The following is a 55,962-nucleotide window of genomic DNA, read 5'->3' on the forward strand; positions in this document are numbered from 1 at the left end:
GTGGACGCGGGCGGCTTCGTCAAGGGCTTCGACTCGATCAGCACCGACAGCAACGCCGACACCGCGCTGCTCTACACCGGCAAGGCCGCGATGTACCTGATGGGTTCGTGGGCCTTCCCCACCATCAAGCAGGCGGATCCCGAGTTCGCGAGCGGCAAGCTGGGCTGGACGAGCTTCCCTTCCGTTTCCGGCGGCAAGGGCGCAGCGGCCGACATCGTGGGCAACCCGGCGAACTTCTGGTCGGTCTCGGCGCAGGCCAGTGACGCGCAGAAGCAGGCGGCGGTCAAGTACCTGCGTGAGGGCGTCATGAACGACACCTACGTGGACAGCCTGCTGGCCGGTGGCTCCGTCCCGCCCGTGAACGGGATCGAAGCGAAACTGGCCAAGGCGGAGGACCCGCAGTACCTGTCCTATGTGTACGGACTGGCCCGCAACGCGCCGAACTTCCAGCTCTCCTGGGACCAGGCGCTCTCGCCCGGCCAGGCGGACGCACTGCTGACCAATCTCGACCAGCTGTTCGGCAAGCAGATCACGCCCGAGCAGTTCTCCACGGCCATGAACGCGACGATCGGCAAGTGAGCATGCAGTCCCAGGCGATCGCCACCGAGCGGGCCGTGGGGCGGGTGTCCCCCGGCGCGGTCAACCACCGCGCCGGGCCCCATCCGCTGATGGCCGTGCCCGCACTGGTGTTCTTTTCCGTCTTCGCGCTGCTGCCCCTGGGCGGGGTGGTGGTGCTGAGCCTGATGCGCTGGGACGGGGTCGCCGATCCGTCCTGGATCGGGTTCGGCAACTGGGGGGCCGCGCTGACCGATCCCGCGACCTACCACGCGATCTGGCTGAGCGTGCAGGTGATGGTGTTCAGCTGGCTGTTCCAGACCCCGGTCTCGCTGCTGCTCGGTGTCCTGGTGGCGGGCCGGAGCCGCTACCGCGCGGTGCTGGGCGTGCTGTACTTCCTGCCGCTCCTGCTGTCTTCCGCCGCGATCGCGATCGCGTTCAAGGCCTTGCTGGACCCCAACTTCGGGATGAGCCGGGCGTTCGGCGTCGCCGCACTGTCCCGGGACTGGCTCGGCGATCCGGCACTGGCGCTGTTCGTGGTGGTCTTCGTGATCGGCTGGCAGTTCATCCCCTTCCACACGCTGCTCTACCAGGCCGGGGTGCGCCAGATCCCGGCGCAGCTGTACGAGGCCGCGCAGCTCGACGGTGCCGGCGCGGTGCGGCAGTTCTTCCACATCACGCTGCCGCAGCTGCGTTACACGATCCTCACCTCCTCGACGCTGATGCTGGTGGGCTCGCTGACCTACTTCGACCTGGTCTTCGTGCTCACCGGGGGAGGGCCGGGCAACGCGACCCGGTTCCTGCCGCTGGACATGTACCTCAACGGTTTCTCCAACAACGACATGGGCCGTGCGAGCACGCTCGCGGTGCTGCTGGTGGTCGCCGGGCTGGCCCTGTCGCTGGGGCTGGCGCGGCTCGCCCGCTTCTCCCGGGGCAGTCAACTGGAGGGTTCGTGATGGGCACGAAGGTGCGGACCCGGCCGAACCTCCTCGGCGGCTTCGCCGGTTTCCTCTGGCTGCTCGTCGTGATCGTGCCCGTGTACTACGTGGTGATCACGAGCCTGCGCCGCCAGCGCGGGTTCTTCGACGCCAACCCGTTGTCACTGCCCGCGGACCCCACCCTCGGCAACTACGCGCTGGTGCTGCGCAACGATTTCCTGCGCTACTTCAGCAACAGCATCATCGTCACGGCAAGCACGGTGGTGATCACGGTCGCGGTGTCGCTGATGGCCGCCTACTACGTGGTGCGCGGCCGGACCCGGTTCGCCGGGCTCACCTACAACGCGTTCCTGCTGGGGCTGGCGATTCCCCTGCAGGCCACCATCATCCCGGTCTTCTACCTGATCACGCGGGCGCATCTGTACGACACCCTGCTGGCCGTCGTGCTGCCGTCGGTGGCGTTCGCGATCCCGCTGTCGGTGGTCATCCTGGCCAACTTCCTGCGCGACGTGCCGAACGAACTGTTCGAGTCGATGCGGGTGGACGGGGCAGGGCACTGGCGGATGCTGTGGAGCCTGGTGCTGCCGCTGGTCCGGCCCGCCGTGGTGACCGTGGCCGTGTACGACGGGCTGAACGTGTGGAACGGCTTCCTGTTCCCGCTGATCCTCACGCAGAGTTCGGACCAGCGCGTGCTGCCGATGGCGTTGTGGGCGTTCCAGGGGCAGTTCCGGGTGAACATCCCGGCGGTGCTGGCCGCCGTGGTGCTGTCCACGATCCCCGTGCTCGCGCTGTACATCCTGGGGCGCCGGTACCTCGTCGCCGGCCTCACCGCCGGTTTCGGGAAATAGCCGGATAGCCCGCACGGCCCTGTTCGTATGCCGTGAAGGGTCCCTTCACAGTCGTATCGGCCAGGGGCCCGGCAAAGTCCGGTCGGCTCGGGTCCATGGGCGAGTCCCACGCTCGTGCGCCCGTGTCCGACGCTTAGGTGGGTGTGTCCCGCGGTGGGGCCGGGGCGGGGTGCCCTGAAGGTCGCCTTCAGGGTCATCAACGCCCTCAAGGTCACCTTGAGGGCACGCCCCCGGTCCCGGCAGTGCCGTCGCCTGGGTGAGGTCGCCGAGTTCTTCGAGGATCGGGCGCGCCAGCGTCCGCAGGTCCTGTTCGACGGGCTCCGCCGGCCGCACGAGGCCGTTGCCCAGTGAGATCCGCTTGAACCGGTCGCGCCGGCACAGGTGGTGTGCCTCCAGGGTCCGGACGAGCCGGTGCGCGACGGTGCGGTGCACGCCGATGCCGTCGGCGATCTCGGTCAGCGTCATGGCCGCGATCAACTTGATCGCCGCGCTGGGCGGGTTCTTCGGACCGTACGTGGTCGGCAAGAACGCCACCGCGAGCAATGTCACGGTGGGCCTGTACTTCCCGATCGGCTGCCTGGTGCTGTGCGCCGTCATGCTGAGCCTGCTCAAGGTCACCCGTGAGTCCCGCCCGGTCACCGGCGCGGTTCCCGCCCCCACCGAGGTCGGCTGACCGGCTTCTTTCTCCGCCACCCGGAACGGCCGTGAGGGACCCCCCTCGCGGCCGTTCCTGTCGTTGCCTGGGAGGCGGTCGCGGCACCACGGTTCAGCGCGGCGGGATGCCGACCAGCATCATGAGGGTGTCCGCGACCTCGTCGATGGCGCGGTCCCGGTCGCGGGGTTTCGCTTCACCGCACCACATCGGTGCCTGCGTCATGGCGGCGTGCATGCACTGCAGGGCGGTGTCCACCGTCGTGACGGTGAACTCGCCGGAGGCGACGCCCTCCTCCACCAGTCCGCGGAACAGCGCGTCGTGCCGCTGCCGCAACTCCTTGATCCGCTCCCGCTGGGCGTCGGGCCACTGGCGCGGGACCAGGAACAGCCGCAGCGCGGCGGGGTAGTCGCGGACGGCGATCGTGACGTGTTCGCGGATGAGCGCGCGCAGGCGTTGTGCGGCCGTGCCCGTGCTGCCGTCCAGGAGTTCTTCGAGCAGGGCCGTCCACTCGTTGCCGAGGGTCTCGATGGCCGCGGTGACCAGTTCCTCCTTGCCGGAGAAGTAGTAGTACAGCGATCCCTTGGTGACGTCGAGCCGCTCGGCCACGTCTTCGAGGCTCACCGCGTCGTACCCGCGCTCGCCGAACAGCTCGGCCGCCGCGGTCAGGATTTCCTGGATGCGCCGGCCCCGTTTGCGCTGGACGCGGCTGGATGCCGGTCGCGCGGACTGGTCTTCGACCGTCTGCTGGGGACTCACCGTGCGCGCACTCCGCTCACTCCTCGTCGTTCCGGGCCTACGACAGGGTAGCAGTTTGACTTCTAAGTCAACTCTTGACTCAAGAGTCAAAATTCGCCACCCTGGTCGCCAAGCGAACGCCAGGCGAAGGAGCCCACCGTGACCTACGAAGACATCCGGTACGAGATCGACGGGCCGGCGGCGGTGATCACGATCAACCGGCCGGAGCGCTACAACGCCTTCCGGGGCAGGACCGTCGAAGAGCTGATCAAGGCCTTCCGTGCGGCGTGGGCGGACCGGCAGGTGCAGGCGGTGATCCTCACCGGGGCCGGTGACAAGGCCTTCTGCACCGGGGGCGACGTCAAGCAGCGGGCGGAGACGGGCGACTACGGCCCGACCGAGAGCGGCATGTTCGAGATCGGCTACCTCCACAAACTGATCCGCGACATCCCGAAGCCGGTGATCGCCGCGGTCAACGGCGTCGCCGTCGGCGGCGGGCACGTGCTGCACGTGCTGTGCGACGTGTCACTGGCCAGCGAGACCGCCCGGTTCGGCCAGGCGGGCCCCAAGGTCGGCTCCTTCGACGCCGGTTTCGGCACCGCCTACCTGGCGCGCGTGGTGGGGGAGAAGAAGGCCCGCGAGATCTGGTTCTGGTGCCGCATGTACGACGCCGGGGAGGCCCTGCGCATGGGGCTGGTCAACGCCGTCGTGCCGCCCGCGGAACTGCTCCCGACGGCGCTGGCCTGGGCCAGGGAGGTCGCCGAGAAGAGCCCCACCGCCCTCCGGTTCCTCAAGCAGTCGTTCAACGCCGACACCGACCACCAGGCGGGTCTGTCCAACCTCGCGATGTCCGCGCTCGACCTGTTCACCGCCTCGCCGGAGGGACTCGAGGGCGCCCGGGCCTTCGCCGAGAAGCGGAAGCCGGATTTCAACGCCCACGTCAACTGGCACTGAGCGGAGCGGTCGATGGATTTCCGGTTCTCCGAAGAAGAAGAGGCTTATCGCCGTGAGCTGCGGCGGTTCGCCGCCCAGGTGCTCGCGCCGCACTACCAGGCCGACGACAAGGCGGCGAAACTGCGCCCCGGACTGGTCGCCGACATGGCGGCGATGGGCCTGACCGGCCTGCGCATCCCGGAACGGCACGGCGGGCAGGGGGCCGGCGCCGTCCTCGCCGGGATGGCCGCCGAGGAGGTGGGGCGCGGCGACTTCAACGCCGCCTACCTGATCATCGTCAGCGCACTGGTCAGCGACGTGCTCGCGCGGCACGCGCGGGAGGAGCAGCAGGCGGACTGGCTGCCTCCGATCGCCTCCGGCCAGGTCGTGCCCGCCCTGTGCGTGACCGAACCCGGTCACGGCACCGACGCCGCCGCCCTGGAGACCAGGGCCGAACCGGATGGGGACGGCTGGCGCCTGACCGGCGAGAAGACCTCGATCACCCTGGGCATGGCCGCCCACACCGCGCTGGTGCTCGCCCGCACCGGCGGACCGGGCGCCCGCGGGGTCAGCGCCTTCTACGTCGACCTCGACGACCGCCACGTCACCCGTGCGGCGTTCGACGACCTGGGCGGCCGTTCGATCGGCCGGGCGTCGCTGCACTTCGACGGCCTGCCGGTGGGCCGCGACCGGCTCGTCGGCGAGCCGGGCGGCGGATTCGTCTCGGTCATGCAGGGTTTCGACTACTCGCGGGCGATCATCGGCCTGGCCTGCCTCGGCGCGGCACAGTCCTCTTTGGACGAGGCGCTGCAGTGGGCCCGTGACCGCGAGGCCTTCGGCAGCCCGATCGGCACCTTCCAGGGCGTGTCGTTCCCGCTGGCGGAGTATGCCACCTACGTCCGCGGCGCCCGGCACGTCTGCTACGAGGCGCTCTGGAAGAAGGACCACGACCTCGAGCACAGCACCGAAGCCGCGATGGCGAAGTTCTGGGGACCCAAGCTCGCGGCCGAGGTCATCCACCAGTGCCTGCTCACCTTCGGGCACCTGGCCTACTCCACCGAAAGCCCGCTCGGGCAGCGCCTGCGCGACGTGATCGGCCTGGAAATCGGGGACGGCACCGCCCAGGTGTCGAAGCTCGTCATCGCCCGCAACCTCCTCGGCCGCGCCTACGCGCCGTGATCTGCGAAAGGACTTCCCATGGACAAGCTGAGCGGCAGGATCGCCGTGGTCACCGGCGCGGGCCGGGGCATCGGCCGCGGTATCGCGGAGAAACTCGCGGCCGAGGGCGCGACGGTCGTGGTCACCGACATCGACGAGGACACCGCGCTGGACACCGCGGCGGGCCTGGGCGGCGGCGCGGTGGGGCTGCACACCGACGTCACGTCGCGTGAATCGGTGGACGCGATGGTCGCGCGGGTCCGCGAAACCTTCGGCCGGATCGACGTGCTGGTCAACAACGCCGGCTGGGACAAGGCGGGCCCGTTCACCGCCTCCGACCCGGCCGACTGGGACCGCGTCATCCAGATCAACCTCTACGGGGTGCTCAACACCTGCCGGGCGGTGCTGCCGATCATGGCGGACCAGGGCTCCGGATCGGTGGTCAACATCGCCTCCGACGCCGGACGGGTCGGCTCCTCCGGCGAGGCCGTGTACTCGGCCGCCAAGGGCGGGGTGATCGCCTTCACCAAGGCGATCGCCCGCGAAATGGCCCGCCACCAGGTCAACGCCAACGCGGTGTGCCCCGGCCCGGCGGACACCGCCCTGTTCGCCTCGATCGGCGGGGACGACCCGAAACTGCGGGAGGCGCTGACCAGGGCCATCCCGTTCCGTCGTCTCGCACAGCCCCGCGACCTCGCCAACGTCGTCGCCTTCCTCGCCTCCGAGGAGGCCGACTACATCACCGGCCAGACCGTCAGCGTCAGCGGCGGCCTCACCATGAGCTGATCCGGAGCCCCGATGTCCTTTGCCACGATCCTCGACGACGAGCTGATCGACGCCCACACCCGCGACGGGTACTGGGTGAACCGGACCATCACCGACCACCTCGACGAGGTGGCCGCCGCCACGCCGGACAAGATCGCCTTCCGTGACGCCCGGCGGAGCATCACCTACGCCGAACTCAAACGCGAGACCGACCACTGCGCACTGGGCCTGCTCGAACTCGGGGTCCGCAACGGCGACGTGGTCTCCTTCCAGCTCCCCAACTGGATCGAGTGGGTCGTGGTGCACTTCGCGGCGAGCCGGATCGGGGCGATCAGCAACCCGCTGATCCCGATCTACCGGGACCGCGAGGTCGGCTTCATGGTGGGCCTGGCCCGGTCGAAGGTCTTCATCGTCCCGGCCGGATTCCGCGGCTTCGACCACGCCGCCATGGCCGACCGGCTCCGTCCACAGTGGCCTCATCTGGAGCACGTACTGGTGGTGGACGGAAAACCGGGCCAGGGCACCGGTTCGTGGGAGGAGTTCCTGGCCACACCCTGGGACCGGCGGCGCGACCCGGCCGGGCTGCCCGCGCTGCGCCCGGACCCCAACGACGTGACCCTGCTGATCTTCACCTCCGGCACGACGGGGGAGCCGAAGGGGGTGATGCACACGCACAACACCGCCATCGCCGCGAACAACCCGCTGCCGGCGCGACTCGGGATCACCGCCGACACCGTCTTCCACATGGCTTCCACCCTCGCGCACCTCACCGGATTCCTCTACGGCGCGAGGCTTCCCGTCCAGAACGGGGCGACCTGCGTGCTGCAGGACGTGTGGGACCCGGCCCGGTTCGCCGAACTGGTCGCCGAACACCGGATCACCTACACCTCGGCCGCCACCCCGTTCCTGCACGACGTGCTCACCGCGCCGAACCCGGCCGGACACGACCTTTCCTCGCTGCGCCGGTTCTGCTGCATGGGCGCACCGATCCCGCGTGCGCTCGTCCGGCAGGCTCGCCGGACACTGCCGGACATGGTCGTGCTCGGCGGCTGGGGCCAGACCGAGAACGCGCTGGTCACCCTCGGCATTCCCGGCGATCCGGACGAGAAGATCATCGACACCGACGGCTACCCGTGGCCCGGCATGCGAATCCGGGTGGTGGCGCCCGACGGGGCCGCCCTGCCGCCGGGCCGGGAAGGCCGACTGCAGGTCGCCGGGCCGTTCCTGTTCGTGGGGTACGCCGAGCGCCTGGATATGACGCACGGAAGCTTCGACGGCGAATGGTTCGACACCGGCGATCTCGCCACCATCGACGCCGACGGCTACCTGCGCATTTCCGGCCGCACCAAGGACGTGATCATCCGGGGCGGCGAGAACATCCCGGTGGCCTACGTGGAAAACGCGCTCTACGAGCACCCGGACATCGAGGCCGTGGCCGTGGTCGCGGTACCGGATCCCCGGTTGCAGGAACGCGCCTGCGCCTGTGTGGTGCTCGCGCCCGGGGCGGCACGCCTGACTCTCGAAGGGATGCGCGAGTTCCTGGCCGGGAAGGGGGTCGCCAAACAGTACTGGCCGGAACGGCTCGAACTGTTCACCGAACTCCCGCGCACCGCCAGCGGCAAGATCCAGAAGTTCCAGTTGCGCGAACAGGTCGGGGGCGGCGCATGAGAGCGCCGGATGCAGCGGACGCACCGGATGCGCCGGGAGACAAGGAGAACCATGGACTTCGCACTGACTGACGAACAGCGGAACTTCCGCGGATACGCCCGGGACTTCCTCGAGAAGGAGGTCGTCGCGCACCGTGCGGCGTGGGACCGGGCGGAGGCCGTGGACACCGCGGTCGTGCCCAAGCTCGGCGAGATGGGCTTCTTCGGGCTCACCATTCCCGAGGAGTACGGCGGGCTGGGCGGTGACTACCGCACCTACTGCATCGGGATGGAAGAGCTCGGCCGCGCGGACTCGGCGGTCCGCGGGATCGTTTCGGTTTCGATGGGCCTGGTGGGAAAGGTGATCCTGTCCCACGGCACGGAAGAGCAGAAACAGCACTGGCTGCCCAGGATCGCCACCGGGGAGGTACTGGCCTGCTTCGGCCTGACCGAGCCGGACACCGGTTCCGACGCCGGGAACCTCAGGACGAGAGCGCGCCGCGACGGCGGCGAATACGTCCTCAATGGACAGAAGATGTTCATCACCAACGCCACCTGGGCCGGCCTGTGCCTGGTGTTCGCGAGGACCGGCGGGCCGGGCCCGAAGGGGGTTTCCGCCTTCCTGGTACCGACCGGAACCCCCGGTTTCCACACGCGGGAGGTCAAGGGCAAACTCGGCCTGCGTGGCCAGGCCACCGGCGAGATCTTCCTGACCGACGTCCGCGTGCCCGCTTCGGCGCTCCTCGGCGCGGAGGGCGAGGGGTTCACCATCGCCATGCATTCGCTGGACAAGGGCCGCGTCTCGGTCGGTGCGGGTTGCGTCGGGATCATCGAGGGCTGTCTCGAAGCCGTGGTCGGCTACGCCGGGCAACGGCAGCAGTTCGGCCGTCCCCTCGCCTCGTTCCAGCTGATCCAGGACATGATCGCCGACATCTCGGTCGAAAGGGACGCGGCCAGGCTGCTGGTGTGGCGGGCGGCCGAGCTGATCGAGCGGGGCCTCCCGTTCGGGGTGGCGGCCTCGAAGGCCAAGTACTTCGCCAGCGAGGCCGCGGTCCGCGCCGCCAATAGCGCGATCCAGATCTTCGGGGGTTACGGCTACCTCGACGAGTACCCGGTGCAGAAGTACCTGCGCGACGCGCGGGTGATGACCCTGTACGAGGGCACCAGCCAGATCCAGAAACTGCTCATCGGCCGCGCCGAGACCGGCGTCAGTGCCTTTCTGTGAAGCGTCCGTAGTGAAAGGACAGTCAGCATGACCGACCCGCAGCCCCCGCTCGGCCTGTTCGGCACCGAAGACCTGATCGACGGCGACGACCGGGCGATCCGCGACGCCGTGCGTGACTTCGTGCGCGACCGGGTGCGCCCGCAGCTGCCGGACTGGTTCGAACAGGCGCGGATCCCGGCGCGTGAACTGGCCAGGGAACTCGGCAAACTTGGCGTGCTGGGGATGCACCTGGAGGGTTACGGCTGCGCGGGGACCAGCGCGACCGCGTACGGGCTGGCGTGCCTGGAACTCGAAGCGGCGGACTCGGGGCTGCGGAGTCTCGTCTCGGTTCAGGGATCACTGGCGATGTTCGCGATCTGGCGCTGGGGATCGGAGGAACAGAAGCGGGAATGGCTGCCGCGCATGGCCGCCGGTGAGGCGATCGGCTGTTTCGGTCTGACCGAGCCGGACTTCGGTTCGAATCCGGCGGGCATGCGCACCCGCGCGCGCCGCGACGGTGACGACTGGATCGTGGACGGCACCAAGATGTGGATCACCAATGGTTCGGTCGCCGAGGTCGCCGTGGTGTGGGCGCGGACGGAGGAGGGAATCCGGGGTTTCGTGGTGCCCACGGACACGCCGGGCTTTTCCGCTCCCGAGATCACGAAGAAGCTGTCGCTTCGCGCCTCGGTCACCAGCGAACTCGTCCTCGACGGCGTTCGGCTTCCGTCCTCGGCGATGTTGCCCGGGGCGCGGGGGCTGTCCGGCCCACTGTCCTGTTTGAACGAAGCGCGGTTCGGGATCGTGTTCGGTGCGCTCGGGGCCGCCCGCGACTGCCTGGAAACGACCATCGAATACAGCCGGAACCGTGAAATCTTCGGCAAACCGCTGGCCGCGTACCAGGCGACCCAGCTCAAGCTCGCGGACATGACACTGGAACTGGGCAAGGGCATGCTGCTCGCCCTGCACCTCGGACGGCTCAAGGACGCGCACCGGCTCCGGCCCGAGCAGGTGAGTCTGGGCAAGCTGAACAACGTCCGTGAGGCGCTGGGAATCGCCCGCGAATGCCGGACACTGCTGGGAGCCAACGGGATAAGCCTCGAATACCCGGTGATGCGGCACGCGAACAACCTCGAATCGGTGCTCACCTACGAGGGCACTTCGGAGGTGCACCAACTGGTGGTCGGGCAGGCACTGACCGGCCACGGCGCGTTCCGCTGAGGGCGTCCGGTCAGTGACCCGGCTGGGGTCGTATCGACGGTGAGGGGACCCCTCACAGCGCCTACAGCCATTCGGCCACGCCGCCATGGTGTGAGCAGGTGCCTCTGCGGTGCTGGCTGAAGCTGTACGTGCCGTCGTTGCAGCGCGCGGTCGCACCGGCGGGGGCGGTTGCCGCGTGGGTCGGGCGGGGCACGCAGGCTCCGTCGACGTTCCGGTAGTCGTCGGCCGGGCAGGCTGCGGACTCGCCGCCAGCGGAATCGGCGGCGACCGGTGTGAAGGACGAGACCGGCGCGGGGGAAGAGGTTGTCGTCGTGGGCGGTGCGGTGGTGACCAGTTGCGTGCTGGAGGGCGTGACGACGGTACTGGTGACGGCATTGACCGCCGGTACCGTGGACGAGAGCGACTTGCCGGGTGAAGCGCTTCCGTCTTGGCACCCGCTCAGCACGCCTGCGACGAGAGCGAAGCCGCCCAGGGTGCCGGCGAATCGGGCGAAGAGTCCTTTTCGTGCACTGCTCTCGCTGTGGTCTGTCATCGTCCCCTCCGGCTCCCTCGATCGAGTGACAGCTGAAGATCGGAGCGCAGTCGAGAGGTGTTACGCCTCGGGATGTGACGCACCATGCCGCAGGGCGCACGAGGTGCCCACTATGAACAGGCCGATCGCGCGCGGGAGGGACATCAGGGCTGGGTTGGGGGCGTGTAGACGGGAGGTGGTGGGGTAGGCAGGGCGCTTGGTGTGAAGACCACGGTCGGCGTCCCGGGCTGGGGCACCTCGCCCGGCATGCTCACCTGCCCCTGGGGACGGGCGTTGATCGGGGTGGCGTTGGCGAGCGACTCGTCACGGGACGAGGTGTCGCCCGTGCTGTTCCTCGTGGTGCGCCCAGGATGGGTCGCAGGCACCGTGGAATGGACCACCGGGGAAGACGTACCCGGCGGCGCCGTCGTCATGGCCGTTGGCGGAATGGACGACGATGGCAGGACGGTGATGCCGGTGGTGACGCTGCTGTAGCGAGGGTTGCCCTGCGCGTGGCCGGGCGCGGACGCGGGTGTTTTCGAAGCGGCCGGCCCGGCGACGATCACGAGAGCGGCCGCGACGGCCGTGGCTCCCGCGGCCGTCGCGAGCACGATCGCCCTGCGCTCATGGTTCATGGGCGTATCCAAGCATGCCCCGCGGCATGCCTTCAGTCCCGGTTCGGCATCCCGTTCGCGGTCAGCACCACCGATTCCAGGACCGCCACCAGCGTGTAGAGCAGCAGCGAAGCAGCGGTGAGCACGACGATGTCCGACCACACCTGCGCGTAGTCGAAGCCGCCGATGGCGTTCGGGATCGCCCCGCCGATGCCGCCGCTGGTCGCGAGCCATTCCGCGACCAGCGCGCCGACCAGTGCGGCGGGCACCGAGATCCGCGCCGAGGCGAACAGGGCCGGGATCGCCGAGGGCAGGGCCACCTTGCGCAGTACCGTCAGCCGGTTGCCGCCGTAGGCCAGCACCAGTTCGGTCGCCTGGCGCGAGGCCGAGCGCAGCCCCAGCATGATGTTCACCATCGCCGGGAAGAACACCACCACACCACCGATCACCGCCACGCCCGCGGCGCCTCGGCCGAACGCGAGCAGGATGACCGGCGTCATCGCCACCAGCGGCACCGAGCGCAGCAGCATCACGATCGGCAGGAACGCCTGCTCGACGGGGGAGAACAGCACGAACACGGTCGCGAGCACGAGTGCCGCGGCCAGGCCGCCGCCGTAGCCGAGCGCGGCGTCGGTCAGGGTCCTGCCCAGCGCGCCGAACACGACGCCGCGGTGGTCTGCCGCGGCCGGATCGGTGAACAGGTAGTCCCAGACCGCGGCCGGGGTCTTGCCGACCGCCGGGCTGACGTCGTACGCGGTCAGGAAGGCCAGCCACCCGACGACGACCACCAGTACCGCGACGGCGATCGGCCAGACCAGTGACCACAGCGCCCGCGCGAACACGGAGGAACGCGCGCGGGCCGTTTCGGGGGCCACCACAGTCGGTTCAGTAGCCGGAACGATGACGGTCATGCCCGGCCTCCGTCCGCCGAAGTCTTCGAAGAACCGGCCGACCAGGGTGTGACCAGCCGGCCGAGCAGGCCGATCAGGAGGTAGCCGATCCCGGCGGCCAGCCCGCAGGCCAGCGCCAGTCCCCAGGTTCTCGGCACCTGGTAGGCCTGCTGCGACGCGGTCAGCGCCACGCCGATCCCGTTGTCGATACCGCCGAGGTACTCCCCGAGGATCGCGCCGAGCAGCGCGCTGGGGGCCGCGATCCGCAGCGCCGCGAAGATCGACGGCAGCGCGGCGATCACCCGGACCTTGGTCATCTGCTTCAGCCGTCCCCCGCCGTAGGCCTGGATGAGGTCGAGCGAGGTCTTGTCGGCGGCCCGGAGTCCGAGGAGCGCACCGACCAGCGTCGTGAAGAAAACCGACATCGCGGCCAGGAACACGGTGGGCGCCCGGCCGCCGAGGACGACCAGGATGACCGGTCCGATCGCGGTGAGCGGGATGCAGTAGGAGATCACCGCGAGCTGGTTGGCCACGCCGTCGAGCTTCGGCACGAGCAGCACCAGGAACGCGGTGGCCAGCGCCAGCCCGTTGCCCCAGGCGAATCCCAGCAGCGCCCCGTTCAGCGTGATGCTCATGTTTCGCCAGTAGAACCCAAGACCGTCCACAGTGAACTGGCGCAGCACGGCCAGCGGGGTCGGCACCGCGCCGCTGCCCCGGAACACCGTCACGGCGAGCACGGCCCAGGCGGCGATGATCAGCACCACGCCGATCAGGCCGCCGAGCCATTTCGGACGTTTCATTTCAGTCCTCTCCCGCGATGCCCGCGCCGTGGTCGAACAGCAGTGCCGACAGTTCGTCGTGGTAGGCGTGGAACTCCGGTGTCCGCATGACCTCCGGCAGCCTCGGGCGGGGCAGGTCGATGCGCACCTCGCGCACCACCCGGCCGGGCCGGGCCGACATCACGGCCACCACGTCGGAAAGGAACACCGCCTCGGCGATCCCGTGGGTCACCATCAGCGTGGTGGCGGGCTTCTCCGTCCAGATCCGCAGCAGTTCCTGGTTGAGCCGCTGCCGCGTCATGTCGTCGAGCGCGCCGAACGGCTCGTCCAGCAGCAGCACCGAAGGTTTGACCACCAGCGCCCGCGCGATCGACACGCGCTGGCGCATGCCACCCGACAGCTGGGCCGGTTTCGCCTTCTTGAACCCGCTCAGGCCGACCAGGTCGATCAGGTCGTCGATGAGCTGCCTGTCCACCGGGGCGCCCGAAACCTCCAGCGGCAGCCGGATGTTGGCTTCCACACTGCGCCAGGGGAGCAGTGCCGAGTCCTGGAAGGCGATGCCGAGGCTGTGCTCGCGGCGCAGCTCTCCCGGGGTGCGTCCGTCCACCAGTGCCACCCCGGTGGTCGCGCTCTCCAGTCCGGCGAGGATCCGCAGAATCGTCGACTTGCCGCAGCCGGACGGACCGAGCAGGGACAGGAACTGCCCCCGCTCGGTGCTCAGGTCGGTGCCGGCGAGTGCGACGACCTTGCGGCGGCCCAGCTCGAACGTCTTGCCCAGGCCCCGCAGGCTGAAGCCCGTTCCGGTCCGCTGCGGGGTTTTCGCCGCACTGTCGACGACGGGTGACTGCGACACGCTCTACTCTCCTGAAGTCCGTTGGTACGCCGTGCCCTGCTCACTTGCCCGGCGTCGGTGTGGCCGAGCCCGCGGCGGCGGCGAAGGAGCTGATCAGACCGGGGTTTTCCTGGTAGACCTCCTTGAGCAGGCTCAGGTCGAACAGCTTGTCGGCGGTGATGTCGACGCCCATGTTGGCCAGCGCCTTGATGTTGTCGGCGATCAGGGCATCGGACAGGGTGAACAGGCCGTTTTTGATCGCGTCGGGCGAGACGACCAGCCCGTTCTGCGCGACGGCTTCCGCCGTCTGCTCGTCCACGCTCAGGTTCTGGTCCTTGCCGTAGCCGGTCACCGCGTAGTTCGCGGCCTGGGACGGCGAAGCGACGGCGTCGGTCCAGCCCTTGATTTCCGCTACCAGCAGGGCCTTCAGCTTGGCCCGGTCGTGGTCGATCGAGCTCTGGCTGACCACCATGGTCTCCGCCACGAACGGGAGGTTGTAGTCGGCGAAGAGGAACTGGACGGTCTTGAAACCCTTCATCCGCAACAGGATCGGCTCGTTGGTGGTGTACGCCATGTAGCCCGCCACCTCGCCGGTGGTGACCACGGTGGGGTCGTACTGGACCGGCACGATCGTCACGTCCGATTCGCTCATGCCGTTGGCCTTCAGCAGTCCCTTGAAGATCGTGGTGTTCCCACCGGACTGGACGCCGATCTTCTTGCCCTTCATTGCCCGCACCGTGGGGATGGGGTCGGAGTCGATGGACAGGATGCAGAACGGGTTCTTCTGGTAGGTCGAGGCGATGGTCTTGAGCTGGGCGCCCTGCAGGATCGCGGGGGCGGTCAGCGTCGGCGACGAAAGCCCCATCAGCGCCTTGCCGGTGGCCACCGCGGCCTCGGCGCTGGTCCCGGCGGAGCCACCGGCGATCAGGTTGACCCCGCTGAAACCGGCCTGGGTGTAGTAGCCCTTGGCGTCGGCGAAGTACTCACCGGCGAACTCGATGTTCTTGATCCAGGACAGCTGGATGCCCAGCGTGCCCAGCCCGGACGACGAACCCGTGGCCGACGGGGAACCACCGCAGGCGGCGAGCAGCCCGCCGGCCCCCAGCGCGACCGCGCCGAGGCCACCGAGTTGCAGGAAGCGCCGCCTTCCCAGCGGGGAAGAGTTCAGTTCACGGGCGGACATGCGGGGCATGGGGACTCCTGTCGGGATTGGTCTGGCTCGGGAACACTAGGAGGGGCGTATTTCGCCGAGGAACTTCTGCGTTTCGGGGATGTTGCGAGTTCGGCGGCGGTGCAGTGTGCGTCAGGCGCCGTCGGCGAGCCAGGCGTCGATGCGGGCGAGCGCGTCGTCCACCAGTGCCTCGGGCGCGCCCGAAGCCTCGATCGAGCACCGGGCGACCCAGGCGAGGTTTTCGTCGGTGAGGCCGAGTGTGGTGCGCGACAACTCGTACTCCTCCAGGAGGCCGGGGCCGAACAGGAGGGGATCGTCGCCGTTGATGGAACACCGCACCCCGGCCTCGATCAGCCGCGGCAACGGGTGTTCGGTCAGCGATGGGACCACCGACAGCATCAGGTTGGAGGTGGGACAGACGTCGAGGCACACGTCGCTGTCGGCGAGCCTGCGCAGTAGTTCCGGATCTTCGACGACCCGCACCCCGTGCCCGATGCGCTGGGCGTGCAGCACGTCCAGCGCGCCGCGCACGCTGTCGGGTCCCGCCAGTTCCCCGGCGTGGGGCGCGCTGATGAGGCCCGCTTCCCGTGCGATGGCGAAGGCCTTGTCGAAGGGCTCAGGCGGGAACAGGGCCTCGTCGTTGGCCAGTCCGAAGGAGACGACCCCGGTACCGGCCTCGGCGGCGGCCAGTTCGGCCAGTGCGACGGCCTCCTCCGGCGCGCAGGTGCGGTCGGCCGTGATCATCAGGCCGAAGCCGATACCGAGTTCCGCGGCCGCCGCCCGCCCCGCCTCGGCCACCAGCCGGGTCGATTCGGCAGGCGAACCGATCATTCCGATGTGGTGGGGTGGGTAGAACTGAGGCTCGACCCACACCGCGCCTGCCGCCGCCGCGTCCTCCACGACCTCGCGCACCAGCCGGGTCAGGTCCTCCGGGGTCCGCAGTACCGCGCACGCGGCCCGGTACTGCCCGGCGAACTCGGTGAACGAGCCGTAGCCGCGGACCGGGGGCACCTCGATCCCGTACCGGAGGGCGAGTTCGGCCAGGGTCTCCGGCCGCATGGCGCCTTCGAGATGGATGTGCAGATGCGCCTTCGGTAACGCGGACAATGATCTGCTGCTCATGTGTGGTCACCTTAGGCGCCGGAAAAGACGTCGTGAAACGTCGTTGTGTCGGTCAGGTAAAAGAATGCCGCCCGGGGCTTCGGCGGTATTTCGCGCCGCATAATGGGGGACATGCCGATTACTCCTGCCGCCGAAGCCGCGGTCTTCGGCCCGGTCATCGACCAGGCCACTTTGGACGCCCTGGAACTGTGCTACCGCGAGAACGGCTTCGTCGTGCTGCGCGGGGTCTTCACCGCGGAACTGATGGACCGGATGGAAGCCGAGTGTGTTGCCGCGCAACAGAAGGTGCTCGCGGGTGAGCTGCCGGAACGTTACGGATCGACAGTTTTCCTCGACGACGCCTCGAAGGCCGAGCGCTTCGTGAATTACGTGGAATACGTCAACGAGATCTCCCCGGCCGTGCACGAAGCGGCGACCCATCCCGTCCTGACCACCGTGCTGCGCAGGCTCCTCGGCGAGCAGGCCTGGCTGCGCGACCGGTACAACCACGGCATCGTGTACCAGGATGCCCGGCCCGGCAGAGAATCCGGATACACCCGCATCGGATGGCATTCGGACTGGCAGTCCGGGCCGAGCCTGGACATCTGGCCGTCGACCGCCTTCACCTTCCACATCGACGGGACCTCACCGGCGAACGGGTTCCTCCGCGTGGTCCCCGGCAGCCACAACTGGGCCACCCCGGCTCCGTACCGGAACGTCAACGACGTCGAGGTCCCCGCCGACGCGAAACCGGTCGGCGGTCACGGCGATGCGGCCCCGCCATTCGAAATGCCGTTGCGATTCGAGGCTGTTCCCGGTGAGATTCCGGTCTGCACCGAACGGGGCGACATCATTCTGCACGACTGCTACCTGTGGCATTCCGCGGCCAGGGCAACCGAGGAAAACACCACTCGGCGGCACGTTCGCGGTGGCTACTACGGGGGCGACCGCACCGCCGAGCGGGTGGAGCAGTTCATCAAGAACGCCGCGCGCTGATCCTCACGTTTCGATCGTGTAGGAGCTGCGCTGCCTGGCCATCACGTGTGCACGGGCGCTGACCGTGATGGCCGGGTCGGTGGCGACGGTGGCGTCGAGATCGGGATGGTGGAAGAACACCACCGAGTACCGGTCCGTCTGCTCGATGCCCGGGTCACGCGCGGGATTGACGACGCGGTGGTTGTTGGCCGGGATGAGCCCGCCGGACCACCAGTGCAACAGGTCCCCGGCCTGCAGCAGCAGGGCGTCCGGCGGGAACACCACCGGCACCCAGCCACCGTCCGGCCCCAGCTGGGCCTGCAGGCCGCCACCGGGATTGTTCTCGGCCCACAGGAAGGTGAGCCCGCCCATGTCGGTGTGCGCTCCGGCGCGGATCGCGCCGGGCCGGGGAGGTTCGAGCTGGGCCAGGTAGTGGTTGACGCACAGGTTGGAATGCTGTAGTTCGGTCCAGGCTGGCAGATCCGCCTCGGGCAGGCGCAGCGCCTCGGCGATCATCACCACGATCCGGTCGGCCAGCTCCCGCATGCTCCGGTAGTACCGCGTCCACGTCACGGCCATGTCCGCCGGCTCGTCGGGCCACTGCTGGAAAGCGCCGGCCCACGCGCTGAGGTCGTCGAAACCGGCAGGGTCGGGCAGGGCGACCTCGAAGCGTTCCATCGGGCTGGCCGCCGGTCCGCTGCCGTACACCGGCTGCCAGCCCTGCCAGTGGCCTGTGCCGTTCCAGCGGACGCGCATCTTTTCCCGTTCCGGCAGGGCGAAGAAGGACCGGGCCGAGGCCAGCAGTGCGGCCAGGTCCTCGTCGAAGGTGTCCAGTCCGGTGAGGAACACACACGAAGAGGACCGCAACGAGGCGACCAGTTCCGCGCCGTTCGTAGTGGACAGATCGAGTACCGGGATGTGGGCTTGCTCGCTCATGGGCTTCTCCAGCGCGGACGAAGGAGGGCCGCCATACCGCCGTTGGCTGGTTGATACCCGGACGAGCGGTGAGCGTAGCGCAAGGACCCGCGGTCGACCAAGGTTTCACACCTGCCCTCGCGGGGTTGACCCGGTCCGAGGCGGTTGTATACCGTCTGGTCCGGTCGTTATACCACCCACCGATGCCGCCAAGGGCGCCGGAACCGGTCGCAGGATTGAGGATTCTCCGTGACTGTGCTGCCCGGCGCGCCCGCGCCCGTCTATCTCGACTGCGACACCGGCATCGACGATTCCCTTGCCCTGGCGTACCTGCTGGCCGCGCCGGAGGTCGAACTCGTGGGCATCGGCACGGTCAGCGGGAACGTCACCGCCGCACAGGGCGCGCGCAACACGCTCGACCTCCTCGCCCTCGCCGGCCGTTCCGGCATCCCGGTCGCGGTGGGCGCGCACGACCCGCTCGCGGGCAGGTACGGCGGGGCGGTCCCGCACATCCACGGCCGCAACGGTGTCGGCGACGTCGAACTCCCAGCGTCCGGAGTGGACCAGATCGGTGAGGACGCCGCGGAATTCCTGGTGCGGCTGGCCAAGGAGCACGACGGCGCGCTTCGCGTGGTCGCGGTCGGCCCGCTGACCAACCTGGCGCGCGCCCTTGAGCTCGAACCCGCGCTCCCCGGCCTGGTGTCCGAGGTGACGATCATGGGGGGCGCGGCGCTGGTCCCGGGCAACGTCAGCGCCGTGGCGGAGGCCAACATCGCGAACGATCCCGAGGCCGCGGCCGTGGTGTTCGCCGCGCCGTGGGATCTGACGCTCGTTCCGCTGGACGTCACCCTGGAGAACACGCTGGAGGAGGAGCATCGGCGCGTTCTGCTGGCTTCGGCCGATCCCTTCCTGACCGGGCTCGGCCGGATCCTCGATGTCTACTTCGACTTCTATGTGGACCTTTACGGCCGCCGTAGTTCGGCCCTGCACGATCCGCTCGCCGCCGCGATCGCCGCGGGCGGGATCACCCCGACGATCGCCCCGCGCGTGCCCGTGGTGATCGACGCGACCGACGGCCCGGGCCGCGGGCAGACGCTGTGCGATCTGCGCGGCCAGCGGCGCGGCAGCGTGGACCGGCCCGGCGCCCGCTGCCGGGTCGTGCTGGCGACCGACGCCCCGCTCGCACCGCACCTGCTGGACCGCCTCCTGGCCCGATGGGCCTGAGACGCCCGCCGCCGCGCCCGGTCACCGAGGTGCCCGGGCGCAGCGGCGCGCGTCACTGTGTATGCCCGGCTCGCCGAAGCCATCCGGGTTAGACGGTTCCCACCGGGCGGCCTGCTGCCCAGCGAACCGGATCTCGGCGCGCTGCTCGGCGTCAGCCGCACCGTGGTACGCGAGGCCCTGATGCTGCTGGACGAGAACGGGCTGATCGTCACACGCCGGGGGCTCGGGCGTGCCGTCGCCGACCGGCTACCGGTGGCAGGCTAAGAAAACCTCCGCCCGTTCGAGGATGTGCTGGCCGCCGCAGGGCAACTGGTGCGCGTCGCACTACACGAATTCGGCCCGCAGCCGACCACCGACTTCGTCGGCCGGGGACTGGGCCTCGACGCGGCCTCGACCACGTGGTTCCGGGAATCCGTCGTATGCCGCGCCGTTGATCCGGTCGCGATCATCCAGGAGCACCTTCCCGCCGGGAGGTCCCTGTACGAGATTTCCCGCGCTCTCGCCGATCTCGTCCCCGGCCAGCGCGAGGGAAGGCTTCGCGCTGCGCCTGATCCCCGACGATCTGGGTCCCGCCCTCGCCCCGGCCAGATGCGACCTCGCCCCGGTCCTCGTCTTGCCCCAGCGCGGGAAACTCGGTGAAAACCCGCTGTACCTGGGAGAATCATCGTTTCGTTCGCCGTCCGGGAATCTTTCGATCAGCAGGGAAGTCCGGGAGTGGGGTGATCAGTTCGAGTCATGTCGAAGTGGTGGACCGGAACACCCGTTTAGCGGATAGGGGGGAGAAGTGCAACGACAGGATGCTGCCAGTTTTGGATTCGTGATTCCAATAGGCGAGCGTGCTGGGGTCGGCACCGCCCCTGCCGTGGAGACTGTGCGCCGCGTTCATGCAGGCCAGTGCCAATGTGGTCAGTAGGATGGTCGCCACGGCGATGCGTAAGAACGTGCTCAAAGAAGGTTTGCTTTCTTTCCACGAGTAGTGGTGCGGCGGGTGGCGGTATACCGTCATCCACCGCGCGATGAGTGGGAAGGATAGACCCAAGGCGGTTCTTGTCGATCAAGAGGGTGTCCCTTGTGGAGGGCTGTGCGAGGGGGCGCGCCGAAGGCTTCGACAAGCGACCGATCCATTGGGGATTAATCTCGGCCGTCTGAGGCCTATCGTGAAAAGTTCTCGGATTAATGCGGGTCGTGGAGGACGCCAGGGCTGACCGCGGGTTGGTCCCCGGGTACAGGCACGAGCGCTCCGTCCCGGAGCATCGACAGGTCGGCTTGGACTTCTCGCAGCCGTCGATGGTCTTCCAGTGCCGAGTAGAGTTTCGCTGCCTGTCGCCAGCCTTCTTCCGCCGCGGCGTCGTGCCCGGTGGCGTGCAATGCGAGTCCCAGTGCGTGGAGGGCGCCAGCGGTCACCGGGTGGGCCCTGATGCGCTCGGCGAGCCGGATCGCCTGACGCGCGTATTCCATGGCCGTGCGGTTCCGGCCCAGCCCGACCTGTATGTGGGCCATGACCTCGCAGGCTCGCGGGGCCACTTCGACATCGTGTATTCGTTCGACGATGTCCAGCGCGCGACGGCAGTGGATCGCGGCCTCGGTCAGGTCACCCTTCGCCCTGAAGCAGTCCGCCACCTCCGCCAGCGTCTGTGTCTGACCATGCCAGTTGCCCAGCGCCCTTCTGATGCGCAGCGATCGCCCGAACGCTTCGAGTGCGGCACCGTGGTGATCCGTCGCATGATGGCTCCGGCCAAGAGCGTCCAAAATGGACGCTTCTAGTGCGATGGCGTTGGTGGACTCCGCCAGGCGAAGCGCCTCCCGGTAGTGCGTCATGGCCTGATCGTGGTTTCCGCTTTGCGCCTCCGCTTTCCCGAGGTGCAGCAACGTCGTCGCGACCTTGGACAGCTCTCCGGTTTCGCGGGCCAGGGAGGCCGCGAGCTGAAACTGCCGGACGGATTTGCCACGCTCCTCGAGCGCGGCAAGGATCAAGCCGAGGTCGTTCCGCGATGCCCCTTCCCCGTCGCGGTCTCCGATGGCCTCTGCCGCCTCGATGGCAGTCTGGTAGAGGAAGCTCAGGTTCTCGTAGTGCCCGTACCTCCGATATGCCCCGTACAGATTGTGCGGGAGTCGCCAGGCGTAGTCCCAGTGCTTCCGCTGCGCTGCCCAGGGGATCAGGGTCATGAAGACCTCCCGCTCGCGGAGCAGCCACGCAATCGCCGAATCGGAGTCGGCGAAATCGGGCATGTGCACGTCGTCGCAGCGAGCGAGCATCGGCACGGGCGCGCGGAAGGGGAAGAGTGCCCTGTCGGCGGCATAAGATGCGTGGAGGAAGTAGGAAAGAAGGCGGCTCTCCGCCTGAGCCTTGACGTCTTCCTCCATACGGGAACTCAGTTGCCGCGCGAATGCCCGGAGGAGATCGTGCAGACGGTACCGGCCGGGCGTGGCCACCGGCTGGATCAGGTGGGCACTGGCCAGGATGTCGAGGGCGTGCTGGGCCCGCGCCGGTGGCGTGCCCATGAGCGCGGCCGCCGCCGGGCTGCCGATCTCGGGCAGCGGTACCAGGCCGAGCATCTCGAACAGCTGCCTGGCCTCTTCGGGAAGGGCTTCCAAGGAGGTCGACAGGGCGGCACGGAGGCTTGCCGGCGGGTCGTCGCCGTCGTCACCGATGTCGAGCAGGCGGTTGCGGTCCTTCAGTTCTTCGGCGAATCGCGCCAAGGGAGTTCCCTGGTGAAGGTCGATGTGGTGCGCGACGAGTTGCAGCGCCATGGGCAGCCCTCCGCACAGCTGCGCGAGCCGGGCGACCGAGTGCGGGTCGGAATCGGCGCGTTCTCCGATGCGGACGGCGAGCAGTTCGGCCGACTGCCGCCGGTCGAGCGGAGATACCGAAAAGTGCAGCACGCCGTGCCGCCCGGCGAGTCCGGTCAGCCGGTGCCTGCTGGTGGCGACGACGAGCGCGGGGGAGAGCGGGAGCAGCAGCGGCCGGAGGTGATCGGAGTTCGCGGCGTTGTCCAGGATGATGAGGGTCCTGGTCCCGATGAGCGTGTCGCGGAGGGCGGTTTCGCGCTGGGCGCGGGTGGTCAGCAGGTCCAGGGACGCCCCGAAGGCGATGAGCAGTTCGCCGATGACGTCGTCCACGGTGAGGCTGCGCCCCGGCGCGAATCCGAGCAGATCGAGGTAGACCGCATGGTCGACCTGGCGGCCGAGGAGCCGGTGCGCCCAGTGGACCACGAGTGCGGTCTTGCCGATCCCGGCAAGGCCGTCGACGATCGCCACACCACGCCGCAACGCTCCCGTCTCGGTGGTGGCGAACTTGCCCAGTTTCCGTTGCAGCTCTTCATGTCCTACAAAGTCGGAGACATCGGCGGGGAGGTTGACCCGTGGTGGTTTCCACTCGGCGGGCGAAGGTGCGGACGCAACGGTGACCGGCGCGGCCCACCCGCCGCGTTCGCGCAGTTGATCATGGTAGCGTCGCAGCTCTTCGGCGTCCTCCAACGAGCCCGCATCCTTCAGGCGCCTGCGCAGATCGAAGTAGGCCGTCGTTTCCTCTTCCCCGCTGCGGGCGGCCAGGATGCGCAACCTGCGTTTGGCCAGCTCCAGATCGAGTCCGTGGCCGTCCTCCAGTTCGTCGAGCCGGGCGAGCGCGGGGTCGAGCCGACCGAGCCGGATCAGTTGATCGAGCAGGAGGCGCTGGCCGGGCAGCCACCTCCGTTCGGTCGCCCACTGGCGCCAATTCACGGCCCATTCGGTGCGCAGATCGGCCAGCGGTGCGTCACGCCAGAGAGAAAGCGCTTTCGTGATCATTTCCAGTGCCCGGTCGGGTTTGCCTTCGTCGGCCAGATCGCGGGCCCTGCCGGCCAGTGACTCGAATGCGTAATAGTCGATCCGGGTGCGCTCGACCTGGAGCAGGTAGGCGCCCCGGACAGTGAGGAGCTGGGCCGGTGCGTTCGCTTCATGCAAGGCCTTGCGGATGCGTCCGGCGTAGGTATTCAGTGTCGTGCGGTCGTTCGCGGGGGGTTGCCTGTCTTCTTCCCATACCCGTTCGACCAGCGTCTCCACCGGAATCCGCTGGCCCGCACAGGCGAGCAGGACACCAAGAATCCCCCGAAGCCTCGGCTCACCCCAGTCCGCGACCGGCTCACCGCGCACCGAGAGGGCGGTGGATCCCAGGATGGAGAACGCGATGTCCATTCGTTACCCCCTCGGCCGGGAGTGCTCTGACACCAGATTGACACATCAAAAGATCATTTGTTTCCCCTTTGTCGGAACAGTGACAGCTTTTTGTCTCCGGAGTCGCCCGATGATGCCGCTGTTGCCCGACCGTCGAGCGGAGATGAGGGGAAATGGGTATCTGGCTCAACGGGCCGATCGGCCTCGGTGCGCAGACCAGGATCACCAGGAGCGGTTGTCGCACCGTGCTGGTGATGGTGCCGACGCTGGCGGCAGGTACGCGGCTGTTCGACCTCGTGCCGTTGATCGAGGCCGACCACCGGATCCAGCTCGTGTTCACCGTGCCGCATGGCACCAGTGGATGGCATGGGCTTGGGGACTACCTGCGAGACCAGCGGGCCTTCGTGGTTCCCTGGCGGCAGGCGGTCGAACACCGATTCGACCTGGTGCTGGCGGCGAGCCATCGGCACCTCGCGGAGGTCCGGGGGCCGATCCTGCTGGTGCCCCACGGTGCCGGCGCAATGAAGTCCCGTGAGTACAGCCGGAAGGCGGGCGGGGCCACGGTGCCGAGCACCGGCCTGGAACGCGACCTGTTGACGTACCGCGGGCGGGTGCTTCCCTCCGTTCTCGCGCTCACGCATGACCGCGAACTCGACGAGTTGCGGAATCGGTGCGAGGAGGCAGTGCCCGCCGCGATCGTCGCAGGGGATATCTGCTGGGACCGTCTGGTGGCCGGCCTGCCCCTGCGCAACGCCTATCGCCACGCGCTCGGCGTCGGTGACGAAGAACTGCTCGTGACGATCAGTTCCACCTGGTCGCCGGATTCGGTGTTCGGTAGGCTTCCGGGCCTTTACCGGAAGATCCTCGACAAGGCGCCCGAGTCCGGCGCCAGGGTCGCCGCGGTGCTTCATCCGCAGATCTGGGCCGCGCACGGCAGGCGCCAGGTCGTCGGCTGGCTTTCCGACTGCATAAGACGCGGTCTTCTGCTGCTTCCGCCGGAGGAGGGGTGGAGGGCGACGGTAGTGGCCTCGGACTGGGTGGTGGGGGATCACGGATCCACGACCACCTACGCCGCGGGCATCGGGCGTCCGGTGAGCATCGCCGCCTGCCCTGGGGACAACATCCGGGAGGGTAGTCTCGCTGCCCTTGTTCGTTCGTTTGCTCCGCCCTTCAGGCCGCGCCGTTCACTCCGTCGCCAGTTCAGTGACGCCTCGCTGTACCGGGAGAGGCTCCAGATGGAAGTGAGTGCGGCGATTTCGTCCCGGCCGGGCCAGGCCGCCGGGATTCTCCGCGCGGCGATGTACCGCTTGCTGGCCTTGACCGTTCCCACCGGCGAAGGCCCGTCCGCGCCGTTCCCGTTGCCCGAGCCGATCGGAGGGTGACGCGTGGTCGTTCACCGGGCGCGACCGGGAGCCCGTGGTGCACCGCGCGCGGCGGGGTCGCTGTTGTCAGGGACTATCGGTCCGCGGATCCGCCGTCCTGGACGGCGGCCAAGAGTGATGACGCCTGTGCCGCGCGGGGATCCCCGGCGGCCTGATAGAGATCACGGGCTTCGGCCAGGTGATCCGCGGCCGCCGGGAGACCGGAGCCGGCTTCGGCTTTTCCCAGCGCCAGCAGGATTTCCGCGGTGTAGTACGGAGACCCGGAGGCCCGGACCGAGGACAACGTTTCGTGCAGCAAAGGGATGCCCTGATCGTGCCTGCCCTGATCGCATCGTAGGCTGCCCAGGACCATCAGGGTGCGGGCGTGCTGGATCGGGTCACCCAGCTCGGCCATCAGGTGCGCGGCGGCGGTGAGCTCGATGACAGCCTCGTCCGTGCGACCGAGTTCCGCGAGTACGTCACCGGCCCGGCGCCGGCACAGCGCGACTCCGCGGAGAATCCCGAGCGTTTCCTGGATTTCGGCGGCTTGGCGGAAGTAGCGCAGTGCGGCTGGCAGGTCTTTCCGGCCGCGGGCGGCCCGCCCCAACTGGGAAAGGGCCGTGGCCACGGTCGGACCGTCGCTATGCGCCTCGCCCAGCCGTAGCGCGATTTCGTTCTCGGCCGCGGCTTCGTCGAAACGGCCCAGCTTCGCGTAGGCGAAGCCGAGCTGCGAATGGAGCCGGGCCTCGGCCAACGGCTGTCCCGCTCGCCGTGCCGCCGAGATGCCCAGTCGCTGTATCTCGATCCACTCCTGGTAGTGCCGGTGGTGCAGGAAGAAACCCCAAAGGGCCTCACAGAACCGCCACACGGGCGAGGGCCACCCGTGCCGGTCGGCCGCAAGGAGCACGGCCCGGATCGACCGCTGTTCCGCCACCAGCCAGGCCATGGCGGTTTCCGGGCGGTCGAAGCGGAGTCCGGACGAATCCGCGGGCTCCACGCAAAGCAGCCCCGGCCGGTGCGGATGGACGAGACCGGTGGCCTCGACCGTCGCCGCGAGGTACCACCGCACGTAGGCCCGGAGCACGTCGTTCCGGGCAGCCGGCCGCAACTGCCGTTCCGCGCGGGTACGGGCGTGTTCCCGGAGGAGGTCGTGGAAGTGGAAACGACCGGTGGCGTCCTCGATGAGGAGGTTCGCCTCCACCAGTTGGTCAAGGCCGTCGAGGACGGCGTCACGGGAATGCGACGATGCGGCCGTTACGGCCTCGATGCGGAAATCCGGGCCAGGGTGCAGTCCGCACACCAGGTAGATGTCGGCGGCAACGGTGGTGAGCGCGGCATACGAGGCGTCGAACACCGCCTGGAGCGACCGGCCATCCGCCGTATCGAGCCGGAGCAGGCGGGTTCCGTCCGTGAGCGTGCGAAGTTCCTGCTCGAAGGTGCGGCCGCCCCGGGTGCGGAGGCGGGCGGCCACGGTCGACAGGGCAAGGGGCAAGCCGCCGCAGGCGGAGGCGACCCGGCGCACCGCGGCAGGCTCGGCGGTGGTCCGTTCCTCGCCCACCAGGTTTTTCAGCAGCCCCGCCGATTCTTCGATCGAGAAGGGTTCGAGTTCCACGGACCGGCCGCTCAAGGCCAATCCGGCCAAGCGCCAACGGCTGGTTACGACGCACAGCGCGGATTCCGAAGCCGGTAACAGCGGATGGACCTGCGCGGCCGAGAACGCATTGTCCAGGAGGATGACGAGACCGAGTCCGGCGGTCACCGAACGGAAGAGGGCCGACCGTTCGGGCAGCTCGGCCGGAATCTCGGCCGGGGGGACTCCCAGGGCGACGAGGAACCAGGCCAGCGCGGTGTCGGGAGAAAGCGGTCCGCCCGGCCCGAAGGCGTGGAGATCGACGTACAGTTGGCCATCGCGGTATTCGTCCCGGTGCCGGTGGAGCCAGCTCAAGGCCAGCGAGGTCTTGCCGACCCCGCCGGGACCGGTGATGAGGACCAGGGGGAGTGGACTGCCCTTTTGCGCCTTGAGAAAGGCATCGAGCTCCTCCAGTTCCCGGTCACGGCCGCTGACTGGCGGTGGAGCGGGAAGCTGTGCGGGGGTGACTCGCGGCCTGCCGGGGTGAAAGTGCACCTGGTGGATCGATCCGGCCTGGATGACCGGCCCGGCGACGGCACCGGACAGGGTGTTCGTCACCGGTCCCCTTGCCGGTCTCCACCCGTCCTCGGTCATCTCGGTCCCGTTCCGTTTCCGCTGGGGTCTTCTCTGTCTACCCCATTGCGGAAGCGAGAGGAGCGGAATTGTGGCCGGAACGGCAGTCTCCCGAGCTGCTTCAGCCGTGTGCGACGGCCTGGCCGGCCTTGGCCCAGTTGGCGTGCAGCGTGTCGAGATACGACTGGGCCTGGGAGCCCGGGGTGGTGCCGCGGGCGAAGGCCCGCATGTTGCCGGGGCCCGTGTTGTAGCCCAGGGCGAGCAGTTCGTTGGTGGTGAGGCGGCCGGACCGGGTCGCGGGCAGCTGGGCGGCCAGGTCGTGCAGGTACCAGGCCTCCGCCTGGATCGCCAGGTCAGGGTCGTCGGGTAGGTCCTGCCAGTCGCGGCCCGCGAACGGGCGGCCGCGCTTGGTCTCGTCGAACGCGGCCCGGTGCATGTTGGCCACACCGAACGCGGCGTCGGGGTGGAGTTGCTGCCAGGCCCGCTCCAGTTCGGGGTCGTGCGGCTTGTACGACTCGTTGTAGAGGATCGCCATGACCAGTTGCGCGTCCACCCCCGCCTCACGGGCGTGCGCCACCACCTGTGCGGCGAATTTCGCCGGATCCTGGTTCGAGGTGGCCGGAGCCGGGGCGGACGCGCTCGACGGTGGCGGCGTTGTCGGCCCGCTGGGTGCGTTGCCCGTCACGGCGCATCCGGCGAGCACCGGCACGAGCACGGCCAGGGCGACCCGCCGACCCCATCGCATAGTCCCGCCTTCCGCTGGTCCCCAAGCCTGCACGATTCCATCATGGGGGGCAGGCCCTACCAGGATGGCTGGGGGTCGCCGGATGGTCCGCGCGCCGCACTGAAGACAGGCTGCCGGACATGAAAAAGATCGCTCTGGTCGGCGCGCTCGTGGCGGCGTTGGTGGCGACCGGCATGCCTGCCGCCGACGCCGCGGCGTCCGACTCGCCGACCTGGGGACCGTGCCCGGCCACCGCGAACGGGAGTCCGCTGGATCCCCGGCAACGGTGCGCCACCCTGGCCGTGCCGCTCGACTACCGCGACCCCGGCGGGCCGCGGATTTCCCTGTCCATCTCCCGGATCCGGTCCGCCCAGCCGCGTTCCCGGCGCGGCGTGCTGCTGCTGATCCCCGGCGGCCCTGGTGGCTCCGGGCTGAACCTGCCTTCGGCCGACGCGGCCAAGTTGCCCGCGTCAGTGCTGGACAGCTATGACCTGGTGGGCTTCGACCCGCGCGGGGTGGGACGCAGTTCCCCGGTGTCCTGCGACCTCCCGGCGGCCGACCTCGATGTCCTGCCGTGGCCGGACGCGGACGGCGGCATCGCGGCCAACGTGACGGCGGCCAAGGAGGTGGCCGACGCCTGCCTGAACCGAGGCGGGCCGGTGCTGCGCAGCATCGGCTCGATCACGGAGGCGCGCGATATCGACCGTATCCGGCAAGCCCTGGGAGAGAACAAGATCTCGTACTGGGGCGTGTCCTACGGGACCTACGTGGGCGCGGTCTACGCCACCCTGTTCGCTTCGCACACCGGGCAGGTGGTGCTGGACAGCAACGACGATCCCGATCCGCGGCTGCTGGAACGCCGATGGCTGGCCAACTACTCGATCGGCGTGGAAGACCGCTTCCCGGACTTCGCGGCCTGGGCCTCCGCGGCGGGCAATCCGTACCGGATCGCGGGCACCCCTGCCGAAGTGCGTGACACGTTCCTGGCACTGGCTGCCCGCCTCGATCGGCGGCCACTGCCGTGGTCCGGCGCGAAGCCGCCCGTGCTGAACGGAAACACGCTGCGGGAGATCCTGCTCGGGGCCCTGTACTCGGACAGCCGGTTCCCGAGGCTCGCGGCGGTCATGCGGGCCGCGCTGGACGGCACTCCGCTGCCCGCGGCGAGTGCGCCGCCGGAGCAGGCGGTGCAGAACACCGACGCGGTGGCGGTGGGCACGCTGTGCGGCGATGTCGCCTGGCCGGACTCGATCGACGGCTACGCCGCGAAGGTGGCCGCCAACCGGGCGAGCTACCCGCTCACGGCGGGTATGCCGGTGAACATCGGCCCGTGCGCGTTCTGGCCGGCCGCTCCGGCCGAGCCCGCGGTGCGGATCAGCGACCGGGGGCCACGGAACGTGCTCCTCGTCCAGAACCTGCGCGACCCGGCGACGCCCTATTCCGGCGCGCTGAACCTGCGTCGTGCCTTCGGCGACCGGGCCGTGATGATCACTGTCGACTCGGGCGGCCACGAGGCCTACCTGGCGAACGGGAACCGCTGCGGCGACAACGCGGTCACCGACTTCCTGGTCACCGGTCAGCGACCGCGCGCGGACGTCTACTGTCCCGCAGGCTGAGGCCGAACTCCCGTCGAACGGCTGTGAAGGGGCCCTTCACAGCCGTGTCGCTCAGTCGCGCGAGTCCACCTTCCGCGCTTCGTGTCCCACTCAGGCGCTTGTGTTCCACGCTCCGGCACCTGTGTTCCACGCTCGGTCCGGGGCCGGTGCCCCTCAAGGCACCGGACTTGTCGGGACCCTGGCCTGCTTTCCTGTGAGGGGTCCCCTCACGGCTCGCGCCGGACCTCCCGCGCGCTCAACCGGGCAGGCTCTCCCGCGGGCGGGCCTGGCGGTCGGCGGTGGCCAGTCCGGTGTTGAGCACGACGACGATCGCGAAGACGAGGCCCAGCGTGGGCTGATCCACCCCGTAGAACGCGGCGGCCGCGGCACCGAAGACCAGGGCCTTCACCGCGAGCACCCCGGCGATCGGGAGGCGGAACCTCGCCCTGGGCGCGGCGAACAGACCCCACACCACGATCGCGAGGATGGGCAGGGCCAGGCCCAGTGCGAAGTTCAGGGTGAAGCCCCACCACGCGAGGCAGCCGAAGGCCACCAGCTCCAGCAGGAAGGCCAGGCCCTCGTTCACCACGTGCACCGGTGCAGGCAGTCGCATCGGTCGTTCTCCCCTCGGTTGCCGATGATCATGACACCGGCGGGGCACCGGAGGAAAGAGTCAGCGGGCCGCGGACAGGATCGCGTCGAGGCCGCGGATCAGGGTTGCCCGCGCCCGATCGGCGTCGGCGAGGTAGCCGGCCACCATCGCGCCGTCGCGCAGCATCATCAGATGGGCCGCCGCACCCTCCGGATCGGGGTGCCCGGCCTCGGTGAGGTCGTGCACGAACAGCGAGCCCAGCCATTGCCGGTGTTCGGTCACGGCACGGTGCACCGGGCTATCCGGATCGGGAAACTCGGCGGCCGCGTTGATGAACGCGCAACCGCGGAAGCCAGGGCTGCACACCAGTTCCGCCATCTCGGCGACCGTCGCGCGCAGTCGCTCCGGCCCGGGCTTCGCGCGGGCGGCGACGGCTCGCGCCGCCTCGTCGACGGTCCTCAGATACGCGACGACGAGGTCGTCCTTGCTGGGGAAATGCCGGTAGAAGGTGGCCCGCGTGACGTTCGCCTCGGCGAGCACCCGATCGACGCCCACCGCGCGGATGCCCTCGGCGTAGAAGAGTTCGGACGCGGTGCGCAGCAGGCGTTCCCGGGCTTCGGACGGGCGGGTACCGGTAGCGCTGGGCATGTCGCCACGATACCAGATATAGAGACAGAACGATCGGTCTTGCCTTTTCTCGATCACCATGGCACAGTGGACCGCAGTAGAAAGACCGATCGTTCTCTTCAGGAGGCTCCACCATGAAGGTCCTGTACACCGCGGCCGCGATGTCGACCGGCGATGGCCGTGACGGCCACGTCCGCTCCTCGGACGGCCTGCTCGACTTCGACCTCGCCATTCAGAAGGAGCTGGGTGGTGCCGGTGGCACCACCAACCCCGAGCAGCTCTTCGCGGCCGGTTACGCGGCCTGTTTCCACTCGGCGCTCAAGGCGGTGGCGCGGCAGAAGAAGATCGAGTTCACCGACTCCGCGGTGTCCGCCGAGGTCGGTATCGGCCCGAACGACGCCGGGGGGTTCGCCCTGACCGTCGCGCTGCAGGTGGAGTTCAGCGGCATCGACCAGCAGACCGCGGACGAACTGGTCCAGGCCTCGCACCAGGTGTGCCCGTACTCGAACGCCACCCGGGGCAACATCCCGGTGACCATCGAGGCCGTCGTCGCCTGAATTCCCATGGGCCCGGCACGCGCGCGAACCGGGTGCCGGGCCCGATCCTTCTTGTCCGGAAAGGACGTTGGGGAGAGGTTGATATCGTCTCCCTTCCGGGAAGTGACGAGAGGGGTTTGCCGATGGGTTCGGGATCGTCCGGCGAGGCGGCCCGGCGGCGCCGCCGGCTGCAGACGACGATCAAGGACTCCCTGCGCGAGCTGAGCACCCAGCTGTCGGTGCTCAACCACCAGGTCGGCGCCCGCCTCGACCTCAAGGACTCCGATTTCGACTGCCTCGACCTGGTCAACCAGCACGGCCCGCTCAGCCCGACGGCGCTCGCGCGGCTCGCGGGGCTGCACCCGGCCACCGTGACCGGGGTGCTCGACCGGCTCGAACGCGGCGGCTGGGTGGTGCGCGAACGCGACCCCGCGGACCGGCGCGCCGTCCTCGTGCACGCGCTGCGCGACCGCATCGCCGAGGTGTACCGGCTCTACGGCGGGATGAACGCCTCGATGGACGAGCTCTGCGCCGGCTACGACGAGGGCCAGCTGGAGCTGATCGCCGACTTCCTCCACCGCACCACCACGGCGGGCCGGGACGCCACCGAGGAACTCGCGGAGTCCTGAAAAGGACGAGCCGGGACCTAAAGGCCCCAGTCCCGGAGGATCGCGTCGTTGTCGCGGCCTCCCTCGGGCGGCGGTGGTGCGGGCAGCTCCGGGACGGTGCGGGAGAACCGGGGAGCCGGGGCGGCCTGCGGCGCTCCGCCGAGTTCGACGAGCGTGTGCCTGCTCGTCAGGTGCGGGTCCGCCGCGGCCTCCGAGAAGCCGAGGACCGACGTGACACACGCATCCGTGTCCTCGAAGACGGCGGCCCATTCGTCGCGCGTCTTCGTGGCGAAGGCCGCGGCGAACCGTTCCCGCAGCACCGGCCACCCCGGCCGGTCGTGCTGCGCGGGCAACTCGCCCGGACTCAGGCCGAGTCCGGCCAGCAGCGCGGCGTAGAACTGCGGCTCGATCGCGCCCACCGCCACGTACTTCCCGTCGGCACAGGCGTAGGTGTCGTAGAACGGCGCCCCGCTGTCCACGAGGTTCGACGCCGGTTCGTCGCGCCAGACCCCGGCGGCCAGCAGGCCCCACACGCCCTGGGCCAGTGAACTCACCCCGTCCACGATGGCCGCGTCGATCACCTGGCCCTCGCCGGAGCGCTCGCGTTCCCACAGTGCGGCGAGCACGCCCATCACCAGGTACAGCGAGCCGCCGCCGAAGTCGCCGACCAGGTTCAACGGCGGGGTCGGCCGGGCCCCGGCGGTGCCGATCGCGTGGAGCACCCCGGTGAGCGAGAGGTAGTTGATGTCGTGCCCGGCCCGCTGGGCGCGGGGCCCGTCCTGTCCCCAGCCCGTCATCCGGGCGTAGACGAGGCGCGGATTGCGGACCCTGGCCGCGTCCGGTCCCACCCCGAGCCGCTCGGCCACCCCGGGCCGGAACCCTTCGATCACCACGTCGGCCCGCTCGATCAGGGCGAGCACCAGTGCCGCCTGTTCGGGCTCCTTGAGGTCGGCCGCCAGCAGCCGTCGTCCGCGCAGCAGCCAGTCGGGCCGTCCGGGCGGGACCACGCGCAGTCCGCCGCGGGGACGCTCCACTCGCACCACGTCGGCACCGAGGTCGGCCAGGAGCATCGCCGCGTGCGGCCCCGGGCCGATCCCGCCGAGTTCTACCACCCGCAGGCCCGCCAGTGGTCCGGGCATGCCGCCTCCTCGCCCCCTCGCCGGGCCGGTGTCGCCGGTCAGTGTCGGCCAGTGTCGCCGGTCAGACCGCCCTCAGCAAAACGGAGGTGGCGTCGCCGCCGCCGGACAGGCCCACGGCCAGCGCGGTGCGCCGTGCGGGATCGGTGATCGGCGCCGGTTCACCGGCCACGGGTTGTGCGGGCAGCCGGGAGTACGGCGTCACCAGGTTGGCGGTCGGCGCCACCCGGCGCTGGTCGAGCATGAGCACGCTCGCCAGGACCTTCAGCAACCCGGCCGCGCCGGGCAGGTGACCGAAACAGGCCTCCTGGGAGGTGAGGGGCAGCGGCTCGTCGTCGCCCAGCGTCCGCCGCAGCGCCGACAGCGTGTCGCACAGGAAGTCCTCCAGCTGACGGTTGCCCTCGGCGAAGTCGCAGAAGAAGGCGAGGTCGCGCAGCGAGAGACCGGCACCGCGCAGCAACCGCGCGAGGTCGGCCGCGCACGGTTCGGGCGTCCCGAGCCCCATGGGGTTGCGTCCGCCGTTGCGGGTGGACAACGCCTGGAACTCGCCCTCGAAGGTGCGTGAGCCACGGTGGCCCGGCCGCCCCAGTACGACGGCGGCGGCGCCCTCCGCCGGAGCGTTCCCGGTCTGGTGCTCGTCGTGCGGCCGGACGTCCGACGGATCGCCGGACAGGCTGGAGGCGTGGTGGCCGGAGCGCCCCGGGTGTCCCGTGGCCGACAGGTACAGCGGCTCCAGGGGAGTGTCGACCCCGACCACGATCGCGTGGTCCACCTCGCCGCGGCCCACCATCGAAGCGGCCAGTTCGAACGCCCGCATCGAGGTGCTGCACCCGCCGGTGAGCGAGACCGTCGGGATCTGGAGGCCCAGGTTCGTGGCCATCCCCGAGGCGATCGCGGCGGGGGCGGTGGAGACCCAGTAGTCGAAGGCGACCGCGGCGGGTCCCTCCCGTTCGAACCGCTCGAACAGTGCGATGGTTTCCGGCAGCGCGAACTGGTAGGAGCTGACCACCAGGACCGCATCGCCCGCGCTGATCTGCCCGGCGGTGAGCCCGGCGTCCTCCAGCGCGCGGGTCACCGCGCTGTGCGCGAACCGGCTGGCCCTGGTCATCCGCCTGAGCAGTTTCTCCGGCAGGACAAGGTGTTCGTCGCCGTCACCCGGCACCTGCCCGGCCACCCTGATCGGGGTGCCGGTGCCGGCCAGCGGGGTGATCGCGCACGAACCGGACAGGACCGCACCGGCGAACTCGTCGAAGTCGTAGCACGGTTTGTCCAGCCCCGGCAGGGTCAGTCCCACACCCCGCAGCGTGATCGGCAGCCACGTTCCCACGCTTTCCTCGCCCCCTCCGTCGCGCTTTCCCTGGTGTTCTCGCCGCATCCCTTCGAGGTAACCTCGCCTCGGCGGGGACGCGGAAGGCACCGCGAGTACTCGATTCCGGGAGAACCGGTGACCGGAGGTACCCGGTGGTGACGCATACCGGCGACCGTCCACCGCTTCCGGTGTCTGCGCGCCGCTCCGCGTCGTGCCCGCCCACCTCGGCCGGGCGCTGAAGACGGAGTTCGGCCGCACCGCCGCCCAGTTCCGCGGCCGCGCGCCCGCTGACAGCGGCGTTCAGTCGAGGGGGAGACCGGCCAGTTCGCCGCGGGAGAGCACGCCGAGTTTCGGGTACGCCTTGTACAGGTGGTAGCCCACCGTGCGGGGACTGAGGAACAGCTGCGCGGCGATGTCCTTGTTGGACAGACCGCGCCCGGCGAGGCGCACGATCTGCAGTTCCTGCGGGGTGAGTGTGCTCGCTGGGCCCGCCGGGGCCGAGGTGGTGGTGCCGGTGACGCCGGTCGCGGTCAGTTCGGCCGCGGCCCGGTCCGCCCAGCCCGCGGCGCCGAGCCGTTCGAAGTCCGCGTGCGCGGCCCGCAGGCGGGTGCTCGCCTCCGCCTTGCGCCGTGCCCGGCGCAGCCATTCCCCGTACAGCAGCGTGGTCCGCGCCGATTCGAACGGGCGGGGATCGTCCTGATGCCGTTCCAGCGCGCTCCTGAAGTGCTTTTCGGCTTCCCCCTCCGGCGCGAGCAGCGCCCGGCAGCGCAGGATCAGTGCCTCCGCCCAGGCCTGGCCGGTCCTCTGCGCCCAGTCCGCGTACCGCCGCAACGGTTCGGCGGCACGGTCCGGCTCCCCGGCCCGCACCGCCGCCTCCACCAGGTCCGGGACGCTGCGCAGCACGGACAGGCCGTAGAAGTCGGGGCCGCCCGCGAGCGCGCCGAGCCGGTCGAGTGCGGCGGCGGCCCGGCCGCGGCCGAGGTCCAGCAGCCCGAGCGCCCATCGCGCCCGGGGCAGGCCGGGATCCAGCGGGGCCGCCAGAACCTCCTCGGTCAGCTCCCGGCAGCGGGTCTCGTCGCCCGCGATCGCCGCGAGGTGGGCCAGCACGCCGCGCAGCTGCCCGTGCCAATGCCGCAGGTCCGCGTCGACCGCGATCCGCAGCGCCTCCTCGGCATGGGCCGTGGCGTCCCGGTGCTGCCCGTGGAACAGCTGGGCTTCGCTGAGCATGAACAGCAGGTTGGGCAGCCAGCTGATGCTGCCGCGCGCCCGCGCTTGCGAAACGAGGGTTTCGGACAGCTCGCGGGCCTGGCGGTCCCGGCCGGTCGCCAGCTGGACTCCGGCGACGAACAGCATTTCCCGGTAGTCCCCGGCGGCGGCGCGCACCGTCTCGGCGAACGCGGTGTCCACGTCGCCGGTGTCCGCGGGGCGAGCCAGCGCCATCGACAGTCCGCCCACGATCATTTCGGTCATCGGGCGCAGCCGGTCGTCCGGGGCCACCGGCGTGGCGGCGAGGCGGCCGATCGCGTCGCCGAGTTCCCGGTGGCCGGTGAACCAGGCGATATAGGCGGCTTCCACCAGTGTTTCCAGCGACCGGTGCGGATCTGTCCCGGCCAGCCGGGCGGCGCTGTCGGCGAGCAGTTGGTACGCCTCACGCTGACGTCCCTGCCAGAACCGGCCGAACGCCTCCACCTGCACGTGCCGGGCCCGCAACGCGGGATCCTCCGGCGATGCGGAAACCCGGCCCGCCAGCTTGAGCGCGTGGTCGACGGCACCGGCCTCACCGGCCGCTTCGGCGGCGAGGATCAGCCGCCGGTCCCGGTCCGCCGGCGCCGGGGTGAGCTGGACGGACCGCTCGTAGGCGGCGGCCGCGGCGGTGTGCCCGCTGCGTTCGCCCGCCCGGCGCGCGGTCCGCTCCAGTTCCGCGGCGACCTCCTCGTCGGGCCCGGTGGCGGCCGCGGCCCGGTGCCAGGCACGGCGATCCGCGTCTTCGGCCCGGTCCAGCGCCTCGGCCAGCGCCCGGTGCAGCCGGAGCCGCTCGGCGAGCGGAACCTCCTGGTAGACGGCCGCCCGCAGGAGCGGATGCCGGAAGGCGACCGTGCCGCCGGTGATCCGCACCAGCCCGGCCCGTTCGGCCGGTGTCAGGTCGTCCACCGAGGCGCCGAGCGCCGCCGCGGCCCGTAACACCACCGCCAGCTCCCCGGTGTCGTCGGCGGCCGCCACCCGGAGCACCGTGCGGGTCGGCCCGGGCAGTCCCCGCACCTGGGCGGCGAACGCCGCCCGCATCCGTTCGGTCAGGGGCAGCCCGCCCGGCGGCGCGGCGTCCGCCGTCGCGAGCGCCGACGGCAGTTCGAGCAGTGCCAAGGGGTTCCCGCCGGCCTCGGCGAGCACCCGGTACCGCAGTTGTGGGCTCAGCTCGCCGCCGCGCCGGTCGAGCAGTTCGGCCGCCGCCGAGGCATCCAGTCCGTCCAGCCTGCGCAGGGGAAGCCCCTGGCTAGGGAAAGCGCTGCCCTCGCGGACGCCGAACAGCAGTACCACGCCTTCGGCGTCCAGCCGCCGCGCGGCGAACGACAGTGCCTCGGCGGATTCGGTGTCCAGCCACTGGGCGTCGTCCACAAGGCACAGCAGCGGTGAGCCGGAAGCCAGTTCCGACAACAGGGACAGCGCCGCAAGGCCCACCAGGAAGCGATCGGCGTCCGCCGCCGGGGCCAGCCCCATCGCGGCGCGCCAGGCGGCGGCCTGCACCGCGGGCAGTGCGTCCACCGCCGGACCCGCCGAGCGGAGCAGCAGTTGCAGTCCGGCGAACGGCAACGCGGCCTCGGACTCGGTCGCCGCCGCACGCAGCACATGGGCGTTGCGCGCCGACGAGGCGGCGTAGTCGAGCAGGGCGCTCTTGCCGATCCCCGGTTCGCCGGTCAGCACCAGAACCCCGCTTCGGCCCTGTGCCGCCGCGTCGAGCAGACCGTCGATGACGGCGCGTTCCTCGTCCCGCCCGTAGAGCATGCCGCCACAGTACTGATGCTGTCCGCGGTGCCGCCGGTCAATTACCTAAGCGCGACCGATTCCTCGCGGCCCGCGCGCCCATAACGTCTTCACCAGCAAGAACGCAACCGATCAACCGAGAAGGAGTACCACCATGAGCGAGCTGAACGCCGTCGCCGAGCAGTACATCGCCGTCTGGAACGAGACCGACGCGGACGCCAGGAAGGCCGCGATCGGCAAGCTGATGACCCCGGAGATCACCTACGTCGACCCGATGGCCGTCGCGGAAGGCGCCGATGCCTTCGACGCCACCGTCGCCGCGGTGCAGGGGCAGTTCCCCGGTTTCACCTTCCGGCTGGCCGGCTCGCCCGACGGGCACCACGACCAGGTCCGGTTCACCTGGGAGCTCGGCCCCGCCGACGGGGAAGCGATGGTCGTCGGTTTCGACGTCGCCGTGCTCGCCGCCGACGGCCGGGTCAACGCCGTCTACGGCTTCCTCGACAAGGTCCCCGCCCTCTGAAACCTGCGTTTCGCAGCAGTCACCCGGTCAGGAGAACGACGTGAGCACCACCATCGATCCGATCCGATCCGCCGAGGTCGCGCCGCCCGCGGCGGATCGGCCGTCCTGGGGCGCGCTGGGCGTTCTCCTGGCCGGCATCTTCATCACCACGCTCGACTTCTTCATCGTCAACGTCGCGATCCCCTCTCTGCAGCGCGGGCTGCACGCGGGGCCCGCGGCCGTCCAGTTCGTCGTGGCCGGGTTCGGGCTGGCCTACGCGGCCAGCCTGATCACCGGCGGGCGGCTGGGCGACCTCCACGGCAGGCGCCGGATGTTCCGGGTCGGCCTGAGCGTGTTCACGGTGGCCTCGGCGGCCTGCGGCCTGGCCCCCACCGCGGGCGTGCTCATCGCCGCCCGGGTCCTGCAGGGCCTCGGTGCCGCGCTGTTGTCACCGCAGGTCCTGGCCATCCTCAACGTGGTCTACACCGGGCGGCACCGCACCGCCGCCTTCAACGCCTTCGGCCTGGCCATGGGCTTCGGCGGGGTGTTCGGCCAGCTCATCGGCGGCGTGCTGATCCAGGCCGACATCGCGGGCCTCGGCTGGCGCAGCATCTTCCTGATCAACGTGCCGGTCGGTGCGATCGCGCTGGTGCTGGCGGGCAGGCTGGTGCCCGAGTCCGGGGCGGGCGGCCGGTCCCGGCTCGACCTCACCGGGACGGTGCTCGTTTCCCTCGGCCTGGTCGCGATCGTGCTGCCGCTGGTGCAGGGCCAGCAGCAGGGCTGGCCGCTGTGGACCTGGCTGTGCCTGGCCGCGGCGGTGCCGCTGCTCGCCGGGTTCGTCGTCCACCAGCGCCGCACGGGGGACCGCGGCGGCTCGCCACTGGTCGACCTGGCCATGTTCCGGCAGCGCGCCTTCTCCGCCGGAGTGGCGATCGGGCTGGTCTACGCCCTGACCACGGCGTCGTTCTTCCTGGTGCTCGCGCTGTACCTGCAGCAGGGCCACGGGCTGAGCGCGCTCGGCTCGGGCCTGGTGTTCCTCCCGCTCGGCCTCGGCTACTTCGTCTCCTCCAGCAAGGCGGGGCAGGTGGCCGCCCGGCTGGGCAGGCAGGTGCTCGCGGCCGGCGCGCTCACCGTGGCGGCGGGCTATCTGATCCTGGCGGTCACCGCCGAGGAGATCGGCACGGCCGGTGCCGCCGCGTGGCTGGCCCCCGGCCTGCTCATCGCCGGGGCCGGGATGGGGCTGGTGATGGCGCCGTTGCCCGCGACGGTGCTGGCCGGGGTGCGGCAGGGGCACGCGGCCGCCGCGTCCGGCGTGCTGAACGCCGCGCAGCAGGCGGGTGGCGCGATCGGGGTCGCCATGGTCGGTGTGGTGTTCTACCAGGTGCTCGGTGCGCTCGGCGGGTTCGACGGCGCCTTCTCGGTCAGTGAGCTGGTGCTCGCCGGGGTGGCCGTCGCGGTCGCCGGCCTGGTGCAGCTCCTGCCCAAGGCACCCACCGGCTGACGACGGCCGATCCACTCCACTTCGGACGTGTCCGTGCGCGGACACGTCCGATTCCTTTTCCCGGGCGCGCGGGACACCCGGGGAATGGTTTCGTCCATCATGTGGAACCGCCGTGCGTCACATGGACACCGCAGGGCGGTTGGCCAATCCTGACGGGGTAGGCGATGGTCGATGTCCCGGCGGTGCCGCCACGACGGTCCTCATCGGACGGTCCCGGTCCCGTGGCAGGACACGGACGGGTGAAGGGTGGCGGGTGATGGCCGGGCGGGATGCCGACGTGGTGGTCGTGGGTGGCGGCGGGGTGGGATCCGCCGCGGCCTGGCAGCTCGCCGCCGGGGGCGCCGACGTGGTTCTGCTGGAACGGTTCGCGGCGGGCCACACGCGGGGCGCCTCGCACGGCGCATCCCGCATCTTCCGGATCGGCTACTCCGAGCCGGCCTACCTCCGCCTGGCGTTGCGCGCGCTTCCGTTGTGGCGGGAGCTGGAACAGGAGTCGGGGCGCTCACTGCTGGAGCTGACCGGCGGGGTCACGCACGGCGGAGGCGAGGAACTCGACCTGCAGGCGTGGGCGCTGGAAGCCGCGGGCAGGCCCGGCCGCTGGCTTTCGCACGAGGAGGCGGTCGAGCGCTGGCCGGGGCTCCGCTACGACGGGCGTGTCTACTTCCACCCGCTCACCGGACGGCTCCACGCCGATCACGCCGTGGCGGCGCTGCAGGACGTCGCGGCGAGGGCCGGGGCCACCGTCCGCCACGAGACGCCGGTGACCGCGATCGAGGTGAAGGGGGCCGACCGGGTCGACGTGCACACCGTGAACGGGACCTATCGCGCCCGCAGGGCCGTGGTGGCCGTGGGCGCGTGGTCGGCGAAACTGCTCGCCGGGATCGTGCCGTTGCCGCCGCTGCGCGTCACCCAGGAACAGCCCGCCTATTTCGCGCCCGTCCGCGAGGACCTGCCGTGGCCGGCGTTCATCCACTACCGCGATCCCGCCGGGCTCGAGCCCGGCCTTCCGGGAGCGGTCTACGGCCTCGTGACTCCCGGGGCCGGTATCAAGGCCGGTTTCCACGGCGCGGGCGAGGTGTGCGACCCCGACGAGCGGGACTTCCGGGCCGAGCCCGGTCAGTTGCGGGCGCTGCGGCGGTACGTGCGGGAGTGGCTGCCGGGCGCCGATCCGGACCGGGTCGACCCGATCAGCTGCACCTACACCACGACGGCCACGGAGGATTTCCTGCTCGACCGGGTGGGCCCGGTCGTGGTCGGCGCGGGGTTTTCGGGACACGGCTTCAAGTTCCTGCCGGTGCTGGGCCGCATCCTCGCCGACCTCGCGGTCGCCGGGACACGTCCCGGCGACCGCTTCGCCCTGCCTTCCTCCTGACGCCTGGCCGCGGCGCCGGTTGTGCCTGCCGGGTGCGCGCGCCCCGGGCCCGCTGCGCGATCATCTGTGGGGAGTCGAACCGGCCGTACCACGGTCCGAAACGTGGGAACCGGGGTGCCGGAGGAGGGGACCATGGAACTTCGCCAGTTGCGGTACTTCGTGACCGTCGCCGAGGAGTTGCACTTCGGCCGGGCGGCCGAGCGCCTGCACATCGTGCAGGCGGCGGTGAGCCAGCAGATCCGGAAGCTGGAGCGGGAACTGGGTGCCGAACTGTTCGACCGGTCGCCGCGCACCGTGCGGCTCACCGCCGCGGGCAGCTTGTTCCTTCCCGAGGCGCGGACGGTGCTCGCCGCCGCGAGCCGGGCGAAGGCGAAGGTCGCCGCGCTCGCCGGCCCGCGGCCCGCGGTGCTGCGCCTGGGCACCAGCAACGGTCTCGGCGAGCGTCTCGACCTGGTCCTGGACGCGCTGGCCCGCGCCCTGCCGGAGGTGAGCGTCGAACTGGTGGCCTCGCCCACCCGGGAAAGGCTGGACCAGGTGCGCGCGCAACGGCTGGACGCCACCTTCGTGCGCGGGATCACCGAAAGCCCCGAACTGCGACTGATCCCGTTGTGGCGGGACGCGGTCACCCTCGCGCTGCCCGCCGACCACCCGCTGGCCGGGGCCCCGTCCGTGGAGCTCGCCGATCTGGCGGAACTTCAGTTGCGTTTGGTGGAACGCTCCCGCAATCCGCCCCTGCACGACCTGATGCTGGCCTCCTGCCGGGCCGCCGGTTTCGAACCCGTGCTCGGTCCGCCGTTCACCACGGTCCAGGACACCCTGGCCACGGTGGGCGCGGGAGGTGGCTGGACGGTGGTGTACGAGGCGCATGCGCGGAGGCTGCCCACGCCCCGGGTCGCGTTCCGCCGCCCCGGGACGCCGATCGCGATGACCACGCTGCTCGCGGTGTCCGAAACCGCCCCGCCGTGGTGCCTCGACACGCTGCTGCGGGCGTGCGATCACGATTGGTGATCGCAGCGAGTCCGGATCGCTTCTTGGTGCGGGCGCGGTTTCCGGGTGCACTGGTCCCAACGGGAAACACCGAGACAGCAAGGAGAAACCAATGCCGATCGTCACCGTGCAGCAGGGCCCGCGCACCGTCGAACTCAAGCGCGAACTGGTCCAGCGGATCACCGATGCCTTCGTCGACGCCTACGGGATTCCGGCCGAGACCGTCCAGGTGTGGATCCACGAAGTGCCCACCGACAGCTGGGGCGCGGCCGGGAAGCTGACCGCCGACCGGTGAGGTCAGCGCCCGAGGAGCGCGCCGCCGTTGCTGTTGAGGAACTCCCCGGTGATGTAGCCGGCCTCCGGGGAGGCGAGGAAGGCCACGGCGGCGGCGATGTCCTCGGGCCGTCCTTCCCTGCCGACGAGGGTCTGACGGCGGCGGCGGTCGAGTTCGGCCTCCGACGGCGCGCCGCCGAAGAACTCGGTGCCCGCCACGTAGCCGGGGACCACCACGTTGGCCGTCACCCCGTCCGGGCCCAGTCGCGTGGCGAGCGTGTGGTTCCAGGCCAGGAGGGCGGCCTTCACCGCCCCGTACGAGCCGTTGCCGCGCAGCGCGGCGAGCGAGCCGATGGTGACCACGCGCCCGCCGGGCCTGCTCAGCCGCGGCAGCAGGGCTTCGGTCAGCAGCACGACGGGGAGCACGTTGTGGTCGAAGTCCTGTCGCCACGCCTCGGCGACGGCCCTCAACCCGCCCTCCGGTGCGGGGGTGCCGCGTCGCCCCGCGTTGTTCACCAGGACGTCGACCCGCGGTGGGAGCTGCTCGAGGGCGCGCTCGACCTCCTCCGGCGCGGACAGGTCGACGGCCACGGGGAGGATGTCGCCGCCGAGCGCCTCGGCGGTTTCGCGCAGCACCCCGGCCCGGCGCCCGAGAATCGTCACCCGGTCGCCCTGCGCGGCGAACCGCGCCGCGATCGCCCGCCCGATGCCCGTGCCGCCGCCGCTGACCACCACCGACCGCGCCGTACCCGTCGTCATTGTTGTTACGGTAGCGACGCCGGGGGTCCAAGATCGCGTGACTTCGGCGACCCTCCGGCGGGCAGCCGCGACCAGAAGGGCGATGACGTGGAGATCTGGATCAATCCGGCCTGCTCGAAGTGCCGATCGGCGTTGTCCCTTCTCGATGCCGAGGGGGCGAGGTACACCGTGCGGCGCTATCTGGAGGAGCCTCCGACGGCCGGGGAGATCGAGGCCGTGCTCGGCCGCCTCGGCCTCGACCCCTGGGACATCACGCGCACCGGGGAAGCGGTGGCGGCCGAACTCGGGCTGGAGTCCTGGTCGCGGGAACCCGGCGACCGCGCCCGCTGGATCGAGGCGCTGGCCGCCCACCCGATCCTGATCCAGCGGCCCATCATCACCGCGGACGACGGCAGCGCCGTGCTCGGGCGCACCCCCGAGGCCGTGCGCTCCGTCCTGGACTGACCTCCGGCAGGGACCGTGAAGGGCCCGGAAATTCGCGGGCTTTCCGGCTCAACCTTTCGGGTCGCTCATCCGTCTGGACGGGGTATGGGGCATCCGAGGGGGTGCGGCGAAGAGGACTTCGCCGAGTTCGTGGTGGCGAGTTCCGGCAGGCTCACGCACGCCGCGTTCCTGCTGACCGGCGACCGGCACCAGGCGGAGGACGCCGCGCAGACGGCGCTGGCGCGGACCTATGCCGCCTGGCGGCGGATCCGGCACAAGGACGCCTACGGCTACGCACGGAAGGTGCTGGTCAACCACCTGATCGACCTCTGGCGGCGGCCGATCAAGGAGTCGCCGACCGACGAGGTGCCGGAGCGCCGCGTCGCCGGAGCGCCCGAGTCGGCCGTGGTGACGCGGCAGTGGCTCCAGGAACTGCTGGACGGGCTCACCGGGCGTGAGCGGGCGGTGATCGTGCTCCGGCACTACTTCGACCTGCCGGAGGCGGAGGTGGCGGCCGAACTGTCGGTGTCGGTGGGCACCGTGAAGAGCACGAACTCGCGTGCGCTGGCCAAGCTGCGGGTGGCGGCCAAAGACGATCTGCCGGCAACGTGCGGGGGTGCGGCCTGATGCCGGACATCGACGAGTTTCGGGCGGCGCTGCGGCAGGAACCCGAACAGGGGTACCGGGTCCCCGATCTCGATGCCGTCGTCGCCCTGGGTAAGCGCATCCGCCGCAGGCGGCGGATGGCGGCTGCCTCCGGCGTCGTCGCCGTGGCGGCCGCCGTGGTGGTCGTGCTGGGGCTGACCAGCCAGCTCAGGCCGGGTGCCCCCCGGGTGGGGGACGGCGGCCCGGCGATCAGCGTGGCACGGCCGCCCGCACCGGCGACGACGGCGGGGGAGTCGTCGGCCCCGCCGGAGGACGTGGTGCCAACGGCGGGGGAGTCGTCCACACCCGTGGGGGACGTGGTGCCGACGGGGATCCACGACGAGGCGGGGGAGATCGTGCTGTACGCGGTCGGCCTCGACGAGGCGGCCCTTCCCGATGTCCACTTCGGACTCGCGGTGGGGCATCGCGGCCCTTCCGGCCGGGTGGCCATGGACCGGGTGGCCAACGTGATCACCGGAACCGACCGCGCACCCGGCTTCCGGGTCTTCGACGGTGGTACTGACGAGACCGAGACCCGGACCTGGGTGCCCGCGTTCGGGTACTACGTGGGCCCGGCCGCCAGGATCACCACCACCGTGCGGGGGAAGACCGTGGAGGCCAGCCTGGCGAGCTGGAGCAAGGACCCGAACGTGGTCTTCTTCTGGTTCACTCGCGACGAGGTGCCGGACGGCACGCTGGCCACCCCGCCGCGCGCCTACACCGCCGACGGATCGGCCCTGCCGAAGTGAGCGGGCACATGACCCACTGGTGGTAGTGATAATCAGGAGGCGTGATGAGAGTTCGTTCGACCGTGCGTTCTTTGAAGGGCGGGCCGGGGTCGCCGGTGGCCCGCCGCCGCGGCAAGGTTTTGTTCGCCAGCAAGGAGAATCCGCGGTAGAAGGCCCGCCGGCGCTGACGTCGCCCGGATTTGCCCGACACCGCCCGCCCGACGCCGCGGGCGGTTACCATTTGCGGGTGCCCAGCCGATCCTGGCCGGGACAGGGGTTCGCCGCGCTTCGAGGGGTCGAGCATGAGTCATCCGAACCAGCCACCGCAGTGGCAGGGCTACAACTCTCCCCAGGCTCCCGGTCCCGGGCCGTACGGCCCGGGCGGTGCCTACGGCCCGCCGGTGCCCCTGGCGCGGAACAACGTCCCCGCCGCGATCATCCTGATCATCGGTGGGCTGCTCGGGGTGGTGCAGGCCTTACTGCCCTGGGTCTCGATGCCCGCGGTGGGCCGCTTGACCGGGTTCGATCTGGTCAAGCTGGCCGGGGAAGCGGGCGCGGGAGCGGTCGAGGCGACGATCTTCCAGGTCTGCCTGATCGCCGTGCTCGTCTGCGGCGGACTGCTCGTGCTCGCCGGGGCCTCGCTGATCGTCCCGATGCGCAACCGCAAGGTGCTGGGTGCGCTGTCGCTGCTCGTCACGGTCATGATGACCGTCGCCGTGGTGCTGCTCCTGCTCAAGGCGGGCCTCGGTTTCAGCGGGCTCTCCGTCGGGTTCTACTGCTTCCTCGCCTCAGCCGCGATCTGCTGGCCGGGCTCGCTCATCGCACTGTTCAAGCGCTGACCGGGACTGCCGGGTCCAAAAAGGACATCCCGGCACGGACGGGAAGAAGGGGACTTCACCGTCCGTCCGCCAGTTCCTGCAGGAGCGGAGTGAGCGCCGGGGCGTGGCGGCCGAAGAAGTCCGCGTCGACCGATTCCACCGCCGCGATGGCCCGGCGGGCCAGGTTCCTGCCCGCGGGGGTGGGACGCAGCCGCCGGGCCCTGCTGTCGGCAGGGTCGATCTCCCGTCGGAGCAGTTTCTTCTCCTCCAGTTTGCGGACGATCTGCGAGGTCATCTTGACGTCCGTGCCGGCATGCCGGGCCAGGCGCAGCTGATTGGGCACCTCGCCCTGCTCGCTCAGCCACCACGCACTCGCCAGCAGGACGAACTGCGCGTGCGTCAGCCCGAGGGGCTGGAGCGCGGCGGTGACCGCGCGCTGCCAGGCGAGGGTGACGTGCCAGAGCAAAAAGCCGGGGCTGGCCGCCGGTCCTTCCGGAAAGCGCGTCACGCCGCCGCCCGCGCGAGCAGGGCGGCCATGGCTTCGGGGAAGTCTTCCGTGATCGCCGGGCCGACGGAGGCGGCGATCTCGCCAGGGCCGGTGATTTCGAGCCGGTGGACCACTTTCGTGCCGCCGTCTTCCCGCGGCCGGAGGGTGTGGCTGAACCGCAGCGTCAGTCCCTCGAACTCGGTTTCGTCGGCGTAGACACGGTTCTCGGTGACTTCCGCGATGACGGAGGTGATCGGGTCCTGTCCCTTCGGCTTCATCACGACCTCGCCGCCGGGGGCGAAGGCGCCACGCAGCCGGACCCATTCCATCGACGTGTCCCAGTTCGCCCAGTCGTCCAGGTCCTTCAGTACGTTCCAAACCGCTTCCGGTGCGGCGTCCGTCTCACCGATGTGCTCGTGCGTCCACACGAAGGCCTCCTTGATCGTCGCGCAGATAATCTGCGCGCAGACTATATCGGGATCACCGCGCTGTCGAGCGGCAACTCGTTGTTGCTTCGGTGTTACCCGTGTGCTTGACTGTCGATAGAACCTGTTCTAAATCTGCTGAGGTGGACAATGATCCGAACCCGCGCCGCGGCGCTGCTTGAGCAGCCTGGCAAGTGGCAGGTCATCGACGTCGAACTCGACGAGCCCAAGGCGAACGAGGTGCTGGTCCGGTTCAAGGCGGCGGGGCTGTGCCACTCCGATGATCACGCCTCCACCGGGGACATGCCGGTCGCCCAGCTGCCGTTGATCGGCGGGCACGAGGGCGCCGGCGTGGTCGAGGCGGTGGGCCCCGGCGTGCGCTCACTGGCCGTCGGCGACCACGTGGTGGCGCAGTTCGTGCCCTCCTGCGGCCGCTGCGTGGCCTGTGCCTCCGGCCGGGGCAACCTCTGCGACCTCGGCATCTACGCGTTGTCGGGATCGATGGCCGACGGGACCTACCGGGCCCACCACAACGGCTCCGACGTGGGCCAGATGACGATGGTCGGCACGTTCGCCGAGCGCGCGGTGGTGCCGGAGTACTCGTTGAGCAAGATCGACGACGACATCCCGTTCCACGTCGCCGCACTCCTGTCCTGTGGCGTACCGACCGGCTGGGGCTCGGCCGAGTACGCCGCGGAGGTCAAGGCCGGGGAGACCGTGATCGTGATGGGAGTCGGCGGCGTGGGCATGAACGCCGTGCAGGCCGCGGCCGTCCGCGGCGCGGCACATGTGATCGCGGTGGACCCGGTGGCGTACAAACGCGAACGGGCCGTCGAGTTCGGGGCGACCCACACCTTCGCCGACATCGACGAGGCCGCCGACTTCGCCCGCTCGGTCACCGGCGGGCAGGGCGCGAACTCGGCCATCGTCACGGTCGGCGTCACCACCGGTCAGCACGTGGCGCAGGCGGTCAACGCGATCGGCAAGTTCGGCACCGTGGTGGTCACCGGCATCGGCGACATCAAGGACGAGGGCCTGCCGATCAACCTCTGGATGCTGTCGATGATGCAGAAGCGCATCCAGGGCGTCATCTTCGGCATGGGCAGCCCGGCGTTCGAAATCCAGAAGCTGGCCGCGCTGTACAAGGCGGGGCGGCTCAAGCTCGACGAGCTGATCACCACCACCTACAAGCTGGACGAGGTCAACCAGGCCTACGCGGACATGCACGCGGGCCGCAACATCCGTGGCGTCATCCTGCACAACGAGGATTGAGGCAGGCCGACCGCAGGGCCGTGAGGGACCCCCTCACGGCCCTTTTTGCTGTAAGGGCTCCGAACGCGGCTGTGAGCCCACGCTGGGGCCGGCGCGGGATGCCCTGAAGGTCGCCTTCAGGGTCATAAATGCCCTTAAGGCCACCTTGAGGGCACCCTCTGGTCCCGGGAGTGCCGTTCCCCTGTCGCTGCCGTGAGGGGACCCCTCACGGGAAGTGGCCGGACCTTCACGGCACAACGCGGCGCCGTTTCGGGCGTTCGGGATTCACCTCACGTGGCGCGGGTTTTCCGCATGGACACCGGCGGTGCCGGTGGCGGAGGGTGAGGCGTGCCAGCGGCGGTGAGCCGGACGAGCGAAGTGCCCCCCAGGGGCCGGAACAGGAGTCGTCGTGGGACGGGTGGAAGGCAAAGTCGCCTTCGTGACGGGTGCGGCGCGCGGTCAAGGGCGTGCCCATGCGGTGCGGCTCGCCGAGGAGGGGGCGGACATCATCGCGCTCGACCTCTGCGCCGACGTGGCCACGGCCGCGCACGGGGGAGCGACCAAGGAAGACCTCGACGAGACGGTGCGGCAGGTCGAGGCCCTCGGTCGCCGCATCGTGGCCCGGGTGGGCGACGTCCGTGACAGCGACGCGCTGGAGGCCACCGTCGCCGACGGGGTGGCGGAGCTGGGCCGGCTCGACATTATCTGCGCCAATGCTGGGATCGCGGGCTTCGGGCCCGCGCTGGAGCTGTCCCCCCAGACCTGGCAGGACATGATCGACATCAACCTGACCGGCGTGTGGCGCACCGTACGCGCCGCCGCACCGGCCGTGGTGGCCGGCGGGCGGGGCGGCTCGATCGTGCTGACCAGCTCGATCGCCGGCATGATCGGTTTCCCCAACGTCGCGCACTACGCCGCGGCCAAGCACGGCCTGGTCGGGCTGATGCGCGTGCTGGCGATGGAACTGGCGCCCGAACGGATCCGGGTCAACACCGTGCATCCGACCAATGTGGACACCGACATGATCCAGAACGAGTACATGTGGTCGTTCTTCACCGGCGGGCAGCCGGGTGCCACCCAGGCGGACGCGGCGGTGCCGATGCAGCTGATGCACGCGCTGCCGGTGCCGTGGGTGGAAAGCATCGACATCGCCAACGCGGTGCTGTGGCTGGCTTCGGACGAAGCCCGCTACGTCACCGGGGTGGTGCTCCCGGTCGACGCGGGCTGCACGCACCCGTTCAAGGCTCCGCACAAGCAGTGAGGCCCGGCGCCCGGTTCCGGCTTCAGGAACCGGGCGCCCCGCCGGGGTGGCCGTAGATTCCCGCGGCCCACACGTGTGCGAGCGCGTCGACGAAGCCATCGTCGGTCTCACCGGCCATCACGTGGTGGTAGAACGCCTGGTTGTTGGCTCCGATGAGAATGCGGGCGAGGGTGGCCGGGTCCGGTCCGGCGGGAGCGCGCCCCGCGGCGCGTTCGGTCTCGATGTGCCCGGCGGCCACCGTGACGTAACCGTCCAAAATGGACTCCCACACCTGGCCGATTTCCGAGCTGTGCGGCGGGGCTTCGTAGGCCGCGCGCAGCACCCCCCGGTGTCGGCGCCAGATCCGCACGGTCTCACGCACGGCGTCACGGAGCGCGTCGAGACGGGGCTGGTCCGATTCGCCCACCCACAGCGCCATCGCGGCGCGGAAATCGTGGGCGATGTGGCGCAGCAGGGCGGCGGCGACGGCGTCCTTGGACTCGAAGTAGAAGTAGAAGCTGGTCCGCGAGGCGCCCGAGCCCGCCAGGATGTCCGCCACCGCGATCTCGTCGAGGGCCTGCTTGCCGAGTAGTTCCTCGGTCGCCCTCAGTACGGCCGCTTCGATCGTTTCCGTTCCGGTGCTCGCCTGCTGCCTGCGCCGGTCCCGTCTGGTCGTCATGACCGGATGTTATATCCAAACACAGTGTTCGGTCTTGTGTTCGGACACAGTGTTCGGCTACCGTTTCCGAACCCACGAGGAGGTGATCGACGTGGATCACAACCAGCTCCGGGCACTGTCCGCGCAGCTTTCCTACCTGCGCGAATTCAGTCCCTGGTACCGGCAGCGACTGCGAGAGGCCGGTATCGGCACGGCGGAGCTCCCGCCCGCCGAAATCGCGGCTCTTCCGCGTTTCGACAAACACCAGCACCGGCTCTCCCAGGAAGCCTCGCTGCGCGAACTCGGCCACCCCTACGGCCTGCACCTGTGCGCCGATCCCGGTTCCCTGCGCGCGGTGCACGCGACCTCGGGCACCAGCGGGATGCCCACCTACTACACGTTCACCGAAGCGGACCTGCGCACCAACGACGAGGCCGTCGCGGCGGGACTGGCCGCCGCCGGGGTCCGTCCCGGGGACGCGGTGCTGCACGCCTACGCGCTGAGCATGTTCGTCGGCGGGGTGCCCTGGGTCCGGGGTATCCAGGCGCTGGGCGCCGCTGCGCTGCCGATCGGTGCCGAGGGCGGCACCGCCCGGCTGCTGCAGTTCGCCACCACCATCCGGCCCCGCGTGCTGTGCTGCACCCCGTCCTTCGCCGAGCACCTCATCGAACGCGCACCCCAGGTCGCCGGCGTCGAGGTCGGCGAACTCGGGATCGAGCTGCTGATCTGCGGGGGCGAAGCCGGAGCCGGTGACCCCGCGGTCCGCGCGATCCTCGAAAACGCCTACGGCGCCGAGGTGCGTGACGTGCAGGGCGGGGCCTGGGGGCATTTCGCCGTGTCCTGCGAGGCCCAGGACGGGATGCACCTGGTCACGCCGGAGAACGTGCTGCTGGAGGCGCTCGACCCGGAGACGGGCGAGCCGCTCCCGCTCGAGCACGGCACCATCGGCAACCTGGCGCTGACCAGCCTCCGCTGGGAGGCGGGGCCGGTGCTGCGCTACGACATGGCCGACACCGCGCGATTCCTCACCGAACCGTGCGCGTGCGGGCGGCCGGGACTGCGGTACCAGCTGCTCGGTCGCACCGACGACATGATCATCGTCAACGGGGTCAACGTGCACCCGTCGGCGGTGCGGGACGTCGTCGCCTCGTTCCACCCCGAGGTGTCGGGCGTGATCCGGGTCGTCGTCGAAGGCCAGGAACCGCGGGTGAGCCCGCCGGTGGACGTGCAGGTCGAGGTCGGCCCCGGAAGCGGTGCCGATGGCGACCTGGCCGCGCGGATCGAAGGGCGGCTGCGCGACGCGCTGCGCTTCCGGGCCCGCGTGGAGATCGTCGAGCCCGGTTCGCTTGGCCGCTCCGACCACAAGACCCCGCTCCTGCTCCGAACGGAGAATACCCGATGACGGACGCCGTCGACGTCTGTTCGCGGTGCGGCACCGCCACGGTGACCGGCACCGTGGCGGCCCCCGTACCACCGTGCCGCGCCTGCGGCGCGACCCCCGACCGGATCGCGGCCGGCGCCACCGGCCGGGTCTACACCTGGAGCACCGTGCACCGCGGAATGCCGGGGGTGCCGGTGCCCTACACCGTCGCCTACGCCGATTTCCCCGATGGCACAAGGCTTTTCGCCCGCGTCTCCGGCTCCGTCGGTATCGGCTCTGTCGTCACCGTGGTGCCCGAAGACGAGGCCGGTTTCCGGTTCGTCACACAGGAGGCAGAGGCATGAGGCCCGTCGAAATGGCCGGGGTGGGCATGACCGCCTTCGGCCGGTTCCCCGACCGCACCCTGGAGGACCTGGGCGGCGAGGCGGTGGAGGCGGCGCTCGCCGACGCCGGGCTCGACCGCACGCGGCTCGACGCGGCCTACGTCGGCAACGTGCTCGGTGGTGGCCAGGTGGGCCCGCGCGTGCTCGAGCGGGTCGGGATCACCGGGCTGCCGATCGTCAACGTCGAAGCGGCGTGCGCGAGCGGTTCGGTGGCCTTCCGGCAGGCGGTGCGGGCCGTGGCCTCGGGCTTGGAGGACCTCGCCCTGGTGGTGGGGGTCGAGCAGGTGTCGGGCCACGGGGTGCTCAGCCCGCTGGAGGCCGACCGGGAAAGCGTGCTGGGCCTGACCTTCCCGGCCGTGTACGCGATGGTCGCGCGGCGGGAGCTCGAGCAGAACGGCACCACGCTCACCGAACTCGCCGAGGTGGCCGTACGCAACCGGGCCGCGGGCACCGGGAATCCGCGCGCCACGCTGGCCAAGGCCACCTCCGTCGAGGAGGTCCTCGCCTCGCCGATGGTCGCCGACCCCCTGACCCGGCTGCAGTGCGGGGCGCACGCCGACGGCGCCGCGGCGATCGTGGTGGCCGCCCCGGGTCTGCTCCCACGCCACCGGCCGACGGTCACCGTCCGCGCCGCGGCCATGGTTTCCGGCACCTCCCTGCGGCGCCAGGCCGACATCACCGAAGGCGACCCGACCCGTCGCGCGGCCGCGCTCGCCTACGCCGAAGCCGGTCTCGGGCCTGCCGACATCGACGTGGCCGAGGTCTACGACCCGTTCACCATCGGCGAGATCGTCTCGGTCCGGGCGCTGGGCCTCGACCGCGGGCGCACCGCGATCAACCCCGGCGGCGGGTTGCTCGGCCGCGGCCACGCGGTCGGCGCCACCGGCGTCGCGCAGCTCGCCGAACTCACCTGGCAACTGCGGGGCGAGGCGGGTGCCCGGCAGGCCGGGGCGCCCACGACCGGGCTCGCCCAGACCGTCGGCGGCGGTCCGCGCGGGCTCGACGCGATCGCCGCCGTGGTGCACGTGCTCTCAGTCAAGGAGGACCAGTGAGCTTCACGATCGACATCGACACCGGTGGCACCTTCACCGACGGGCTCATCGCCGATCACGCGCGCGAAACCGTGCACGTGGTCAAGGTGCCGAGCACCCCGCACGACCCGACGCTGGCGCTGCTCGACTGCGTCACCGAGGCGGCGCGCCGCCTCGACCTCACCGTTCCCGCGCTGCTGCGGGACACCACGGTTCTGCGCTACGCCAACACCATCGCTACCAACGCCGTGATCGAGCGGCGCGGCGCCAAGGTCGGCGTCCTCGTCGGACCGGACGAGCCCTGGCCGTCCTGGCTGGTGGACGAGGGCTGGACCGAGGCGGACATGATCGAGCGGGCCGCGGCAGCGGAGGCGCTCAGCGGCTTCCAGACGCTGGTCGACCGCGGCGCGCAGGCCGTGGTCGTCGCGATGGCCGAGCCCGCCGAGGAGCAGGCGGCCAAACGAGCGGTGCGGCACGAGTACCCGGGGCAGTTCCTCGGCGCCACCCCGGTGTTCACCACCTCCGAGGTCGCCGACGGGCCGGACCCGGCCGCGCGGCTCAACGCGGCCTTCCTCGCCGCCTACGTGCACCGGCACCTGGCGGGCTACCTGCAACGGGCCGAGGAGCGGTTGCGGCTCCAGGGCCTGACCCGGCCGCTGCTGGTGGTGCACAGCTCCGGCGGGGCGAGCCGGGTGGCCCGCACGCACGCGCTCAACACCTACAACTCCGGCCCGGCCAGCGGGCTGCTCGGGGCCCGCGCGCTGGCCCGCCGCCACGGCGTCCGGCACGCGATGACGCTGGACATGGGCGGCACGAGCGTGGACCTCGGCGTGGTCGCCGACGGGCAGGCCGCGATCGACGAGACCTCGCACATCGCGGGCCTCCCGGTCGATCTGCCCGCCATGCGGGTGTACGCGGTGGGCGGCGCGGGCGGTTCCCTCGTCGGCGTCGAAGACGGCACACTGCGCGTCGGCCCGGACAGCGCGGGGGCACGGCCCGGTCCCGCTTGCTTCGGGCTGGGCGGGCAGCGCCCGACCGTGACCGACGCCGATCTCGTGCTCGGCCACCTCGATCCCGAGTACTTCCTCGACGGCCGCATGCGCCTGGACCCGGAACGGGCACGCACCGCGCTGCGGCCGGTGGCCGAGGCGCTCGGGGTGCCGCTCGACGAGGCCGCGTGGCAGGTCAAGGAGAAGGTCGCCGAGATGTCGGCCGGCTACGCGCGCACGGTGGCCGCCGACCACGGGCTGTCCGGCGACGATCTCGCCGCCACGGTCCTGGTGGTCTACGGCGGGGCGGGCAGCGCCCACGCCGCCGGGATCGTGCGGGCCACGGGCCTGCGGAAGGCGCTGATGACGCCCTACAGCGCGGTGTTCAGCGCCTACGGCTCGTCGGGGCTCGACGTGGTCCACGCCTACTCGCGCCGCATCGACCGGAACAACCCCGACCCGGTGCGGGTGGCCGAAACCCTGATCGCCCGCGCCCGCCGGGACATCGCGGGGGAGGGGTTCGACGAGCTCACCCTGACGATCACCGCGACCCGTGCCGAGGGCGAGGAAGTCGTGGCCTCGCCGGAGGAACTCACCGGACTGGACGGGATCACGCGGGTCGCGGTGCGAGCCGTCGCCCCGGTGCCGCACGTCGCGTTCGAACCCGGCGAACTCGGGGATCCGGACGCGAGCGCGGCCCGGCGCGGCGAGCGCGACGCCTACTGGGGCCCCGGCCACGGCAGGGTGGCCACCCCCGCCTACGAACGCCGCTTCCTGCGCCCCGGACACCGCATCGCAGGCCCGGCCTTCGTCGACGGAGCCGACACCACCACCGCGGTTCCGCCCGGCTTCACCCTCACCGTCGACGAGCACGGCACCGAAATCCTTTCCCTGGACTAGGACCTTTATCAAAGTGGTTTGCGTAGCGGTGCGGGTGGCGGAACCTGAGGCGGTCCCTGGCTGCGGGATCTCCTCCTCACGATGCCAACCACGTCGGAGCTGTCCTCCCCAGGAACCGCCTCAGAGCCCGCGGCGGTGCCAGTTGACGGCGTGGTGCGAGCGGCTCCGCCGCTTCAAAAACACAAACTAGAAGGAGCGCCTTCATGCTCATGCGCATCACCGAGCATCTCGACCTGGATCTGGATACCGAAACCTGGCACTGCAACCGGTGTGCGGCCCCGCTCGGGTCCGCCCGCGCCTCCTACAAGGAGGGCCTGCTCGTCGCCGACCGCGATCCGGCCGAGGTGCATTTCGCCCGTGCCCCGCAGGGCTCGGAATACAGTTTCGCCCCCGACCCCGACTGGTGCCGCATCGTGGAGTTCTACTGCCCGCGCTGCGCCCAGCTGATGGAGACCGAGTACCTGCCGCCGGGGCACCCGATCACCCGCGACCTGGAACTCGACCTGGACGCGCTGCGGGAACGCGCCGCGGCCCGGCAGGCCAGGACCGCGCCGTGACCGGGCCCCTGAGCCGCGACGAGGTCCGGGAGGCGCTGCGGGGCCGTCCCGCCCGGCGGCCCGCGTTCGTCCCCTTGGGACAGCGGACGGCGGCGCGGGTGACGCAGGTGCCGCCGGAGGCGCTCGCCACCGATCCGGCCCTGCTGGCCACCACGGTGGACTCCGCGCAGCGCCTGTTCGGCTACGACGCGATCGTCGTCGGGTTCGATCCGGCGGCCGAAGCCGAGGTGGTCACCGAGGCGGCCCGGCGGATCCGGGCCGTGCGGGACGACATCGCCGTGGTGGGCGTGGTCGGCGCGCCGGAGCCGCCCGCGGGCCGGGCCGGCGCCGTCGCGCTCGCCAGGGCGCTCGGCGAGGCCGGGGTCGACGCGCTGCTCGTCCACCACTGGAGCCCGCGGTCGCACGACCCGGCCGCGCTGCGCACGCTGACCCGCGTCGCCGCGCACTACGAATGCGTCCTGGTCCGCTCGCTGGGTCCGGAGGACCCGTTTGACCGGTCCGATGTGGACTGTCCACTCGCGCCGGGCCGTCCGCTCACCCCTGCCGAGGACGCCGCGGCTTCAGCCGCGGTCGCCCGCATCGCCGGGCCGGACTTCACCGGTGCCGGGCGCGCCGCCTGGCTGACCACCACCGGGGACGCGGCCGCGGAAGCAACCCCTGAACACCTGCACGCCACTGTCGCGGCCGTCGGACGCGCGGCGGGGCACTGAAGACCAGCCACTCAAGGAGAGCCACGTGAACCACTCCATCGACATCGACGTCGGCGGCACCTTCACCGACTGTTTCGCCACCGCGGACGGGACCTGGGTCAGCGCCAAGGTGCCCACCACCCACCACGACCTCAGCGTGTGCTTTTCCAACGCGCTGGAGGCCATCGCCGGGCAGCTGGGCCGCCCGGTGGAGGACATGCTCGCCGACACGGGGGTGCTGCGGTACTCCACGACGATCGGCATCAACGCGCTCATCGAGCGCACCGGGCCCAAGCTCGGCCTGATCACCACCCGCGGCTTCGAGGACACCATCTACGTCGGACGGTCCCGCCAATGGGGCGACGGCCTGCCCGTGGAACAGGTCCGCGACCTGGCCACCATCCGCAAGCCCGAACCGCTCATCCCGCGCGAACTCGTGGCCGGGATCCGGGAACGGGTCGACTCCAGCGGCCGCGT

Annotated in this window: 57 protein-coding genes (2 of these 57 cut by a window edge); 37 read left to right on the forward strand and 20 right to left on the reverse strand. The window is 70.6% G+C overall.

The window, feature by feature from the left end; genetic code table 11:
* From ORV05_RS10700 to ORV05_RS10720, 5 genes are all read left to right on the forward strand, one after another.
* On the forward strand, positions 1-579 hold the 3' end of the coding sequence (locus ORV05_RS10700) for an extracellular solute-binding protein (RefSeq protein WP_268758300.1). The gene continues 711 nt to the left of window position 1, outside the view; only the last 579 of its 1,290 coding nucleotides appear in the window; the start codon falls outside the window, past its left edge; its stop codon occupies positions 577-579.
* A gap of 2 nt (positions 580-581) precedes the next feature.
* Positions 582-1,511 (forward strand): carbohydrate ABC transporter permease, encoded by a 930-nt coding sequence (locus tag ORV05_RS10705; protein ID WP_268759756.1) that lies wholly within the window; start codon positions 582-584, stop codon positions 1,509-1,511.
* Complete coding sequence (locus ORV05_RS10710; RefSeq protein ID WP_268759757.1) at positions 1,511-2,341, forward strand: carbohydrate ABC transporter permease; 831 nt, start codon at positions 1,511-1,513, stop codon at positions 2,339-2,341. The genes ORV05_RS10705 and ORV05_RS10710 overlap by 1 nt, the downstream gene beginning before the upstream one ends.
* 141 nt (positions 2,342-2,482) lie before the next feature.
* A complete protein-coding gene (locus ORV05_RS10715) occupies positions 2,483-2,692 on the forward strand; it encodes a hypothetical protein (protein ID WP_268760095.1) in 210 nt (69 codons plus the stop codon).
* A gap of 85 nt (positions 2,693-2,777) precedes the next feature.
* A complete protein-coding gene (locus ORV05_RS10720) occupies positions 2,778-3,014 on the forward strand; it encodes a hypothetical protein (protein ID WP_268760096.1) in 237 nt (78 codons plus the stop codon).
* Between the two features lie 93 nt (positions 3,015-3,107).
* On the opposite strand, the gene ORV05_RS10725 is transcribed toward ORV05_RS10720, so the two are convergent.
* Positions 3,108-3,752: a TetR/AcrR family transcriptional regulator gene (locus tag ORV05_RS10725; protein ID WP_268758301.1), complete on the reverse strand. Its 645-nt coding sequence runs from the start codon at positions 3,750-3,752 to the stop codon at positions 3,108-3,110.
* 138 nt (positions 3,753-3,890) lie between these two features.
* Here ORV05_RS10725 and ORV05_RS10730 point away from each other — a divergent pair, with 138 nt between their 5' ends.
* From ORV05_RS10730 to ORV05_RS10755, 6 genes are read left to right on the forward strand one after another with little or no spacing between them, the layout of a single operon-like run.
* Positions 3,891-4,685, forward strand: coding sequence for an enoyl-CoA hydratase-related protein (locus ORV05_RS10730; protein WP_268758302.1), 795 nt, complete (start codon positions 3,891-3,893; stop codon positions 4,683-4,685).
* Between the two features lie 12 nt (positions 4,686-4,697).
* Positions 4,698-5,843: an acyl-CoA dehydrogenase family protein gene (locus tag ORV05_RS10735; protein ID WP_268758303.1), complete on the forward strand. Its 1,146-nt coding sequence runs from the start codon at positions 4,698-4,700 to the stop codon at positions 5,841-5,843.
* 18 nt (positions 5,844-5,861) lie between these two features.
* Positions 5,862-6,608: an SDR family NAD(P)-dependent oxidoreductase gene (locus tag ORV05_RS10740; RefSeq protein WP_268758304.1), complete on the forward strand. Its 747-nt coding sequence runs from the start codon at positions 5,862-5,864 to the stop codon at positions 6,606-6,608.
* A 12-nt stretch (positions 6,609-6,620) separates the two neighbouring features.
* Entirely contained in the window at positions 6,621-8,255 is a 1,635-nt protein-coding gene (locus ORV05_RS10745; RefSeq protein ID WP_268758305.1) for an AMP-binding protein, read from the forward strand.
* Between the two features lie 51 nt (positions 8,256-8,306).
* A complete protein-coding gene (locus ORV05_RS10750) occupies positions 8,307-9,458 on the forward strand; it encodes an acyl-CoA dehydrogenase family protein (RefSeq protein ID WP_268758306.1) in 1,152 nt (383 codons plus the stop codon).
* A gap of 27 nt (positions 9,459-9,485) precedes the next feature.
* The gene (locus ORV05_RS10755; RefSeq protein WP_268758307.1) at positions 9,486-10,658 is read left to right on the forward strand and encodes an acyl-CoA dehydrogenase family protein; all 1,173 of its coding nucleotides are present in this window, start codon (positions 9,486-9,488) and stop codon (positions 10,656-10,658) included.
* Between the two features lie 61 nt (positions 10,659-10,719).
* On the opposite strand, the gene ORV05_RS10760 is transcribed toward ORV05_RS10755, so the two are convergent.
* Complete coding sequence (locus ORV05_RS10760) at positions 10,720-11,190, reverse strand: DUF3761 domain-containing protein (protein WP_268758308.1); 471 nt, start codon at positions 11,188-11,190, stop codon at positions 10,720-10,722.
* 201 nt (positions 11,191-11,391) lie between these two features.
* Between ORV05_RS10760 and ORV05_RS10765 the strand changes: the two genes are divergently transcribed.
* Complete coding sequence (locus ORV05_RS10765) at positions 11,392-11,664, forward strand: hypothetical protein (RefSeq protein ID WP_268758309.1); 273 nt, start codon at positions 11,392-11,394, stop codon at positions 11,662-11,664.
* Between the two features lie 172 nt (positions 11,665-11,836).
* Here the strand turns inward: ORV05_RS10765 and ORV05_RS10770 are convergent, their stop codons facing one another.
* The 5 genes from ORV05_RS10770 to add form a co-directional block, all read right to left on the reverse strand.
* Entirely contained in the window at positions 11,837-12,694 is an 858-nt protein-coding gene (locus tag ORV05_RS10770; RefSeq protein WP_268758310.1) for an ABC transporter permease, read from the reverse strand.
* On the reverse strand, positions 12,691-13,473 hold the full coding sequence (locus tag ORV05_RS10775) for an ABC transporter permease (protein ID WP_268758311.1): 783 nt from the start codon (positions 13,471-13,473) through the stop codon (positions 12,691-12,693). The genes ORV05_RS10770 and ORV05_RS10775 overlap by 4 nt, the downstream gene beginning before the upstream one ends.
* Before the next feature lies 1 nt (position 13,474).
* On the reverse strand, positions 13,475-14,305 hold the full coding sequence (locus ORV05_RS10780; RefSeq protein ID WP_268758312.1) for an ABC transporter ATP-binding protein: 831 nt from the start codon (positions 14,303-14,305) through the stop codon (positions 13,475-13,477).
* Between the two features lie 40 nt (positions 14,306-14,345).
* Positions 14,346-15,476 (reverse strand): ABC transporter substrate-binding protein, encoded by a 1,131-nt coding sequence (locus ORV05_RS10785; protein ID WP_268758313.1) that lies wholly within the window; start codon positions 15,474-15,476, stop codon positions 14,346-14,348.
* Between the two features lie 111 nt (positions 15,477-15,587).
* Positions 15,588-16,577 (reverse strand): adenosine deaminase, encoded by a 990-nt coding sequence (gene add / locus ORV05_RS10790; protein WP_268758314.1) that lies wholly within the window; start codon positions 16,575-16,577, stop codon positions 15,588-15,590.
* A 111-nt stretch (positions 16,578-16,688) separates the two neighbouring features.
* On the opposite strand from add, the gene ORV05_RS10795 reads away from it, so the two are divergent.
* Positions 16,689-17,552 (forward strand): phytanoyl-CoA dioxygenase family protein, encoded by an 864-nt coding sequence (locus ORV05_RS10795; protein WP_268758315.1) that lies wholly within the window; start codon positions 16,689-16,691, stop codon positions 17,550-17,552.
* 3 nt (positions 17,553-17,555) lie between these two features.
* On the opposite strand, the gene ORV05_RS10800 is transcribed toward ORV05_RS10795, so the two are convergent.
* Complete coding sequence (locus tag ORV05_RS10800; protein WP_268758316.1) at positions 17,556-18,467, reverse strand: 2OG-Fe(II) oxygenase family protein; 912 nt, start codon at positions 18,465-18,467, stop codon at positions 17,556-17,558.
* Positions 18,468-18,695: 228 nt separating this feature from the next.
* On the opposite strand from ORV05_RS10800, the gene ORV05_RS10805 reads away from it, so the two are divergent.
* On the forward strand, positions 18,696-19,670 hold the full coding sequence (locus ORV05_RS10805) for a nucleoside hydrolase (protein ID WP_268758317.1): 975 nt from the start codon (positions 18,696-18,698) through the stop codon (positions 19,668-19,670).
* A 57-nt stretch (positions 19,671-19,727) separates the two neighbouring features.
* Positions 19,728-19,934, forward strand: a complete 207-nt coding sequence (locus ORV05_RS10810) for a winged helix-turn-helix domain-containing protein (RefSeq protein ID WP_268758318.1) — start codon at positions 19,728-19,730, stop codon at positions 19,932-19,934.
* 909 nt (positions 19,935-20,843) lie between these two features.
* On the opposite strand, the gene ORV05_RS10815 is transcribed toward ORV05_RS10810, so the two are convergent.
* A complete protein-coding gene (locus ORV05_RS10815; protein ID WP_268758319.1) occupies positions 20,844-23,843 on the reverse strand; it encodes an AfsR/SARP family transcriptional regulator in 3,000 nt (999 codons plus the stop codon).
* A gap of 152 nt (positions 23,844-23,995) precedes the next feature.
* On the opposite strand from ORV05_RS10815, the gene ORV05_RS10820 reads away from it, so the two are divergent.
* Entirely contained in the window at positions 23,996-25,204 is a 1,209-nt protein-coding gene (locus ORV05_RS10820; protein WP_268758320.1) for a hypothetical protein, read from the forward strand.
* Positions 25,205-25,277: 73 nt separating this feature from the next.
* On the opposite strand, the gene ORV05_RS10825 is transcribed toward ORV05_RS10820, so the two are convergent.
* Positions 25,278-27,371, reverse strand: coding sequence for a tetratricopeptide repeat protein (locus ORV05_RS10825; protein ID WP_268758321.1), 2,094 nt, complete (start codon positions 27,369-27,371; stop codon positions 25,278-25,280).
* 136 nt (positions 27,372-27,507) lie between these two features.
* Positions 27,508-28,131, reverse strand: coding sequence for a transglycosylase SLT domain-containing protein (locus ORV05_RS10830; protein WP_268758322.1), 624 nt, complete (start codon positions 28,129-28,131; stop codon positions 27,508-27,510).
* Positions 28,132-28,250: 119 nt separating this feature from the next.
* On the opposite strand from ORV05_RS10830, the gene ORV05_RS10835 reads away from it, so the two are divergent.
* Positions 28,251-29,723, forward strand: coding sequence for an alpha/beta hydrolase (locus ORV05_RS10835; protein WP_268758323.1), 1,473 nt, complete (start codon positions 28,251-28,253; stop codon positions 29,721-29,723).
* Positions 29,724-29,958: 235 nt separating this feature from the next.
* Here the strand turns inward: ORV05_RS10835 and ORV05_RS10840 are convergent, their stop codons facing one another.
* Both ORV05_RS10840 and ORV05_RS10845 read right to left on the reverse strand, forming a co-directional pair.
* Positions 29,959-30,315: a YrdB family protein gene (locus tag ORV05_RS10840; RefSeq protein WP_268758324.1), complete on the reverse strand. Its 357-nt coding sequence runs from the start codon at positions 30,313-30,315 to the stop codon at positions 29,959-29,961.
* Between the two features lie 60 nt (positions 30,316-30,375).
* The gene (locus ORV05_RS10845; protein ID WP_268758325.1) at positions 30,376-30,942 is read right to left on the reverse strand and encodes a TetR/AcrR family transcriptional regulator; all 567 of its coding nucleotides are present in this window, start codon (positions 30,940-30,942) and stop codon (positions 30,376-30,378) included.
* Between the two features lie 113 nt (positions 30,943-31,055).
* Here ORV05_RS10845 and ORV05_RS10850 point away from each other — a divergent pair, with 113 nt between their 5' ends.
* Together ORV05_RS10850 and ORV05_RS10855 are read left to right on the forward strand one after the other, a co-directional pair.
* Positions 31,056-31,478 carry an organic hydroperoxide resistance protein gene (locus tag ORV05_RS10850; protein ID WP_268758326.1) on the forward strand — a complete coding sequence of 141 codons (423 nt, stop codon included), beginning with the start codon at positions 31,056-31,058 and terminating at the stop codon, positions 31,476-31,478.
* A gap of 122 nt (positions 31,479-31,600) precedes the next feature.
* Complete coding sequence (locus ORV05_RS10855; RefSeq protein WP_268758327.1) at positions 31,601-32,086, forward strand: MarR family transcriptional regulator; 486 nt, start codon at positions 31,601-31,603, stop codon at positions 32,084-32,086.
* Positions 32,087-32,103: 17 nt separating this feature from the next.
* Here the strand turns inward: ORV05_RS10855 and ORV05_RS10860 are convergent, their stop codons facing one another.
* The 3 genes from ORV05_RS10860 to ORV05_RS10870 all read right to left on the reverse strand — a co-directional run bounded on the left by ORV05_RS10860 (position 32,104) and on the right by ORV05_RS10870 (position 37,510).
* A complete protein-coding gene (locus tag ORV05_RS10860) occupies positions 32,104-33,204 on the reverse strand; it encodes a CaiB/BaiF CoA transferase family protein (RefSeq protein WP_268758328.1) in 1,101 nt (366 codons plus the stop codon).
* 61 nt (positions 33,205-33,265) lie between these two features.
* Positions 33,266-34,528 (reverse strand): beta-ketoacyl synthase N-terminal-like domain-containing protein, encoded by a 1,263-nt coding sequence (locus tag ORV05_RS10865; protein ID WP_268758329.1) that lies wholly within the window; start codon positions 34,526-34,528, stop codon positions 33,266-33,268.
* A 282-nt stretch (positions 34,529-34,810) separates the two neighbouring features.
* Complete coding sequence (locus ORV05_RS10870; RefSeq protein ID WP_268758330.1) at positions 34,811-37,510, reverse strand: helix-turn-helix transcriptional regulator; 2,700 nt, start codon at positions 37,508-37,510, stop codon at positions 34,811-34,813.
* 133 nt (positions 37,511-37,643) lie between these two features.
* Here ORV05_RS10870 and ORV05_RS10875 point away from each other — a divergent pair, with 133 nt between their 5' ends.
* The 5 genes from ORV05_RS10875 (at position 37,644) to dmpI (ending at position 42,143) form a co-directional block, all read left to right on the forward strand.
* Positions 37,644-38,009, forward strand: a complete 366-nt coding sequence (locus tag ORV05_RS10875; RefSeq protein ID WP_268758331.1) for a nuclear transport factor 2 family protein — start codon at positions 37,644-37,646, stop codon at positions 38,007-38,009.
* A 40-nt stretch (positions 38,010-38,049) separates the two neighbouring features.
* Entirely contained in the window at positions 38,050-39,489 is a 1,440-nt protein-coding gene (locus ORV05_RS10880) for an MFS transporter (RefSeq protein ID WP_268758332.1), read from the forward strand.
* Between the two features lie 256 nt (positions 39,490-39,745).
* Positions 39,746-40,861: an FAD-dependent oxidoreductase gene (locus ORV05_RS10885; RefSeq protein WP_268758333.1), complete on the forward strand. Its 1,116-nt coding sequence runs from the start codon at positions 39,746-39,748 to the stop codon at positions 40,859-40,861.
* A 132-nt stretch (positions 40,862-40,993) separates the two neighbouring features.
* On the forward strand, positions 40,994-41,869 hold the full coding sequence (locus ORV05_RS10890; RefSeq protein ID WP_268758334.1) for a LysR family transcriptional regulator: 876 nt from the start codon (positions 40,994-40,996) through the stop codon (positions 41,867-41,869).
* Positions 41,870-41,960: 91 nt separating this feature from the next.
* Positions 41,961-42,143, forward strand: coding sequence for a 4-oxalocrotonate tautomerase DmpI (gene dmpI, locus ORV05_RS10895; protein WP_144586313.1), 183 nt, complete (start codon positions 41,961-41,963; stop codon positions 42,141-42,143).
* Positions 42,144-42,145: 2 nt separating this feature from the next.
* Here dmpI and ORV05_RS10900 read toward each other — a convergent pair whose 3' ends face one another.
* On the reverse strand, positions 42,146-42,880 hold the full coding sequence (locus ORV05_RS10900) for an SDR family NAD(P)-dependent oxidoreductase (RefSeq protein ID WP_268758335.1): 735 nt from the start codon (positions 42,878-42,880) through the stop codon (positions 42,146-42,148).
* 87 nt (positions 42,881-42,967) lie between these two features.
* Between ORV05_RS10900 and ORV05_RS10905 the strand changes: the two genes are divergently transcribed.
* The 4 genes from ORV05_RS10905 (at position 42,968) to ORV05_RS10925 (ending at position 45,515) form a co-directional block, all read left to right on the forward strand.
* Positions 42,968-43,324, forward strand: coding sequence for an arsenate reductase family protein (locus ORV05_RS10905; protein WP_268758336.1), 357 nt, complete (start codon positions 42,968-42,970; stop codon positions 43,322-43,324).
* Between the two features lie 84 nt (positions 43,325-43,408).
* Positions 43,409-43,930: a SigE family RNA polymerase sigma factor gene (locus ORV05_RS10910; RefSeq protein WP_268758337.1), complete on the forward strand. Its 522-nt coding sequence runs from the start codon at positions 43,409-43,411 to the stop codon at positions 43,928-43,930.
* Positions 43,930-44,697: a hypothetical protein gene (locus tag ORV05_RS10915; protein ID WP_268758338.1), complete on the forward strand. Its 768-nt coding sequence runs from the start codon at positions 43,930-43,932 to the stop codon at positions 44,695-44,697. Before ORV05_RS10910 ends, ORV05_RS10915 begins: the two co-directional genes overlap by 1 nt.
* A gap of 281 nt (positions 44,698-44,978) precedes the next feature.
* Complete coding sequence (locus tag ORV05_RS10925; protein WP_268758340.1) at positions 44,979-45,515, forward strand: hypothetical protein; 537 nt, start codon at positions 44,979-44,981, stop codon at positions 45,513-45,515.
* A 55-nt stretch (positions 45,516-45,570) separates the two neighbouring features.
* On the opposite strand, the gene ORV05_RS10930 is transcribed toward ORV05_RS10925, so the two are convergent.
* Entirely contained in the window at positions 45,571-46,002 is a 432-nt protein-coding gene (locus tag ORV05_RS10930) for a MarR family winged helix-turn-helix transcriptional regulator (RefSeq protein WP_268758341.1), read from the reverse strand.
* Complete coding sequence (locus ORV05_RS10935) at positions 45,999-46,409, reverse strand: SRPBCC family protein (protein ID WP_268758342.1); 411 nt, start codon at positions 46,407-46,409, stop codon at positions 45,999-46,001. Before ORV05_RS10935 ends, ORV05_RS10930 begins: the two co-directional genes overlap by 4 nt.
* A gap of 147 nt (positions 46,410-46,556) precedes the next feature.
* On the opposite strand from ORV05_RS10935, the gene ORV05_RS10940 reads away from it, so the two are divergent.
* Positions 46,557-47,678: an NDMA-dependent alcohol dehydrogenase gene (locus tag ORV05_RS10940; protein WP_268758343.1), complete on the forward strand. Its 1,122-nt coding sequence runs from the start codon at positions 46,557-46,559 to the stop codon at positions 47,676-47,678.
* Between the two features lie 388 nt (positions 47,679-48,066).
* Positions 48,067-48,918, forward strand: a complete 852-nt coding sequence (locus tag ORV05_RS10945) for a mycofactocin-coupled SDR family oxidoreductase (RefSeq protein WP_268758344.1) — start codon at positions 48,067-48,069, stop codon at positions 48,916-48,918.
* A gap of 22 nt (positions 48,919-48,940) precedes the next feature.
* Here ORV05_RS10945 and ORV05_RS10950 read toward each other — a convergent pair whose 3' ends face one another.
* Positions 48,941-49,576 (reverse strand): TetR/AcrR family transcriptional regulator, encoded by a 636-nt coding sequence (locus ORV05_RS10950; protein WP_268758345.1) that lies wholly within the window; start codon positions 49,574-49,576, stop codon positions 48,941-48,943.
* A 91-nt stretch (positions 49,577-49,667) separates the two neighbouring features.
* Here ORV05_RS10950 and ORV05_RS10955 point away from each other — a divergent pair, with 91 nt between their 5' ends.
* The 7 genes from ORV05_RS10955 to ORV05_RS10985 form a co-directional block, all read left to right on the forward strand.
* The gene (locus ORV05_RS10955; RefSeq protein WP_268758346.1) at positions 49,668-50,957 is read left to right on the forward strand and encodes a phenylacetate--CoA ligase family protein; all 1,290 of its coding nucleotides are present in this window, start codon (positions 49,668-49,670) and stop codon (positions 50,955-50,957) included.
* A complete protein-coding gene (locus ORV05_RS10960) occupies positions 50,954-51,280 on the forward strand; it encodes a Zn-ribbon domain-containing OB-fold protein (RefSeq protein ID WP_268758347.1) in 327 nt (108 codons plus the stop codon). The genes ORV05_RS10955 and ORV05_RS10960 overlap by 4 nt, the downstream gene beginning before the upstream one ends.
* Positions 51,277-52,371 (forward strand): thiolase family protein, encoded by a 1,095-nt coding sequence (locus tag ORV05_RS10965; RefSeq protein ID WP_268758348.1) that lies wholly within the window; start codon positions 51,277-51,279, stop codon positions 52,369-52,371. The genes ORV05_RS10960 and ORV05_RS10965 overlap by 4 nt, the downstream gene beginning before the upstream one ends.
* Positions 52,368-54,239 carry a hydantoinase/oxoprolinase family protein gene (locus tag ORV05_RS10970; RefSeq protein ID WP_268758349.1) on the forward strand — a complete coding sequence of 624 codons (1,872 nt, stop codon included), beginning with the start codon at positions 52,368-52,370 and terminating at the stop codon, positions 54,237-54,239. The genes ORV05_RS10965 and ORV05_RS10970 overlap by 4 nt, the downstream gene beginning before the upstream one ends.
* Positions 54,240-54,442: 203 nt before the next feature.
* Entirely contained in the window at positions 54,443-54,796 is a 354-nt protein-coding gene (locus tag ORV05_RS10975; protein WP_268758350.1) for an acetone carboxylase subunit gamma, read from the forward strand.
* The gene (locus tag ORV05_RS10980; protein ID WP_268758351.1) at positions 54,793-55,506 is read left to right on the forward strand and encodes a hypothetical protein; all 714 of its coding nucleotides are present in this window, start codon (positions 54,793-54,795) and stop codon (positions 55,504-55,506) included. Before ORV05_RS10975 ends, ORV05_RS10980 begins: the two co-directional genes overlap by 4 nt.
* Positions 55,507-55,531: 25 nt before the next feature.
* Positions 55,532-55,962: the beginning of a hydantoinase/oxoprolinase family protein gene (locus ORV05_RS10985; protein ID WP_268758352.1), read on the forward strand. 1,720 nt of this gene lie beyond the right edge of the window; only the first 431 of its 2,151 coding nucleotides appear in the window; the start codon lies at positions 55,532-55,534; the stop codon falls past the right edge of the window.

Origin of the sequence: Amycolatopsis cynarae (assembly GCF_026802195.1) — a bacterium.
Classification (GTDB): domain Bacteria; phylum Actinomycetota; class Actinomycetes; order Mycobacteriales; family Pseudonocardiaceae; genus Amycolatopsis_E; species Amycolatopsis_E rhizosphaerae.

Coding starts and splice junctions, on each gene's coding strand:
- ORV05_RS10705 (WP_268759756.1), top strand. CDS start 582: ATGCAGTCCCAGGCGATCGCCACCGAGCGGGCCGTGGGGCGGGTGTCC.
- ORV05_RS10710 (WP_268759757.1), top strand. CDS start 1,511: ATGGGCACGAAGGTGCGGACCCGGCCGAACCTCCTCGGCGGCTTCGCC.
- ORV05_RS10720 (WP_268760096.1), top strand. CDS start 2,778: ATGCCGTCGGCGATCTCGGTCAGCGTCATGGCCGCGATCAACTTGATC.
- ORV05_RS10735 (WP_268758303.1), top strand. CDS start 4,698: ATGGATTTCCGGTTCTCCGAAGAAGAAGAGGCTTATCGCCGTGAGCTG.
- ORV05_RS10740 (WP_268758304.1), top strand. CDS start 5,862: ATGGACAAGCTGAGCGGCAGGATCGCCGTGGTCACCGGCGCGGGCCGG.
- ORV05_RS10745 (WP_268758305.1), top strand. CDS start 6,621: ATGTCCTTTGCCACGATCCTCGACGACGAGCTGATCGACGCCCACACC.
- ORV05_RS10750 (WP_268758306.1), top strand. CDS start 8,307: ATGGACTTCGCACTGACTGACGAACAGCGGAACTTCCGCGGATACGCC.
- ORV05_RS10755 (WP_268758307.1), top strand. CDS start 9,486: ATGACCGACCCGCAGCCCCCGCTCGGCCTGTTCGGCACCGAAGACCTG.
- ORV05_RS10760 (WP_268758308.1), bottom strand. CDS start 11,190: ATGACAGACCACAGCGAGAGCAGTGCACGAAAAGGACTCTTCGCCCGA.
- ORV05_RS10770 (WP_268758310.1), bottom strand. CDS start 12,694: ATGACCGTCATCGTTCCGGCTACTGAACCGACTGTGGTGGCCCCCGAA.
- ORV05_RS10775 (WP_268758311.1), bottom strand. CDS start 13,473: ATGAAACGTCCGAAATGGCTCGGCGGCCTGATCGGCGTGGTGCTGATC.
- ORV05_RS10785 (WP_268758313.1), bottom strand. CDS start 15,476: ATGCCCCGCATGTCCGCCCGTGAACTGAACTCTTCCCCGCTGGGAAGG.
- add (WP_268758314.1), bottom strand. CDS start 16,577: ATGAGCAGCAGATCATTGTCCGCGTTACCGAAGGCGCATCTGCACATC.
- ORV05_RS10795 (WP_268758315.1), top strand. CDS start 16,689: ATGCCGATTACTCCTGCCGCCGAAGCCGCGGTCTTCGGCCCGGTCATC.
- ORV05_RS10800 (WP_268758316.1), bottom strand. CDS start 18,467: ATGAGCGAGCAAGCCCACATCCCGGTACTCGATCTGTCCACTACGAAC.
- ORV05_RS10815 (WP_268758319.1), bottom strand. CDS start 23,843: ATGGACATCGCGTTCTCCATCCTGGGATCCACCGCCCTCTCGGTGCGC.
- ORV05_RS10820 (WP_268758320.1), top strand. CDS start 23,996: ATGGGTATCTGGCTCAACGGGCCGATCGGCCTCGGTGCGCAGACCAGG.
- ORV05_RS10830 (WP_268758322.1), bottom strand. CDS start 28,131: ATGCGATGGGGTCGGCGGGTCGCCCTGGCCGTGCTCGTGCCGGTGCTC.
- ORV05_RS10835 (WP_268758323.1), top strand. CDS start 28,251: ATGAAAAAGATCGCTCTGGTCGGCGCGCTCGTGGCGGCGTTGGTGGCG.
- ORV05_RS10840 (WP_268758324.1), bottom strand. CDS start 30,315: ATGCGACTGCCTGCACCGGTGCACGTGGTGAACGAGGGCCTGGCCTTC.
- ORV05_RS10845 (WP_268758325.1), bottom strand. CDS start 30,942: ATGCCCAGCGCTACCGGTACCCGCCCGTCCGAAGCCCGGGAACGCCTG.
- ORV05_RS10850 (WP_268758326.1), top strand. CDS start 31,056: ATGAAGGTCCTGTACACCGCGGCCGCGATGTCGACCGGCGATGGCCGT.
- ORV05_RS10855 (WP_268758327.1), top strand. CDS start 31,601: ATGGGTTCGGGATCGTCCGGCGAGGCGGCCCGGCGGCGCCGCCGGCTG.
- ORV05_RS10860 (WP_268758328.1), bottom strand. CDS start 33,204: ATGCCCGGACCACTGGCGGGCCTGCGGGTGGTAGAACTCGGCGGGATC.
- ORV05_RS10870 (WP_268758330.1), bottom strand. CDS start 37,510: ATGCTCTACGGGCGGGACGAGGAACGCGCCGTCATCGACGGTCTGCTC.
- ORV05_RS10875 (WP_268758331.1), top strand. CDS start 37,644: ATGAGCGAGCTGAACGCCGTCGCCGAGCAGTACATCGCCGTCTGGAAC.
- ORV05_RS10885 (WP_268758333.1), top strand. CDS start 39,746: ATGGCCGGGCGGGATGCCGACGTGGTGGTCGTGGGTGGCGGCGGGGTG.
- ORV05_RS10890 (WP_268758334.1), top strand. CDS start 40,994: ATGGAACTTCGCCAGTTGCGGTACTTCGTGACCGTCGCCGAGGAGTTG.
- dmpI (WP_144586313.1), top strand. CDS start 41,961: ATGCCGATCGTCACCGTGCAGCAGGGCCCGCGCACCGTCGAACTCAAG.
- ORV05_RS10900 (WP_268758335.1), bottom strand. CDS start 42,880: ATGACGACGGGTACGGCGCGGTCGGTGGTGGTCAGCGGCGGCGGCACG.
- ORV05_RS10910 (WP_268758337.1), top strand. CDS start 43,409: ATGGGGCATCCGAGGGGGTGCGGCGAAGAGGACTTCGCCGAGTTCGTG.
- ORV05_RS10915 (WP_268758338.1), top strand. CDS start 43,930: ATGCCGGACATCGACGAGTTTCGGGCGGCGCTGCGGCAGGAACCCGAA.
- ORV05_RS10925 (WP_268758340.1), top strand. CDS start 44,979: ATGAGTCATCCGAACCAGCCACCGCAGTGGCAGGGCTACAACTCTCCC.
- ORV05_RS10940 (WP_268758343.1), top strand. CDS start 46,557: ATGATCCGAACCCGCGCCGCGGCGCTGCTTGAGCAGCCTGGCAAGTGG.
- ORV05_RS10950 (WP_268758345.1), bottom strand. CDS start 49,576: ATGACGACCAGACGGGACCGGCGCAGGCAGCAGGCGAGCACCGGAACG.
- ORV05_RS10960 (WP_268758347.1), top strand. CDS start 50,954: ATGACGGACGCCGTCGACGTCTGTTCGCGGTGCGGCACCGCCACGGTG.
- ORV05_RS10965 (WP_268758348.1), top strand. CDS start 51,277: ATGAGGCCCGTCGAAATGGCCGGGGTGGGCATGACCGCCTTCGGCCGG.
- ORV05_RS10975 (WP_268758350.1), top strand. CDS start 54,443: ATGCTCATGCGCATCACCGAGCATCTCGACCTGGATCTGGATACCGAA.